Below are 57671 nucleotides of genomic sequence, written 5' to 3'. Positions count from 1 at the left end.
TTTGTCGGTGGTTTATCTCTTAGCGCATTCAGTGACTCTATTTATGGTATGGCGCTTATTATCGGTGGACTTGCGATTACAATTCTAGGTCTCGGACATCTAGGTGACGGTAATTTTATCCATGGTTTCGATAAAATGGTTCAAAAAACGCCAGAGAAATTGAATGGCTTCGGTAAAATCGATTCTGATATTGTGCCATGGCCTACGTTATTCTTCGGTATGTTCTTCAACAATTTATTCTTCTGGTGCGCAAACCAAATGATTGTTCAAAAAGCGCTTGCTGCTAAGAACTTAAAGGAATCACAAAAAGGTGCTATATACTTAAGTTTATTCAAGGTGTTCGGGCCTTTATTTACAGTGCTTCCAGGAGTAGTTGCATACAACTACTTTAATGGCAGTATTAAAACTCCAGACAATGCGTATCCAGCGCTTGTAAGTTCAGTACTACCTGATTGGGCTTTCGGTTTATTTGGTGCCGTGATTTTCGGAGCAATCTTAAGCTCATTTGTAGGTTCATTAAACAGTACAACGACATTACTTACGCTTGATTTTTATAAACCCATCTTTGGAAAGAATAAATCTGATAAACATATTGCACGTGTAGGTCACATTGCGACAATCGTTATTGGCGCAATTGTAGTAGGGCTTGCGCCAGTCATTTCATTATTCCCAAGTGGTTTATACGCTGTTGTACAACAATTCAATGGTGTTTATAGTATGCCAGTACTCGTACTTGTGTTTGTCGCATTCTATTCTAAGAAGACATCTAAGTTAGGTGCTAAAGTTGCACTTGCTACACACATTATAATATATGCGATTGTGAGTCTCGTATTTACAGAAATTAACTATCTATATACATTCAGCGTATTATTCTTTGTAGATTTAATTATTGTATTAATTTTCAATAAGATTAAACCTTATAGTGAATATGACTTAAAATCACGTCAAGCACAGGTCGATATGACACCATGGAAATATCGCTATGTTGCTGGAATAATTATCTTGGCATTAGTGGTAATAAGTTATATCATCTTTTCACCACTCGTACTTGCGAAATAAATGTTACAATTGGAACTTGATAAATGAATGAATAGAAGTGTACGTTGGCACGCTAGAGGTAGTGTTAACGTACACTTTATCTATATTAAATTTAATTTTCCTGAAAATGAAAAACGAAAGGAGGTTCTAACGCATATGCATACAGTCGGCATCATACCTTCACCAGGTGTTGCACATCATCATGCGAAGAGAATCATACCAAAAGTAAAAAAATTGCTTACTGAACGTATCGAAGGTGATAGCCATTGGAACTTCGATATTAAAGTAGATTTAATGATAGGTTCAGCTGAAGATGTACATGAAAGTGTGGACAAGGCCGCTCAATTAAAGGACGACCATCACTGGGATTATGTCATCTGTTTAACTGATTTACCGAGTATTTCTGATAATAAAGTCGTGATTAGTGACTATAATAATGATAAGCAAGTAGCTATGTTATCTCTACCTTCACTTGGCTTTATGGGTTTGAACAGTAAATTAGTTAAGACTGTGACATCTTTGATTGAACAGTTATACTATGAAGATCCGAAAAGTAAAAATGCGCCACATCCATTTGTACGCATGAAATCAGTTGAACCTAATGAAGATGAATCTGAAAAAAGACGTTACATTAATACATTATTTATCATTAGTTGGATTCAACTTATTGGTGGTTTAACACGAGCCAATCAGCCATGGAAGAATATCTTTAATTTTAAAAAGATTATCTCCGTTGCATTTGCTACAGGTACGTATATTTCAATTTTCTCTATGCCTTGGGAACTCAGTGTCATTTATTCACCTTTCAGACTTATACTGCTTATGATTATTGCGATATTAGGTATGGCAGGTTGGTTACTATACGCACATCAATTATTAGAAAGAAAGACTGCGAAATCCCAACGCGTTTATCGTTATATCTATAACTCAACGACACTAGTTACATTGAGTGTGATTACTTTAATGAATTATTTTATTCTATACATTTTACTCATTATCAGTATTACGCTATTTGTACCAGTTGATTTATTTAATAGTTGGACAAGTGCAAAGGCTCAATTTACCTTTACTAATTATTTAAGATTGATTTGGTTTGTCGCGTCATTAGGTCTATTAGCAGGCGCTATGGGTTCTACAGTTGAAGATGAAGAAAAAATACGACGCATTACGTATTCATATAGACAATATCATCGCTATAAAGAGGCAGAAGAAGAACAAAAAGAACAACAACAATCTCAAGACGTATCACATCAGAAAGTTGAACAACAAGCTTCAAGTAATGATCAGCAAGATGAACAATATGAAGGTAAAAAACAAGGTCACAGAGAGGAGGATGAGTAATGGCAGATTTGGAGAAAAGAACGGTTGGACTAGTTGTAGCGCCAGGGGTTACAGAACGTCTAGCAGAAAGTTTGATGGAAGAGTTGCCAGATATGTTGTCTGAACAATACAACAACGAAAAAGAATGGACATTTGATTTGGTTACAGATCCATTAACTGGCTTCGCAGAATCTGTAGATGAAATATTTAAGAAAGTTGCAGATTATCATGATAAGCGTCAATGGGATTACGTCATTTCAATTACTGACTTGCCGATGTTTGCTGATCATCAAGTGATGGCATTAGATATCAACATGTATAACGGCGCAGCAATCTTCTCATATCCAGCATTTGGCTGGCGCCCAGTAAAAAATAGATTTAAACAAGCAATTCTTAGTATCATTCAAGAACTCCATGAAGCAGAACACGAAAGTCGTAATTACGATGATAATAACAATATAGAGACATCCGTTAAAAAACAATTTCCTCTCTCTAAAATAGATAAAACTCAAGTGTATTTAGAAGAAACTGAGTCATATCATTTAAGATATTTATCAAGTTCTCGTTCTAGAGGTATGTTTAGACTTGTCAGTGGTATGACATTTGCTAATAACCCATTAAATATGATGGCAAGTTTAAGTAATATAGTTGCCATTGCCTTTACGACAGGCGCTTTCGGGCTTGTCTTTACAACGATGTGGAAAATGGCCAATAACTTTTCAATGTGGCGTCTATTTGGTATATCCATTATCGCGATTATTGGCATGTTAATATGGATTATGATGTCTCACGATCTTTGGGAATCTGTTAAATCAAGTAAAAATAAAAGGATAACTTGGTTATATAATGCTACGACAATTATGACGTTAATTATTGCCATTATCATTTACTATATTATTTTATATACTCTGTTCTTGATTGCAGAGTTAGTGTTGCTACCAGCAGACTTTTTAGGACAACAAGTAAGTCTTAAAGGTCCAGCAGGTCCAGATCTTTATTTAAGTATTCCTTGGTTTGCAGCATCTGTTTCTACAGTTGCAGGTGCTATAGGTGCAGGTTTATTAAATGATCAGTTAATTAAAGAAAGTACGTATGGCTATCGACAACGTATTCGTTACGAAGATACCCATGATAAAACTCAATAAGAATATGACATAAATTTATATGTATAATATGAATGATTGTATATAAAGCCACTCCATAATTTTGGGAGTGGCTTTGTTTATAACTAACTCTTTTCATAATTTATATTAAAAATTAGAAGCAAGATGAATAACAGTATTTTCAACTATTAAGAGCATAGATTTTCTATAAAAAATATTTTAAAATATTGTTTAACAACTTAATTTGAGTAAAAATTGAAAGTAGGGTTAGTTATGTACTGTTCAAATTGTGGACATCAATTAAAAGAGGGCCAATCATTTTGTAATCAATGTGGAGCACATATTAGGCAATCATATCAAAATCACCCACCTCATTATAACCAAAACCATTCTAACTACAACTTACAACGTGCATCTCGTAGTAAGAAGCCAACAGGTTTAATTATTTTATTATCACTCATCTTTATAGGATTCATTGCTGCTATGCTTTACGGAGCATATTATGCTTATGAACATTATGTCAAAGATGATGATAAGACATCAGAATCTGTTCAATCAAGTCCATCTAATACAAATGATTCAAAAAGTGAGAAAGATTCAACTTCTAAAGGTCCGCATATTGATGTCTTTAGTACAGCATTTGATAAAGGGTATATGAAATCTGCGTCAACGAGTGGTTATCAAGGTATATATACAGGTATGACACGTAAAGAAGTTGAAGAAAAATTTGGTAAATCCGATGGAAATGTTGATAGTTCAAATTATACTTACGAAAAGTATGGGAACTTAGCAGTTGCGTATGAGAATGATGAAGTTGTTCATGTAGGGGTGGCCCCTAATGATATTTCAGAAGATCAATTTATCCAAAAATATAACGAACCTGATGACAGAAAGCCAAATCAATTAATCTATGATAGCAATAAAGATAATGATTTCTCTGTATTAGTTAATGTTAAAAATGGGAAAATATCTGTTATCGAAAATGTTGATCAATTATAGAGAGTTGCGAAAGCAACTCTATTTGTTTATATAAAATTATGCAAATATTTTGAATTGTGAAATACAATGTAATAGAATTCAACCAATCGTACTCGATTGAAAAGAGGTGAATGTGTGAATAAGTAACACATGTTACTAGAAAACTAGTTATATTTTAAACTTATCATGTGAGTCGATGATTGACGCAATTATGAAAGAGAGAATTTAAATGGTTTGGTTTAACCAATTCGTAATATTTCGTGTGACTTGTTTTATGAGTTAAGGACACTTAAACTCACAATGGCATGAATAAATAATTAGACCTATTTAATGAAAAGAAACTAAGAATTAAATGTTAAACAGTCCGAAATACTGTTCGCTAAGACGAGGTAACGAAGTCATAAAAGTATAACTTTTATTGTAGCGGGTATCATATGTATAGAATTCGTATCTGTCATGTTTAAAAAGGAGTCGAAGTCGATATCATTTGCCGTATCACGCGGTAAACAAATGATTTCTGAGTATAATAATAAAACTGAAGCGGAAATATCTATTATCTTAGATAATCACAAGCAATGATTGTAGAAATTCACAGTAATAATGCAAGTGGTTTAGTAAATTTATTATTAATAACAAAATGACAGCTCAAAAATTAATTCAAAATATTTTTGCTTTCCCTGGAGCATCTAGTGGCGTTATTGATTTATTAAAATTCGCAATGATGTAGAGGTGTATCTCAATGAGTAAGCGTGTTTATGATATAAAAGTAGAAAGGTGTGGCGGTTCTACTTACTTTTTAGAAGAATATAAAGGAAAGGTTCTTATTATCGTAAATACAGCAACTAATTGCGCATTAAACGATCAATTTGAAGGATTGGAAACGTTATATCAAAAATATAAAAATGATGGATTAGTTGTTTTAAGTTTTCCTTGTAATAACTTTGACAATCAAGAACCTGGGTCGATGGATGAAATCTACAATACTTACCGTCGACGGTTTGGTATTACATTTCCTATCCACTCGAAAACAATTGTAAATGGTGACAATGAACATCCTTTATATACGCTTTTAAAACGCGAGAAACCTGGATTATTTGGTTCGCAAATTAAGTGGAACTTTACAAAGTTTGTTATTGATAGAGAGGGTAAAGTAGTAGGCAAGTATCTTCCTTATGACTCTCCAGAAGAGATGGAGGAATTCATTAAAGAATTATTAAATGAATAAATGATGATGTGTTAGCTCTCTTTTAAGTCGAAGTGACTTTTAAGAGAGTTTTTAGTATTTAATTTTAAAATTAATGATGAATATTTACACTGGTATCTTGACTTTCAAATTAAAAGTAGTTAAAGTAGTAAACATAATTATTCTGACAATTCAGATAGGAATTTAAGTGTTTGAATGAATTTATGAAATGAGGGGGGATCATAAATTGATGTCAGTAGATAAGATTACGTATGATAGTTTTACGGGTGATCCTTTTATCGACACTATCGATGCTGACGACCAAACCAAAGGTGCCTACCAAATATTAGAATGGGCTTACCAAATCTATGGTGACGATATCGTCTATTCATGTAGTTTTGGGACTGAAAGCATGGTGCTTATCAATTTAATTTATCAAATTAAACCAGATGCACAGATCGTCTTTTTAGATACAGACTTACATTTCCAAGAAACTTACGATTTAATTGATAGAGTGAAAGAGAAATATCCACGACTTCGAATTAAAATGAAAAAACCAGAACTTACATTAGAAGAACAGGCTGATAAATATAATCCCGCTCTATGGAAGAATAATCCTAATCAATGTTGTTATATTCGCAAGATTAAACCACTTGAGGAAGTTTTATCTGGCGCGGTAGCATGGGTTTCAGGATTAAGACGTGCCCAATCACCAACACGTGCAAACACGGACTTTATTAATAAAGATGAACGATTTAAATCAGTTAAAGTATGTCCGCTTATTTATTGGACTGAAGACGAGGTTTGGGACTATATCAAGAGTAATGATTTACCTTACAATGAATTGCATGATCAACATTATCCTAGTATCGGTTGTATCCCTTGCACTGCACCAGTATTTGACTCAAATGATTCCCGTGCTGGCAGATGGTCTAATTTCGAAAAAACTGAATGTGGCTTACATGTTGCAGACAAACCATAATAAGGTAATCAAAATTTTTTGACTTTAAAACATAGTATTCCGATAAGATATAACCAAAAACTTACTTTGTTATAGTAAAACTCATTTAAAAATTGTTGAAACATAAAATGATTCTCGGCGGTTAATGAATAGGGATAGATGTATTGTGCATCACTCTCTTTCATTTACTGTCGTGAATATTTAGTACATACTAGAATAAACGATATTGGAAACATTTTCAGAAATAAATATAATCAAATATCGGGATAATTAAGATAAGAGGTGTATATGATTGAACTTAAGTGTCACTAATAGCCCCTTTACTGAAGGGCAAGCAGCACAGATTAATGAATTACTCCAAACTTTAACACCAGAACAACAAACTTGGTTAAGTGGCTACCTCATGGCAAACCAATCATCGAATGCTACGAGTGAGGGAGCTTCTGACAATATAGCATCATCTTCAACGTCTTCAGTAAGTCAAGAAACTGAAGCCATGTTACATCGAAAAGAGCCTGAAGTAACGCCAGAACAACGCTCGATTACTATTCTTTATGGTTCTGAAACAGGTAATGCACAAGGGTTAGCAGAAATCTTTGAAGAACGTTTATCTAACATTGGAAATGATGTCACACTTAAATCTATGGACGACTTCAAGCCTAAAAATCTTAAGAAAGTTGAAGATTTATTTATTGTGACTGCAACGCATGGGGAAGGTGACCCTCCAGATAATGCTGTAGAATTGCATGAATATATCCATGGTCGTAAAGCGCCTAAATTAGATGGTGTAAGATTCTCAGTTTTAGCATTAGGAGACCAAACTTATGAATTCTTCTGTCAAACTGGTAAAGACTTTGATAACCGCCTTGCAGAATTAGGTGCTGAGAGAATTTATGACCGTGTCGATTGCGATGTTGATTATGATGAAGATGCTGAAAAGTGGATGGCGAATGTCATCAATGCGATAGATTCAACACCAGCAGGCACTGACAGTGAACAAGTGGTAAGTGAGTCTATTAAATCCGCAAAGGAGAAGAAATATTCAAAGTCTAATCCTTATGAAGCCGAAGTCTTAACGAATATTAATTTAAATGGTAGAGGTTCAAATAAAGAAACAAGACACATTGAATTATTACTTGATAATTTCGGTGAAGAATATGAACCTGGCGATTGTATTGTTGTCTTACCTCAAAATGATCCAGCCCTCGTCGACTTGCTCGTCAGTACATTAGGATGGAGTCCGGACACGCAAGTGTTAATTAATGAAGATGGCGATACACTTAATCTTGAAGATGCATTAACTTCTCATTTTGAAATAACGAAGTTAACAAAACCTTTAGTTGAGAATGCGGCAACGTTCTTTAACAATGATGAACTTAGCGAGAAAGTTCAAGACAAGGAATGGATTCAAAATTATATTGAAGGTCGCGACCTCATTGATTTATTAAATGATTTTGCAACAACTGAACTTCAGCCAGAAAATATGTATCAATTACTCAGAAAGTTACCACCGAGAGAGTACTCAATTTCAAGTAGTTATAAAGCAACGCCTGATGAGGTGCATATTACGGTGGGCGCTGTAAGATATAACGCGCATGGTCGTGATCGTACAGGTGTATGCTCAGTACAGTTTGCGGAGAGAATTCAAGAAGGTGATACGGTTCCAATTTACTTGAAACGTAATCCAAATTTTAAATTCCCTCAAAACGAAGAGACCCCAGTGATTATGATAGGTCCAGGAACTGGTGTTGCGCCATTCAGATCGTATATGCAAGAACGTGAAGAGCTAGGATTTGAAGGTCACACATGGCTATTCTTTGGTGAACAACACTTCACTACTGATTTCTTATACCAAACTGAATGGCAAGAATGGCTCGATGATGGCACCCTCTCTAAGTTAGACGTGGCCTTTTCAAGAGATACGGATCAAAAAGTGTATGTACAGCATAAAATTGCTGAAAATAGTGAGCAATTTAACCAATGGATTGAAAATGGTGCAGCGATTTATGTGTGCGGTGATGAGAGTAAGATGGCTAAGGATGTTCATCAAGCTATTCGTAATGTATTAGTGAAAGAACAAAATCTTTCTGAAGAAGATGCAGAAGAATACTTGAAGCAATTGAAACGAGATAAGAGATATCAACGAGACGTGTATTAATAGAAAGGATGGGGGATACATGGCTAGAACAAATAAACAAATTTCAGAAGAACTTGATAAGAATCTTGATGAAATGGAATTTTTAAAAGCCGACAGTGACTTTCTACGTGGAACAATCGAACAAGGGCTTGCCGATCCAATTACGGGCTCGATTTCACAAGATGACGCTAAGCTATTAAAGTTCCACGGAAGTTACATGCAAGACGATAGAGATTTAAGAGATGAACGTCGTAAACAAAAATTAGAACCAGCATATAGTTTTATGATACGTGTTCGTGTACCAGGGGGGAAAGCGACACCAGATCAATGGGTTGCTATGGATGACATCTCTAATAATCATGCTAATCAAACGATTAAATTGACCACAAGACAGGCATTTCAATTTCACGGAATTTTAAAGCGTAACTTAAAACAGTCTATGAAGGAGATCAACGACTCTGTCTTAGATTCAATAGCTGCTTGTGGCGATGTAAATCGTAATACGATGTGTAACCCAAATCCCTATCAATCAAAAGTTCACAAAGAAGTGAACACATATGCTACTGACATTAGTAATCATTTACTTCCAAGAACTGGCGCATATCATGAAATTTGGCTAGATGGCGAGAAAGTATTAGATTCCAGTGAGGAAAAGGAGCCGATATACGGTAATACGTATCTACCACGTAAATTTAAAATCGGTATTGCTGTACCACCCTCTAACGATATCGATGTCTATTCACAAGATATCGGACTTATTGCTATTGTAGATAACGATGAATTACTAGGATTTAATGTCACGATTGGTGGAGGTATGGGTATGACTCACGGTAATACTCAAACGTATCCACAACTAGGGCGTTTAATAGGATTCATACCAAAAGAAAAAGCTGTAGATGTTTGTGAAAAGCTTTTAACAATTCAAAGAGATTACGGTAATCGTGAAAATCGTAAAAATGCACGCTTTAAATATACAGTCGATCGTCTTGGTGAAGCTTGGGTCAAAGAAGAATTGAACCGTCGATTAGGATGGGATATTGAAGATGCACGTGACTTTGAATTTGAACATAATGGTGATCGTTTAGGTTGGATTGAGGGTAATGGCAATTGGAATTTTACGTTGTTTATTCAAAATGGACGAGTCAAAGATACTGAAGATTATAAATTGAAAACAGCACTTAGAGAAATTGCTGAAATGCATACAGGTGACTTCAGATTATCACCGAATCAAAATTTAGTAATCGCTAACGTTACACCTGAGAAAAAAGATGAAATCCAAGCTATCATTGATAAGTATGGTCTTACAGATGGTAAGAACTATACTGGATTACGTAGAAACTCTATGGCATGTGTAGCCTTTCCAACTTGTGGATTAGCGATGGCAGAATCGGAAAGATACTTACCATCTTTAATCTCTAAAATTGAAGATTTATTAGATGAAGCTGGAGTTCAGGAAGAAGAAATTACAATTCGTATGACAGGATGTCCAAATGGTTGTGCAAGACCTGCACTTGCTGAAGTCGCATTTATCGGAAAAGCACCTGGCAAATATAACATGTATTTAGGTGGTGGCTTCAAAGGTGAGCGTCTCAATAAATTGTATAAAGAAAATATCGGTGAAAATGAAATATTAGAAAGTTTACGTCCATTGTTGATGAGTTACGGTAAAGAACGACTTGAAGGCGAGCACTTTGGTGATTTCGTCATACGTTCAGGTGTGGTAGCAAAAGTCCATGATGGTCGCGACTTCCATAGCTAATCTAAAGGGGGAGTGATTAATATGGGCAAGGTATTTCTAGTTGGTGCAGGTCCTGGTGATCCTGATTTATTAACAATTAAAGGTTTAAAAGCAATTAAAAAAGCAGATGTGATTCTTTACGATCGTTTGATTAATAAAGAAATTTTAGAATTCGCCTCTCCTTCCACTAAATTCTTTTATTGTGGTAAAGATCCTAATAAGCATTCATTACCACAAGAAGAAACGAATAAAATGATGGTCACTTTAGCTAAGAAAGGGCATACTGTTACACGATTAAAAGGTGGCGATCCTTTCGTCTTTGGTAGAGGTGGCGAAGAAGCGGAAGTACTAGCAAATCACAATATTCCGTTTGAAATTGTACCTGGTATTACATCGGGTATTGCTGCACCAGCATACGCAGGTATTCCTGTCACTCACAGAGATTTTAGTTCATCTGTCGCATTCGTAACCGCAGTCAATAAACCAGGTATGGATAAAGAACAATATTGGGAACATTTAGCGAATGGACCAGAAACGTTATGCGTTTATATGGGAGTTAAACGACTTCCAGAAATTTGTGATTTATTAACGAAACATGGTCGTTCATCAGAAACGCCAGTCGCACTCGTTCACATGGGTACATCAATACGACAAAAAACGATTACTGGTACACTTGGTAATATTGTAGATAAGGCACATCAAATAACGAACCCAGCTATGATCATCATTGGTGATGTAGTCCATATGCGAGAGAAGATCAATTGGTTTGTGGAGCAAGCTGATGTAAACAAATTGTCAATTCCTAAAGTGACATCTAAATAGGACTGTTTTAGTTTTATCATTTATTTTCTGAAAATGAAGAAAAATAGTAAGATGAATATGACAAATACGAGGAGGGATTTACCGTGAATATGCCATTAATGTTAGATTTAACAAACAAAAAAGTTGTTGTTGTCGGTGGTGGGAAAATTGCTACACGACGTATTAAAACATTGTTAAATTACACAGAACATATTCACGTTGTAAGCCCGGTTATCACTAATCAAATAGCACAATGGGTTGAAACTCAGCGCATCACTTATTTGGAAAAACGTTTCGAACCTACTGATATTGAAGAGGCAGATATGGTAATTGCTGCTACCAATCATTCAGAGGTCAATGAAGAGGTAAGGTTATCAGTACCTGAACATGTGTTATTTAATCATGCAGAACAAGCTGAATTAGGTAATGTTACGTTTCCTAATGTTTTTCGAAGGGATCGCTTAACGATTAGTGTATCCACTGAAGGTGCGAGTCCAAAGTTAGGACAACGTATTATTAATCATTTAGAGGATACATATAATGAGGAGTATGTAACTTATGTTCAATTTCTATATGAAAGTAGACAATACATTAAAGCACTCAGCATAGAGCCATCTGATAAACATGCGTTACTTGAACAAATTTTATCAGACACATATTTAGATGAGAATAAGCAACATGAATTCATCCGATGGCTTCAATCACAGGTTTAATGAAGAATGGGGGCATTTGATATATGCGCAAAGTATTAATATTCGCAATAGCGGGATTTTTAGCACAACTTGTAGATGGGTCACTCGGCATGGGATTTGGTGCATCATCATCATCCATTTTACTCACTTATGGTATTGCGCCAGCAGTAGTTTCTGCAACAGTTCATTTCTCAGAAATTGCTACCACTGCAGCTTCTGGTACATCTCATTGGAAATTTGAAAATGTTCATAAGCCAACGATGTTAAAGCTTGCGATACCTGGTTCTATTTCAGCCTTCATAGGTGCAGGCGTTTTAACGTTTATTCACGGTAATTACATTAAACCATTCATTGCACTCTTTTTATTAAGCATGGGATTCTATATTTTATATCAATTCTTATTTAAAAGAACACATGAACACCATACGCATGTTGGTGATTTGAGTAGTTTCAAAGTGATTCCACAAGGTGCGATTGCAGGTTTCTTAGATGCTATCGGTGGTGGAGGCTGGGGTCCAGTGAATACACCGCTCTTACTTTCAAGCAAGAAAATTCAACCACGTTATGCGATTGGTACGGTTTCAGCTAGTGAATTCTTTGTTACATCTTCTGCAGCAATTAGTTTTATTATATTTTTAGGATTAACTCAGATTAACTGGTTTGCTGTCATTGCACTAAGTGTTGGTGGCATGCTTGCTGCTCCAATTTCAGCATATTTAGTTAAAATTTTACCTATAAATATTTTAGCAATATGTGTGGGTGGGTTAATTATTTTCACAAATAGTAATGCATTATTAAGTTATTTCATTAAAGATACAACAATCTCAAATACAGTTAGATGTATTATTTTAGCAGCAATTTTTGTTTTACTCATCGTTCAGGTGATTCGAAACAAGAAATTGTCTTTTTCTTACAAGAAAAGCCGAGTAAACAAATATAATTAATTGGATAAAGGGGTTATAAAACGATGTCTAAAAATGAAGAAGTAATTAACTATACAATTCAACCACATGGTGGTGAATTAATTAACCGAGTTGTTGAAGGTGAGGAAAGAGAACGTTTAATTAAGGAAGCATCATCATATAAATCAATTACTTTAAATCCTTGGGGTATTTCAGATTTAGAATTAATTGGTATTGGTGGTTTTAGTCCGTTAACAGGATTTATGAATAAAGCAGACTATACCAAAGTTGTTGAAGACACTCATTTAGAAAATGGATTAGTATGGAGTATTCCCATTACTTTACCAGTATCTGAAGAAGAAGCGAATCAATTAGAAATTGGTGATGACATTGCTTTATACGGTGAAGATGGTGAATTATATGGAACATTAAAATTAGAAGAGAAGTACACGTACGATAAAGAAAAAGAAGCAAAATTAGTCTATGGAACTACTGAAGAACAACATCCAGGTGTCAAGAAAGTGTATGAAAAAGGTAATGTGTACTTAGCTGGACCTATTCAATTAATCAATCGCCCTAAACATGATGAATTTTCTGATTATCATCTAGATCCATCTGAAACAAGACAATTATTCCATGATTTAGGTTGGAAAACGGTTGTCGGATTCCAAACTAGAAATCCAGTTCATCGTGCACATGAATATATCCAGAAATCAGCTTTAGAAATTGTAGATGGATTACTTCTCAATCCTTTAGTTGGAGAAACTAAATCAGATGATATACCTGCTGATGTTCGTATGGAAAGTTATCAAGCTATCCTCAAGAATTATTTCCCTGAAAATAGAGCACGACTAGTGATTTATCCTGCAGCAATGCGCTATGCCGGCCCTCGTGAAGCAATATTGCACGCAACAGTGCGTAAGAATTATGGTTGTACACACTTTATAGTGGGACGTGATCATGCGGGTGTGGGTGATTACTATGGCACATATGAAGCGCAAGAGCTTATCACTCAATTTGAAGATGAACTAGATATTCAAATCTTAAAATTTGAACATGCTTTTTATTGTGAAGCATGCGGTAATATGGCGACGGCTAAGACATGCCCTCATGATGCCTCTCAACATTTACATTTAAGTGGTACAAAAGTTAGAGAAAAATTACGTAACGGAGAATCCTTGCCGACTCAATTTTCAAGACCAGAAGTCGCTGAAGTACTAATTAGAGGTTTACGAGAAAAATAATAAAGTAAAAGGAGAGATAGCATGAGTGAATCTAACAATATTACTTGGCATGATTCAGAAGTGACGAAAGAAGAAAGACAAAATCGTAATGGTCATAAAAGTGCAGTTATTTGGTTTACGGGGTTATCTGGTTCAGGTAAATCGACCGTTTCTGTCGCTTTAGAAAAAGCGCTATTCAATGAAGGAAAGCAAACATATCGTTTAGATGGGGATAATGTGCGTCATGGTCTTAATAAAAATTTAGGATTTAGTCCTGAAGATCGTACTGAAAACATACGCCGTATAGGTGAAGTTGCCAAACTCATGGTTGATGCAGGTTCAATCACTGTGACAGCTTTCATTTCACCGTATAAACAAGATCGCGATAATGTACGCGCGATTCTCAAAGATGATGAATTTATAGAAGTATATACGAAATGTAGTGTTGAAGAATGTGAGAACCGCGATCCTAAAGGATTGTATAAGAGAGCACGCTCTGGAGAAATTCCTGAGTTTACAGGTATTAGCGCCCCTTATGAAGCTCCAGATCATCCAGAAATCATTTTAGATACTGAACATGAATCAATTGATCAATCAGTTGATCGTGTGATTCAATACCTTAAGCAACATCAATATATTTAACTCACAAGCATGTATGTCAATGAACATACATGCTTTATGTTTGAATTGTTATATGTCTATACATATTTTTTATTTTGAAAATCTTTGTTACAATTATAGAAAGCGCTTACAAAATACAAGGGGATTTAGCGAGTATGATGAGGAATGATTTATTGGGGGATGATTAAAATTTTATACATCTGTGTATAGTAATACTTATTAAACCTACGTATGACATAGCGGAGTTAATAAAAGGGGATGTTAAATATGCATGGAGATAATATATGGTTAACGATGATTGGGTTAGCGATCATTGTTTCAATTGTAGGTTTACTCATAGCGAAGAAAATTAGCCCGGTTGTTGGCATGACATTGATACCATGTATCGGTGCAATGATATTGGGGTACAGTGTGGGAGATTTAGTAAAATTCTTTGATAAGGGCTTATAACAAGTTATGAACGTTGTCATAATGTTTATATTTGCCATCATCTTTTTTGGCATTATGACTGATAGTGGATTATTTAAGCCTTTAGTGAAGCGATTGATATTAATGACGAGAGGTAATGTGATTATTGTTTGTGTTATGACTGCGTTAATTGGTTCATTTGCACAATTAGATGGCGCTGGGGCAGTGACTTTCCTACTTTCAATACCAGCATTGCTTCCATTATATAAAGCGCTAAATATGAATAAATACCTACTAATATTATTACTTGCATTAAGTGCAGCAATTATGAACATGGTTCCGTGGGGTGGACCTATGGCACGTGTGGCAACAGTATTGAAAGTGAAAAGTGTGAATGAATTATGGTATGGTCTGATTCCAATTCAAATTATTGGATTCGTCCTCGTAATCATCTTCGCAGTATACTTAGGATTTCGTGAAAAGAAACTTATTAAGAAGGCGATAGAAAAAGGCGAAGTAGAAGAAACGCAAGATGTAGATATACATAGATTAGTTAATATTTATGAACGTGAACAAGATATTAAGTTTCCAGTTAAAGGCCGTGCTAGGAATAATCCTTATATTATATGGATAAATGTAGTATTAACGATTTTAGTTATCGTCATCATGTTAGCAAATCTAGCGCCACCAGAGTTTGCTTTCATGATAGGCACTTCACTCGCACTAATTATCAACTATAAAAGTGTTGATGAACAAATGGATCGATTAAAGGCTCATGCTCCTAATGCCTTAATGATGGCGGCAGTCATTATTGCAGCTGGAATGTTCTTAGGTGTTCTTAATGAAACGGGTATGCTTAAAGCGATTGCTACTGATTTTATTAAGATTATTCCAGATGCAGTAGGTCCATATTTGCATATCATTGTTGGAATATTCGGTGTGCCGTTAGATTTATTAACAAGTACGGATGCATATTACTTTGCTGTTTTACCTATTGTTGAACAAACTGCTAGTCAATTTCATGTTTCAGCTGTTTCTACAGCATATGCAATGGTGATAGGTAATATTATTGGTACATTCGTAAGTCCGTTTTCACCAGCATTATGGTTAGCCATTGGACTTGCTGAAGCGAATATGGGTACTTACATTAAGTATGCATTCTTTTGGATTTGGGGATTTGCTATTGTGCTACTACTCATCGCAGTACTTATGGGCGTCGTTACTGTTTAGATTTTAATTAAATCATATACTTAGTGTGAAGGCGCTATCACAGAAGGGATGAAACGAAGTTTTCATCCCTTTTTCAATGAAATAATTTACTCTAAAAATTATCAGATAAATTACAACAACTGTAACAACGATGTTGATTAAATCGCTATAACTACTGTCATGAAAGTGGTTTAAATTGTGTAAAATTGACACACGTTTTTTACAAGAGGGCGTTACATTATTATGATTCATTTACAAAGTATTAACATTGTACACAAACGGTTGTGTGTCTGTTACAGTGTTTCTTGTCGTTAATTAACGAAGAAAAAATTAAACTTAAATGTTAAAGATAATTGAAGGTAGCCACGAGATAGTTAAAAGATTTACCCAAATTATAGGAGGATATTAAAATGAAAAAAATCGCTACAGCTACAATCGCTACAGCAGGTATTGCAACATTTGGAATCATGCAACACGATGCAGATGCAGCGGAAAATAACAATAATGGATATAACCCTAACGATCCTTATTCTTACAGCTACACTTATACAATCGATCAACAAGGTAACTATCATTACGATTGGAAAGGTAACTGGAGTCCACAACAAGCTCAACAAGGAAACAACTCTAACTACTCAAATGCTAACCAAAGTACACAAAGCTACAATTCATACAATAACTACAATAATTATAGAACAAATAACCAAACTCAAAGCTACAACTCAAATAATGGTGGAGGTTTAGGTGCAAATTATTCAACTTCTGATAGAAACGTTAAAGTAACAACTCAATCAGCACCAACTCAAAAATCTTCAAGCAATGCATCAGCTGCATTCGCAGGTCAAACATCTTCAGGTTCAAACCTATACACTTCAGGTCAATGTACTTACTATGTTTATGACAAAGTTGGCGGCAAAATCAGCTCAACTTGGGGCAACGCTAACAACTGGGCTAACGCAGCAGCATCATCAGGTTACACTGTAAACAATACACCTAAACAAGGTGCAATCATGCAAACTTCACAAGGTGCATTCGGTCACGTTGCATACGTTGAGAACGTAAATAATGACGGTTCAGTAAAAGTATCTGAAATGAACTATAACGGTGGACCTGGAGTTGTATCTACTCGTACAATCTCAGCAAGCCAAGCTGGCGCTTATAACTACATTTCATAATCGAGTGACTAGAAATATTTTTAGTACTGAAGCCATGAACTTAAACGGTTCATGGCTTTTTTATATAGATAAGAAACTTTATACATATAAAGAGTTAAGTCAATGATTATGTGATTGAAGTTATTTTAAAAGGGAAATTTAAAAATAAAGAGATTAGAGTTGAGCTATTTTTAGCTTTAAGGAAGGTGAAGTAACATGGAATTTAACATTTGGATGTGGATTATTTTAGCAGTTATTATCATTGTCACTATAGCTGTTATTCTTATATTAACAGTTGGTTCAGTTTATGAAGAACGTGCTTACGATAAACGTTCAAAAGAAGAAAAACGTAAAAACACAGAAAAGAACCTTCAAATGGCAAAAGGTCACACAGATGAAGAAAGTGAAAAGAGTGAAGCACCACACCATCAAACTGAAGATAAAGCACATCATTCAGTAGATAATGAAAAAGTTGAAGAACGGTTTAAAGACAAAGATAGATAAGTAGAATATTTTTTATTCATAAGGCTCTGACATGTAGATGATAATCACACATGTTAGAGTTTTCTAATTGTTCGCAATAAAGTGCCCTTTCTACATATAGTTCATGAAACGTTAAAATCTTTTTGACACTTTCGTTAACGTCTAAGTTATCGATTGTAATACTATATATAGTGTTATATTTTGTAAATAGATACCATATATAGAAAAAGGTGATAATATGACTGCTTTAGAACAATCATTAACACGATTGATAACAAAAGACCCGACAATATTAAATGAAAATGCAAATAAAGATAGTAATACTTTCTCTACAATGAGAGATTTAACAGCTGGAACTGTATCTAAATCATATGCACTAGAAAATCTACTTCCAAAACACGTAGCTAAAGCACATTTATCTGGAGATATACATTTCCATGATTTAGACTACCATCCTTTTCAACCATTAACGAATTGTTGTCTAATTGATGCTAAAGATATGTTAGAAAATGGCTTTGAAATAGGTAATGCACATGTGACCTCCCCTAAATCAATACAAACCGCATCTGCACAACTTGTTCAAATTATCGCAAACGTATCAAGCAGCCAATATGGTGGTTGTACAGTTGACCGCGTAGATGAATTATTAAGTACATATGCTAAATTAAATGCAGAACATCATCGTGAAATGGCACAACAATATGTCCAACCGGATAAAATAGAATCTTACGTAGAGCAACAAGTGACTAAAGATATCGGCGATGCCATCGAAAGTTTGGAATACGAAATTAATACACTTTATACCTCCAACGGTCAAACGCCATTTGTAACATTAGGATTTGGTTTAGGTACAGATGAACTTAGTCGCAAAATACAACAAGCTATTTTACGTACGCGTATTAAAGGACTGGGTAAAGACCGTATGACAGCTATTTTCCCGAAACTTGTCTTCTCAATTAAAAAGGGTACTAACTTTAGCCCAGATGATCCCAATTACGATATTAAACAACTCGCGCTTGAGTGTTCAACGAAACGTATGTATCCTGACATCTTAAATTATGACAAAATCGTTGAGCTTTTGGGTGATTTTAAAGCGCCAATGGGTTGCCGTTCATTCTTACCTAGTTGGAAAGATGCAACAGGAAACTTTGAAAATAATGGCCGCTGTAACTTAGGCGTTGTCACATTGAATATCCCAAGAATTGCAATAGAATCTAATGGTGATATGGCCAAGTTTTGGGAGTTATTTGATCAAAAAATGCAATTGATGCATGATGCATTAGTTTATAGAATTAAACGCTTAAAAGATGCAATACCTAATAACGCGCCAATTCTTTATAAAAGTGGTGCTTTTAAATACAAATTAAACGCTTCTGAAAATGTAGAAGAACTGTTTAAACACCAACGTGCGACGATTTCAATGGGTTACATTGGCTTATATGAAGCCGCAACAATGTTTTACGGTCCTGATTGGGAGGATAATATTGAAGCTAAAACATTTACATTAGATATTCTAAGAGAAATGAAATATTATCAGAATGCATGGACTAACCAATATGATATTTGGTTTAGTATTTATAGTACGCCAAGCGAATCTTTGACCGACCGATTTTGTCGCTTAGATAAAGAGCGCTTTGGTGAAATACCTGATATTACCGATAAAGGATACTACCAGAATTCCTTCCATTATGATGTGCGTAAAGATGTAACACCTTTCGAGAAGTTAGATTTTGAAAAGGATTACCCTTACTATGCAAGTGGTGGTTTCATTCATTATTGTGAATATCCTAAACTTAATCACAACATTAAAGCGTTAGAGGCAGTGTGGGATTATTCTTATGATAAAGTTGGCTATTTAGGAACGAATATTCCTATTGATCATTGTTACAAGTGTGATTATGATGGTGATTTTGAAACTACTGAAAATGGTTATAAATGTCCGAACTGTGGAAATAGCGATCCTAAGACCGTCGATGTCGTGAAAAGAACATGTGGTTATTTAGGAAATCCAGTACAACGACCAGTAATAGAAGGACGTCAAAAAGAAATTTGTGCAAGAGTTAAACATATGAAGGAACCACGTTCATGAGCATGTTAGACATTAAAACAGGACAAAATCACATTGCTAAAATTGAAAGTCATAGCTTTGTGGATGGCGAGGGTGTACGTTGTAGTGTATATGTATCAGGATGTCCTTTTCAATGTAAAAAGTGCTATAACGAAAAAGCACAGATTTTTAAATATGGTGAAACATTTTCTGAAGATATCTTGCAAGAAATACTTGAAAATTGTGCCCCCTCATATATTTCTGGAATCAGTATTTTGGGTGGAGAGCCTTTTTGCAATTTGAATATATCTTTAAAGATTGCACGAGCGTTTAGAGAGAGATTTGGTTACAGTAAAACGATTTGGATATGGACTGGCTTTCTATTCGAATATTTGAAACATCAAACGGATGAACGACGAGAATTACTTGAACTTACTGATATTTTGGTTGATGGACTATTTATGTATCAGCTATATAAACCCAATTTACCTTATAAAGGCTCTCTTAACCAACGCGTGATAGACGTTCAAGATTCTTTGCGTAGCCATGGGATTATTGAATATGTGTAATAATGAAGCGGGTGATAACACTCGCTTCAGTTTATTTCATAATCTAAAATGTTAAAAGAGATATTAATCACTAAAGTAGGAAAAATGATAATACCTAATCAAATTTAAAGTGATAATAAATAATATTCTACCTATATATATACTATTTACATCTTTAAGTGATAAAATATTAATGTATACAAAATTTGTTCACCAAGTTTAAGGAGATCTTCTCATGGTTTTATTTATCATAGAAATCATAATAATGATTCTTGCGATATTATTAGGTCTTAGAACAGCTGGCGCACTTGGATGTGGTATCTTTGCGATTGTGGCTCAGTTAATAATGATATTTATCTTTCGATTACCTCCAGGTTCAGCTCCTGTTACAGCAGTTTTAATTATCTTATCTATTGGTATCGCAGGCGGAACTCTTCAAGCAACAGGTGGTATTGATTATCTCGTTTATATTGCTTCGCGTGTGATTGAACGCTTTCCAAAATCGATTATATTTATTGCTCCGATGATTGTTTTCCTTTTCGTCTTTGGTATAGGTACGGCTAATATAGCTTTATCCTTAGAACCTATTATTGCAAAAACGGCGCAGAAGGCACATATACAACCTAAGAGAGCCTTAACTGCATCAGTTTTAACTGCAAATTTAGCACTGCTTTGTAGCCCTGCAGCTTCAGCTACCGCATATATCATTTCAGTTTTAGCAGGATATCATATATCGATGGGTAAGTATTTAAGTATCGTTTTACCAACTGCTCTTATTAGTATGTTGCTACTTAGTATTTTTTGTACTTTTGTAGGGCGTAAAGAGAAAGTACATGATTCATCTGAGCGTTTAGTTCAAATGCCGGAGGACGAGCTTGAAAATCAATTTTCAGGAAAAGTAAAAATAGGCGTGCTAAGCTTTCTATTATGTGTGTTAGGCATCTTAACATTTGGTATATTCCCACATCTTATGCCTACATTCGATGTTAATGGAAAGACAGTCAAAGTAGAAATGACTGAGATAGTACAATTCTTTATGTATTTAAGTTCAGCAATTAATTTACTATTAGTCAAAATTAACACATCAGATATTTTAACTTCTCATATTACGCAATCAGCAACGGGAGCTTTATTTGCTGTGCTTGGACCGGGTTGGTTAGGTGCAACAATCTTTAATGCGCCACAAAATTTAAAAATATTAAAAAATGATATCGGACAAACGATTAGCCAAGTTCCATGGTTAGTCATTATATTGGTTTCCATTGTAGCGATGATTGTAATATCTCAAACTGCCACTGCATCGATTATGGTGCCGATCGTTATGAGTTTAGGCATTCCACCTATTTATTTCGTAGCCATGGTACAAACATTGAACGTTAACTTCGTGATACCAGCTCAACCTACATTACTATTTGCTGTGGAGTTAGATGAAACAGGCAGAACGAGACCAACCAGCTTCGCCGTCCCAGGATTCTTTGTGATTACTGTATCTATCATCATTGGGTTCACTATTAAAGCACTATTAGGTTATTAAAAATTAAATCATTCTCTACGGTTTACATAAACTACTTTTCAATGAAATTGGAAAGTAGTTTTTCTTTTGTATAAGGAATTATTTCTTTAAGAGTCGAAGTTTTGAAAATAAATAAATATTCTTTGAATGCGTATTTTTATGCATAATCAACATTCTGTAAAATTCGTTTATTTTGTTAAATTTTAATTTAACACTGTTGTCATAGTCATTTTAAATGAGCATTAAAATGCCTCAAACTATATAAATATTCACTATAACGGTTAAAAATCTTTGTATGTAATTTGCATTATTATTAAAACTTCGTTATTGTCTTTTTTGTGAATCAATAAATATTGAGCGTAATTGAACACACGATTCATAAAAATAATATTAGGGGGATCACAATTGAAAAAGGAAAAAGTTATGGACTGGACGACCTTCATAGGCGTAGTCATAGTATTACTTTTTGCCGTTATACCTATGATGGTTTTTCCGAAAGCAAGTGAAACAATCATCACAGACATCAATAGTGCCATTTCTAATTCAATTGGTTCTGTGTATTTATTTATGGGACTGGCAATCTTTTGTTTCGTTCTTTACATAGCGTTTGGTAAATACGGCAATGTCACATTAGGGAAAGCAAGTGACAAGCCAGAATTTAATAATTTCACATGGGCTGCGATGCTATTTTGTGCGGGTATCGGCTCAGATATCTTGTATTGGGGTGTGATTGAGTGGGCGTTTTACTACCAAGTCCCACCTAATGGCGCAAAACCAATGTCAGATGAAGCACTTCAATATGCGACACAGTATGGTATGTTCCACTGGGGCCCTATTGCATGGGCTATCTATGTATTACCAGCACTACCAATCGGTTATCTTGTGTTCGTTAAGAAACAACCGATTTATAAAATTAGTCAAGCTTGTCGACCTATTTTAAAAGGTCAAACTGATAAATTTATCGGTAAAGTTGTAGATATATTATTTATATTTGGTTTACTTGGAGGTGCCGCTACGTCATTAGCACTTGGTGTGCCAATGATTTCAGCTGGTGTTGAGAAGTTAACTGGTTTAGATGGAACTAATATGGTGTTACGTTCAATCATCTTATTAACCATTACAGTTATATTCGCAATTAGTTCTTATACTGGATTGAAAAAAGGTATCCAAAAATTAAGTGACGTCAACGTGTGGTTATCATTCATATTACTAGCGTTCGTGTTTATCGTTGGTCCAACAGTGTTTATTATGGAAACAACGGTAACTGGGTTCGGTAACATGTTAAGAGATTTCTTCCACATGGCGACTTGGATGGAACCATTTGGCGGTATTCATGGTCGTAAGGAAACTCATTTCCCTCAAGATTGGACAATTTTCTATTGGTCTTGGTGGTTAGTATATGCACCGTTCATCGGTTTATTTATCGCCCGCATTTCTAAAGGTCGTACACTTAAAGAAGTAGTATTAGGTACAATGTGTTACGGTACATTAGGATGTGTATTATTCTTCGGTATTTTTGGTAACTATGCAGTTTACCTACAAATTACTGGACAATTTAATGTTATTAATTATTTAAATAGTCATGGTACTGAAGCAACAATTATTGAAGTAATGCATCAGTTACCATTCCCAACAATTACAATTATTTTATTCTTAATCTCAGCATTCTTATTCTTAGCAACAACATTTGACTCTGGTTCTTATATCCTAGCAGCTGCATCACAGAAAAAAGTTATCGGGGAACCTTTAAGAGCCAATCGTTTATTCTGGGCATTCGCATTATGTTTACTTCCATTCTCACTCATGTTAGTGGGTGGCGAGAGAGCACTTCAAGTATTGAAAACAGCATCAATATTGGCCAGTGTACCTTTACTCGTCATTTTCACCTTTATGATGATTTCCTTCCTCATCATACTGGGTCGAGATCGAATAAAACTTGAAACACGTGCAGATAAATTGAAAGAAGTTGAACGACGATCACTTCGAATCGTTCAAGTCAAAGAAGAACCAGAAGACGATAATTTATAAATACTAATTCAAAAAAGCCAAGGGATATTCACGTTTAAATACGTTTGAATATCCCTTGGCTTTTTTACGTTATAATTTAAATTTAATTTTATTCATTTTCATGTTCAGGAATAGGGAAGTATTTGAATATTTCTCCAGATTCCAATGACTCGCTTAATTGTTCTAACCATTCATAATATATTTTTGAATGATCTAATTGAGCTTTAACATTTAACGCATTTTCTTTTGCTTCTTCATCTAAATTTTCTTTTGCTTCTTCATCTAAATTTTCTTTGTTTAATAGTGGGTTGATGATCTTTTCGGCATCTTTAATTGCTTCCATGTTAGTATCGATTTCTCGTTCCCATTTTCTTGTAAAGAAGTTTCTAAAGAAATTAAAGAAGTCTTTCTCTGCGATAAAATGTTGCTTACGACTTCCGCGTGTAAATTGTTGTTTAACAATGTCGTATTCTTGAAGTTTCTTTACACCTGAACTCATACTTGGTTTACTCATTTGTAGTTGTTGACGCATCTCATCTAGTGTCATGCTGCCTTCAAAAACCATGATGCCATATAAATTGCCGACGCTACGATTAATACCATACAAATCCATCGTTTCTCCAATAGAGTTTATCACTAAATCTTTCGCTTGTTCGACTTGGTGCGCGTCATTATTCGTACGTGTCATCACTGCACCTCCAATTCTAATATTCAATTTTTTTACCACGTCAATTAAGTTAAATAACTTAAAATTGAAAATTTTACATGCCAAACTATTATAAAACCTTTTTACAAAAATTAAAATTAATTTATCAAATTAAAGTTGTAAGTAAGGAGAATAATGTTAAGTTTGGATATTTACTTGTGTATTACAAATGTATTTTAAGAAATTGACACGTTTTCAATACCTATGCTAACATAAATTTGTAAAATTCGTTAAATAAAAATTTAACAAACTTAACGGAGGTTGTTTTGATGGAACTTGTAGATAAATTATCAAACCGTCAGTATATCGATGGTGAATGGGTTGAAAGTTCAAATAAAAATACAAGAGATATTATAAATCCTTATAATCAAGAAGTTATCTTTACAGTAGCTGAGGGGACTAAAGAAGATACGGAAAGAGCAATTTTAGCTGCAAGAAGATCATTTGAAGAGGGCGAATGGTCACTTGAAACAAGTGAAGTTAGAGGTAAAAAAGTAAGAGCCATCGCAGATAAAATTAAAGAAAATAGAGAAGAATTAGCTAAACTTGAAACATTAGATACTGGTAAGACATTAGAAGAATCTTATGCAGATATGGATGATATTCATAATGTATTCATGTATTTCGCAGGATTAGCTGATAAAGATGGTGGCGAAATCATTAATACGCCAATCCCAAATTCTGAAAGTAAAGTTATCAAAGAACCTATCGGTGTAGTTACACAAATCACACCTTGGAATTATCCTTTACTTCAAGCATCATGGAAGATTGCACCTGCATTAGCTACAGGTTGTTCTTTAGTTATGAAACCTAGTGAAATTACACCATTAACAACAATTCGTGTATTTGAATTAATGGAAGAGGTTGGTTTCCCTAAAGGTACAATCAACTTAATTCTAGGTGCAGGTTCAGAAGTTGGCGACGTTATGTCTGGCCATGAAGAAGTTGACTTAGTATCATTCACAGGCGGTATTGAAACAGGTAAACACATCATGAAACAAGCTGCTGACAATGTAACTGAAGTTGCTTTAGAACTTGGTGGTAAGAATCCAAACATCATTTTTGACGATGCAGACTTTGAATTAGCAGTGGATCAAGCGCTAAATGGTGGTTATTTCCACGCAGGTCAAGTTTGCTCTGCAGGTTCTAGAATTTTAGTTCATAACGATATTAAAGATAAGTTTGAAAAGGCACTGATCGACCGTGTAAGTAAAATTAAAATTGGTAATGGTTTCGATCAAGACACTGAAATGGGACCAGTTATTTCAACTGCACATCGTGAGAAAATTGAAAATTACATGGAAGTTGCTAAACAAGATGGCGCTACAATTGCTATCGGTGGTAAACGTCCTGAACGTGAAGATTTACAAGCAGGTTTATTCTTTGAACCTACTGTTATCACAGATTGTGATACATCAATGCGTATTGTTCAGGAAGAGGTCTTTGGACCAGTCGTAACTGTTGAAGGTTTCTCAGATGAAGAAGAAGCAATTCGTTTAGCTAACGATTCAATCTATGGATTAGCTGGTGCGGTATTCACTAAAGATATTGGTAAAGCACAACGTGTAGCTAACAAATTAAAATTAGGTACCGTTTGGATTAATGATTTCCATCCTTATTTCGCTCAAGCGCCATGGGGAGGTTATAAACAATCAGGTATCGGTAGAGAACTTGGTAAAGAAGGACTTGAAGAATACTTGATTACTAAACACATCTTAACAAACACGAATCCAGAACCAGTGAATTGGTTTAGTAAATAATTCTTCCATTTGAAAAAGTATGCTGATTTAATTTTCGAAATTAAAAAATATTCATTGCGAGTGAGCGCTTAGAAAAACATAATGGCGCTCACTTCAATATGTAAAACCTTTTAAGAAAGAGATGTTGAAAAACAAAGAAAACTATCAATTTTGGAGGTCGAATTTGATGAGTAGAAAACATGATTCATATGATTACATCATTATTGGTGGCGGAAGCGCAGGTTCAGTACTAGGTGCCCGTCTATCTGAAGATAAAGATAAAAATGTATTAGTATTGGAAGCTGGACGTAGTGACTATTTCTGGGATTTATTTATTCAAATGCCCGCAGCATTAATGTTCCCATCTGGTAACCCATTCTATGACTGGAGATATCAAACTGAAGAAGAACCTCATATGGGACGTAAAGTTGACCATGCTAGAGGTAAAGTGCTTGGTGGATCAAGCTCAATTAACGGTATGATTTATCAAAGAGGTAACCCAATGGACTATGAAGGCTGGGCAGAGCCAGAAGGTATGGATACATGGGACTTCGCTCACTGCTTACCATATTTTAAAAAGTTAGAAACAACTTATGGTGCGTCACCTTATGATAAAGTACGTGGACATAACGGACCGGTTAAATTAAAACGTGGACCTGCTACAAATCCATTATTTAAATCATTCTTTAATGCAGGTGTTGAAGCGGGATATCATAAAACACCAGATGTAAATGGCTTTAGACAAGAAGGATTTGGTCCATTCGATAGTCAAGTTCATCATGGTCGCCGTATGTCAGCATCTAGAGCGTATTTACGCCCAGCAATGAGACGTAGAAATCTAGACGTAGAGACACGTGCATTCGTTACGAAACTTAATTTCGATGATAACAATAGTAAAAAGGTAACAGGCGTCACTTATAAGAAAAATGGTAAAGAACAAACGGTTAAAGCTAACGAAGTCATCTTATCAGGCGGTGCGTTCAACACACCTCAATTATTACAATTATCTGGTATAGGTGATTCAGAGTTCTTAAAATCTAAAGGCATAGAGCCACGTATGCACTTACCAGGTGTGGGTGAAAACTTTGAGGATCACTTAGAAGTATACATTCAACATAAATGTAAACAACCTGTATCATTACAACCAAGTCTTGATGTAAAACGTATGCCGTTTATCGGTTTACAATGGATCTTTGCACGTAAAGGTGCCGCAGCATCTAACCACTTCGAAGGTGGCGCATTTGTAAGATCAAATGATGAAGTGGATTATCCTAACTTAATGTTCCACTTCTTACCTATAGCTGTACGTTATGATGGCCAAAAAGCACCTGTTGCGCATGGTTATCAAGTTCACGTAGGTCCAATGTATTCAAATTCAAGAGGTAGCTTGAAAATTAAATCTAAAGATCCATTTGAAAAACCAAGTATCGTGTTTAACTACTTATCAACTAAAGAAGATGAACGCGAGTGGGTAGAAGCAATTCGTGTTGCACGTAATATTCTTAAACAAAAAGCTATGGATCCATTTAATGGTGGAGAAATATCACCAGGACCAGAAGTACAAACTGATGAAGAAATTCTAGATTGGGTACGTAAGGATGGCGAAACAGCATTACACCCATCTTGTAGTGCTAAAATGGGCCCTTCTTCAGACCCTATGGCTGTTGTAGATCCATTAACTATGAAAGTTCATGGCATGGAAAACTTACGTGTCGTAGATGCATCAGCAATGCCACGTACAACAAATGGTAATATTCATGCTCCAGTTTTAATGTTAGCTGAAAAAGCAGCAGACATTATTCGTGGTAGACAACCATTAGAACCTCAATATGTAGATTACTATAAACATGGTGTTCATGATGAGAAAGCTGGCGCAATGGAAGACGATCCATTTTATCAATATTAATCGAACTAAGTTCGTCAATTAAATGAACAAAAGCTATTCTATAATTAGCGAAGCCTTTAAGTGAATTGAATTCAAATTCATTTAAAGGCTTTTTATTTATGTTTTGGTAATTCATTTTCTATTAATTTTCAAAAAGTATAATATTGTAGTTGTTAATATCATAAATAAAAAATATAGTAAAAAGACACTGTGCAACATTCCTTGACGATTAAGTTCTATAATTGAATTGAGGAGAGGATATAAATGAATCAAGAATTAATTAAACGTTTACGTGAGAAAGAAAGTAAAATGATTGAAATCAGACGATATCTTCAAGAACATCCTGAACTTTCTTTTCATGAAACTGAAACGCCTCAATACATTGCCGATTTTTATAAAGAGAAAGATTGTGACGTTGAAACGAATGTAGGACCCAATGGTGTTAAAGTAACAATTGATAGTGGGAAATCAGGTAAGACGATTGCGATTCGTGCAGATTTTGACGCATTACCTATTGAAGAACAAACTGGACTGTCATTTGCTTCAAAAAATAAAGGCGTTATGCATGCGTGTGGCCATGATGCGCATACAGCATATATGCTTATTCTCGGAGAAACATTGATAGAAATGAAAGAACAATTCAAAGGTAAAGTCGTTATCATTCATCAACCTGCAGAAGAAATGCCGCCAGGTGGGGCCCAAGGTATGATTAAAGATGGTGTGCTTGATGGTGTGGATCATGTATTAGGTGCGCATGTTATGAGTACGATGGAAGCAGGTAAAGTCTTTTACAAAGAAGGCTATGTTCAAACAGGTCGTGCTTATTTTAAACTAGTTGTACAAGGTAAAGGTGGTCATGGTTCATCACCTCACATGGCTAATGATGCAATTGTGGCTGGTTCCAACTTTGTCACTACTGCTCAAACAGTAGTATCAAGACGTCTGAACCCATTTGAAACGGGTGTAGTCACTATAGGTTCGTTTGATGGTAAAGGTCAATTCAATGTGATTAAAGATCAAATTGAAATAGAAGGAGACGTTCGTGCTCTAACTGACCAGACTAGAGATACAATTCAACAAGAATTAACTAGAATTGTTAAAGGTATAGAGGAAACATTTGGAGTAACATGTGAATTCGAGTTCAAAAAGGATTATCCTGCGTTATATAATGATCCAGAATTCACTTCATATGTCGCAGAAACAATCAAAAATGCACAAATTGATGATATTAAAGGTGTTGAGATATGTGAACCTCAGCCACCATCAGAAGATTTTGCATTTTATGCTACTGAATTACCAAGTACATTTATTTATTCAGGTGCTGCACCTGAAGATGGTGATATTTACCCTCACCACCATCCTAAATTTAATATTAATGAATCATCAATGCTTGTTGCTGCTGAAGCAGTGGGCACTGTTGTTTTAGATTATTTAACTTAAAAGGAGATTTAATCATCAATGAATCAGCAACATGAATACATAGGGACTCGTAAACTTTTAATAGGAATCGTATTAGCAGTCATCACATTTTGGTTATTTGCTAATTCTTTAATCAATGTAATTCCAAATTTACAAACGTCATTTGGCAGTTATTTAAGTACAATAAGCATTGCGGTAAGTCTAACAGCTCTATTTTGTGGCATGTTTGTAGTTGGAGTGGGCAGTTTGGCAGATTATTTTGGACGTGTACGTTTAACGATAATTGGACTATGGTTAAATATTTTTGGCTCATTACTTATTATCGTTTCTGACTACATTCCGTTATTATTGATGGGACGTGCAATTCAAGGTCTTTCTGCTGCATTGATTATGCCTGCGACACTATCATTAATTAAAGCATACTATCATGGTGACAAACGTCAGCGTGCGCTCAGCTTCTGGTCTATAGGCTCCTGGGGAGGTTCTGGTTTCGCATCTTTATTTGGAGGGATGATAGCTACATTCTTAAGTTGGAGATGGATATTTGTCTTTTCAATTATCGTCTCCCTCATTGCAGTACTTTTAATTAAAGGTACGCCAGAATCTAAGAATCAACATGCATCATCAAGACAGTTTGATATTGTGGGTCTTATTTTACTAGTTGTAATGATGCTCAGTCTAAATATTATGATTACACAAGCTGCACATTTAGGTTTATTTTCCGTAGCGATTTTGTCATTATTTGTTGCATTTGTGTTATCTACAATATTATTTATCATCCTTGAAAATAGAAAACGCTATCCACTCATCGATTTTGCTTTATTTCGTAATCGATTCTATACGAGTGCGACATTTGCTAATTTTTTAATTAATACAGTTGCTGGTACGCTTCTCATAACGAATACGTTTGTCCAACAAGGTATAGGTTTAAGTTCATTTGAAACAGGTTTGTTGTCACTCACGTATTTGATTGCAGTATTAACAATGATTCGAGTAGGAGAGAAAATCTTACAAGAGTTTGGTCCTAGAAAACCTATGCTAATTGGTACGATGTCGACAACAGTGGGAATATTCTTAATGTCGATTACGTTTTTACCTATTCCAGTGTATATCACTTTATGCGTGATAGGATTTTTATTATTTGGATTAGGTTTAGGTTTATTTGCAACGCCTTCGACTGATACAGCCATTTCTCATTCTCCAGAGGAAAAGGTAGGCGTCGCCTCAGGTATTTATAAAATGGCTTCTTCAATAGGTGGCGCTTTTGGTGTGGCCATTTCAGGTTCAATTTATAGCATATTTTCAACATTATTTGATCCAAAATTAGGAGCAATGATGGGGCTATGGTTTAATACAATGATTGCTTTCACTGCATACTTTATTGTATGGCTCACACTTCCTAATACTAAAAAGACCTCATAAGAATCGTCTATTTTCTTTAAATTAAACAAACGTTTTAAAGAGTTTTCTTTTTGAAAATGCAAATAAATTTCACTGAATATTCTTTGATATGATGTTTTATGAGTCATTTCGTGATAGTATAAATTTATATTACGAAAAAAGGGGTGTTAGCGTGAGTTTCTATGAATTTATTCAGAACTTTGTGGGAGATCAAACGCCATTGGGAGAGTTAGCGGCGTGGATTAACCAAGATGCTCATTTTCCAATTGAAGAGACTGTAGCTGATAATATACTCAATTATTTCAATGAACTTAAAGATTTCGATCATGAACTCATAGAAATTGTTAAACGCTCATTATCCCTTTATGAACAAAGTAGGATGTAATACTTATAAATTGAAGTGAAATGAAGGAATTATATATGTTAATCAATGATGCATACAAGGCATATATTATAGAAGAAACTGATCATTCTTTTATGATAGAGAAAAATAATGATAAACAATATTACGAAGTGCTAGAATCTATAAATACACTATCGAACGACGCATTTTGCGTGTTAAATCATCTTTTTGTTAATGAAGGAAACGAAGAAGCTTTTGAACAAAAGTTTTTACAAAGAAACAAACACTTAGAAAATGTACCAGGATTTAGAGCGTTGAGATTTTTAAGACCTAAAACTGTAGGTCGACATTATATAATCGTAACTTTATGGGAAGATCGACAAGCATTTTATGATTGGCAGAATTCTGCTGAGTACGCAGAAACACATAAGAAACGTGGAACATCAAAAGGTGTGGATCATCGCATTGTTAATCGCGATTTATCATATAATGTTAGAATTGAACTTGAAAAACTTCATCATCATATAGATTTTGAAAGCGTCATATAGGTAAATAGGTGGAGAGAAGGGCAGAAATATAATTCTATTGTCCCGCATCCAACTTACATAGCTTGTTGAAATCTTTAAAATAATTTTTGATTTGGGAGTCCACCAATAAAAATGTTTAGAATTGTAGAAAATTGATGTAAGCGCAGTTTTAAAATAGTCATCCATTGCTAATATGTTAATTAAGGCTAAGACAATCATTTGTGTCTTAGCCTTCTTATTTATAGGCATTTAATTCTAAACTGCTTTTACAAGTTTAAATTGGTAAACGTGCCCCTCACTCATAATTAGAATAGAAGGTTTTGAGGTCACTGTATCATTTTGACAATATGACATTTCTCAACTTTAATAGTTATAAAGTCGATTAACGATTTCCAAATACGATTAAATATTGAAAAATAGACAAATTTAAATAGTTAGGAGAGCACGAATCTAAAATGAATTTTTTCAAACTCATTACGATAATTTGTTCCTTAATTCCAATAGAGTTTATCGGCCTAAATATTGATTATCATACGGGGTCACTAATAGGTTATATTCCATTTGTGATTGTCGCGCTCTTAGTGAGTTTATCTATTTTTAAAACTGGTATAAAAAATAACATAGGCATTGTAATATGTAGGGTCATTGGGATATTTCTCTCTTGGATATGTGTTCATTTATTTATGAATGTTTATAATTCATCAGGTTATTTCACCCCATTTTCGACAGATGGTTTTGCAATATTTCTAGGAGCCATTCATGTCATAGTCATTATAATTATCTATTTAGTTATCTATAGTTTCTCTTCTCTAAATAAGTGATTGTATCAATATAGACACAAAAGGCTAGTTTAATGCCTAACCGCGTAAGGATTATTTTTAAAAGTGACTTATAAGTAACTGTTTCTGATTCTGTTCATCATATTCCTTACGCATATACAGTGCTCTAATAAGTAATACAAGAACAATTATCAATACAACCCCAATAATACTAAAAATTCAGAAAATTACTATAATATAAGTTTAATCCATTTGAATGGACTTTAAGTTCTGATAGTATGAGTATGAATGTGAATTGAAAGGAAGTACAGTTATGAACAAATCAGATTTACTTGCTCCAGAGAAATATAATATTATTTCTGAAATTGAAAAATACGCTTCAGATTCATCTAAAAAAGCGATTATTTATAAAGATAACGAACATGATAATATTTCAGTAAGTTATGAAGAGCTATTGCAAAATGCAAATAAAGTAGGGAATGTCTTTTTAAAACATGGTCTTAAAAAAGGTGACAAAGTATTAATCATGATGCCACGCGCTATCGCCACATACGAATTATACATCGCTGCGTTAAAATTGGGTATCGCAATTATACCAAGCTCAGAAATGTTACGTACAAAAGATTTACAATATCGAATTACACATGGTGAAATTGATGCAGTGATTGCATTTCACACATTAACTAAAGAATTTGAAGGCGTTAAAGAATACGAGGAACTTACTAAATTCATTATTGCTGGTCATCAAGATGGTTGGATTTCTATTGAAGATGAAAAAGCTAACGAAAGTAATGAACTTGAAAGTGCTGAAACGACACGTGATGATTTAGCAATTCTTTCATATACTTCGGGAACTACTGGTAATCCTAAAGCTGTTACACATTCTCACGGCTGGGGATATGCGCACTTACAAATGGCACCGAAACATTGGCTATGTATCAAAGAAGATGATCTTGTGTGGGCAACGGCTGCTCCAGGTTGGCAAAAGTGGGTATGGAGTCCGTTCTTATCAATACTAGGAACTGGCGCAACAGCCTTTGTATATAATGGACGTTTCCAACCAGAAACGTATCTTGAATTATTACAAGATTATCAAATTAATGTATTATGTTGTACGCCGACTGAATATCGTATGATGGCAAAATTAAGTAATCTAAATGACTATCATTTAGAACATCTACACAGTGCGGTTTCAGCAGGCGAGCCACTTAATCGTGAAGTTGTAGAGCAATTTAAGAACAACTTTAATCTTACAGTAAGAGATGGTTATGGTCAGACTGAAAGTACATTGCTTATCGGTTTTCTTAAAGATACAGAACCACGTACGGGGTCTATGGGTAAAGGCATTCCAGGTAGTTTTGTCACAATTATTGATGATGATGGTAATGAAGTTCCACCTCAAACTAAAGGTAATATCGCTGTGCCATTAGATTTGCCTGCATTATTTAAAGGATATTATAAAGATGAGGAACGTACGAAAGCGGCTTCAGCAGGTGATTATTATGTCACAGGAGATTTAGCGCATAAAGATGAAGATGGCTATTTCTGGTTTGAAGGACGTCGTGATGATATTATTATCAGCTCTGGCTATACAATCGGTCCATTTGAAGTAGAGGACGCATTGACGAATCATCCTGCTGTTAAGGAATGTGCAGTGGTTGCTAGTCCTCACGAGATTCGTGGTAATATTGTTAAAGCCTTTATCATTTTACAAAATAACTATGAAGGCAATGATGAACTAGTTAAAGAACTTCAGACATTCTGTAAAAATGAAGTGGCCCCTTACAAATATCCTAGAGCAATAGAATTTGTCGATGATTTACCAAAAACAAATTCTGGTAAAATTCGCCGTGTCGAACTGCGTGATGCGGAAATTGCAAAATACAATAACCAAGATTAATTTAATTCGTACTATAAAGTTATAATTATGTATTAAACTGTCGATTCAGTATTAAACTGAGTCGACAGTTTTTTGTGTATAACATATTTATATTTTCACTAATGTTGTTTTAAAGGCTTTTATTCACGTAATCGTAATTTTTATGAAATCCTTTTCATAAAAATAGTTGTAATTATTCTTTTAATATGACATACTCAAAAATGATTAGTATGACATATTAAAAGAAGAGGTGGTCTATGATGACACAATATATTTATGCATTTGACGAAGGACGCATTTCAATGAAAGATTTATTAGGTGGGAAAGGTGCTAACCTGTCTGAGATGAAACGTTTAGGTTTACCGGTACCTGATGGATTTACAATTACAACCGAGGCATGTATTGATTACTTAAAACAAAATGAACAATTGCCAACAGAAGTTAAAACACAATTGATACATCACTTAACGTCCTTTTCAGAAAGAACAGGAAAATCATTCTCCTCTGACGAAGATTTATTATTAGTTTCAGTGCGTAGTGGCGCAAAAATTTCTATGCCTGGAATGATGGATACTATCCTTAATTTAGGTTTGAACGATGACAACGTGAAGAAACTTGCTGATAAAACAAATGATGCACGCTTCGCCTATGACTGTTATCGACGTTTATTACAAATGTTTGGTGAAGTCGTTTATGGTATCCCTATGATGGCATTTGATACATATTTTGATGATTTCAAAAATAAACATAATTACAAGAACGATGCGGATATACCTGCTGACGGCTTGCAAACGATATGTGAAAGGTTTAAAGAGATTTACCGAGAAGAGGTATATAAGCCATTTCCTCAAGAACCATTAAAGCAATTAGAGGAAGCGATTGAAGCGGTATTCAAATCTTGGGATAACGATCGAGCGCGTGTATATAGAGAATTAAATGATATTCCGCATGATATTGGAACTGCAGTCAATGTGCAAGAAATGGTATTTGGTAATAGTGGAGAACAGAGTGGTACAGGTGTTGCGTTTACCAGAAACCCAGTTACTGGTGATAACCAATTATTTGGAGAGTACTTACTTAATGCGCAAGGTGAAGACGTTGTAGCAGGAATTAGAACACCACAAGATATTGATACATTAAAGGCGCAAATGCCAGAGGTTCATCAAGAATTTGTTGAAGTGACAAAGCAACTTGAAACACACTATAAAGACATGCAAGATATCGAATTTACGATTGAAAACGGCAAGCTTTATTTACTTCAAACACGTAATGGGAAACGTACGGCAAGAGCTGCCATTGAAATTGCTGTGGATATGGTTAATGAAGGTTTAATCACTCGCAAAGAGGCAGTAGCGAATGTGGATGTAAAATCAATCGATCAATTATTGCATCCTAATTTTAAGGAAGAAGCCTTAGAGCAAGCAACTGTTATTTCGAAATTAGGGTTACCTGCAAGTCCAGGTGCAGCAACAGGCCAAGTCGTCTTCTCAGCTGAAGATGCGAAAGAACAAGCTGAAAAAGGTCATCGTGTAGTTCTGATGCGTCCGGAAACGTCCCCAGAAGATATTGAAGGTATGATTGCTAGTGAAGCTATCGTTACAACTCATGGAGGTATGACATCTCATGCAGCAGTTGTGGCAAGAGGGATGGGTAAATGTTGTGTTACAGGTTGTTCAGATGTTGAAATCGATACTCTAAATAAAACGGTTTATTATTCAGATGGCGAATTGAATGAAGGTGATGTGGTTTCGGTAGATGGTTCCACAGGAGATTTATATGTAGGTGAGATTGAAACGGTCAATGCAGAACACAGTGAAGCATTTGAACAATTTATGGAATGGTCTGAAGAAACTGCGCGCTTACAAGTCAGAATGAATGCCGAAACACCTCAAGATATTAAAGCAGGATATAATTTTGGTGCTAAAGGGATTGGACTTGTAAGAACAGAGCATATGTTCTTTGGAGCTGAGCGTTTAATAGAGATGCGCCGATTTATTTTAGCTTCAGACCATGAAGCACGTATTGGTGCATTAGAGAAGATTAGAACGTATCAAGTAGAGGATTTTGAAGCTATATTTAGACTTTCTCAAGACCGACCTACAATTGTGCGCTTATTAGATCCACCATTACATGAATTTTTGCCAAGCTCAGATGAAGACATCGCAAGCGTTGCCGAACAACTTGATATTCCTAAAGATGTATTACGTAAGCGTATCGCTGAACTCAACGAAGTTAATCCTATGTTAGGTCACCGTGGTTGTCGCTTAGCTATAACTTATCCTGAGTTATACGAAATGCAAGTAGAGGCGATTATTGAAAGTGTATTGAAACTTAAGAAAGAGGGCATAGAGTGTCATCCTGAAATTATGATTCCACTTGTTTCAACTGTTGAAGAGTTTATTACTCTAAAAGGCCGTTTAGCAGAAACAATTACTCAATTGGAAAATGACGCAAAAACAAATGTGAATTATCTTATTGGTACAATGATCGAAACACCGAGAGCATGTTTAATTGCGCAACAACTCGCACAACATTGTGATTTCTTTAGTTTCGGTACAAATGATTTAACACAATTAACTTATGGTTTTTCAAGAGATGATGCAGGGAAATTTATAAACGTGTATACTGAAAGTAACATTTTACAGATTGATCCATTCCAAACATTAGATAAAGATGGTGTGGGACAATTGATTCAATACGCGGTTGAACAAGCTAAGCAAATAAAACCAGAGATCAAGATAGGCGTATGTGGTGAACTTGGTGGTGATGCTAAATCAATTCATCAATTTAATCAATGGTCTATTGACTATGTATCATGTTCGCCATTCAGAGTACCTGGTGCGATATTAGCTACTGCTCAAAGTCAGGCGGAGGAAAGCGAGCGATAAGGTGGAAGAGAAGAACGATCAAGTTTTAAAGTTATTTATTGTTTCGGATTCAATTGGGGAAACGGCACAACGTATGATTCATGCTACATTAACCCAATTCCCAGATTTGACCCAAGTTGAGATTAAGAAATTTCCGTACATTAAAGATGAACAAGAATTTCTTAATGTGCTTCAACTTGCTCGAGAACAAAATGCAATTGTAGCGACAACATTAGTGAGCGAATCATTTAATGCTTTAGGTCATCAGTTTGCGAAAGAACATGATATTCCATACGTCGATTATATGTCAGAGTTAATTCGAATAATTGAAACGCATACAGATGCTAAACCTTTAATGGAAAGTGGCGCATTACGTAAACTTAATGATGAATATTTCAAACGTATTGAAGCTATTGAATACTCAGTCAAATATGATGATGGTAAACATTTTACAGATATTGGTGAAGCGGATGCGTTAATTGTAGGAGTTTCACGTACGTCTAAAACACCATTAAGCATGTATTTAGCCAACAAAGGTTATAAAATAGCAAACATCCCTTTAGTACCGGAAGTTGCCATTCCAGACAATGTATTTCAACAAAAGGGACTAAAAGTGTTTGGCTTAACTGCAAGTCCGAACTATATTGCAAACATTCGTCGCAATCGTGCTGAAACGTTAGGGTTATCTGCTGAGTCTACATATAATAGTTTGGAACGAATTAAGAAAGAACTCTCTTATGCAGAAGAAGTTTTCAAAAAATTGAATGCTACAGTCATCAATACTGAGTATAAATCTATTGAAGAATCTGCATTTTATATAGAAAAGTTTTTAATGCAACGTTAAATTGCTTATTTTAACAGTACGAGGTTGAAGTAGAAAACTTTAACTTTGTGCTGTTATTTCATGTTGATGTGGGTGTGCATTAAGAGCAATATTGTAGTCGGATTAAAAGAGAAAAAATATTTTGTAATTAATATATTTTAGTATAAAAAAATTATTATTAAACAATTGAATAATCTTAGTTAGAATAATTTACATTTCCTTATTGTTGCTTTAACATAGAAGTGTAGTAACTAGTAAAGAGTTTAAGATGCTCTTTAATTTTTGGAGTTGTGAATTGGGATTTAATAAAAGAACAACTCTAATGTACTGGTGTAATATATTTTAAATTATTTGAGAGGTGAACAACATGGCAAAGTCTGAGAAAAAAGACGTTGTATTAATTGGTGCCGGTGTACTTAGTACAACATTCGGTTCAATGTTAAAAAGCATCGAACCTGAATGGGATATCCATTTATATGAACGTCTAGATCGTCCCGGTATTGAAAGTTCAAATGAACGAAACAATGCGGGTACAGGACACGCTGCGTTATGTGAATTGAACTATACAGTTCAACAACCAGATGGTTCAATTGATATCGAAAAAGCAAAAGAAATCAACGAACAATTTGAGATTTCTAAACAATTCTGGGGTCACTTAGTAAAAAGTGGACAAATTGAAAATCCTAGAGAGTTTATTCATCCATTACCACACATTAGTTTCGTACGTGGTAAAAATAACGTGAAATTCTTAAAAGATCGTTATGAAGCAATGAAAAACTTCCCAATGTTCGATAATATCGAATATACAGAAGACTTTGAAGAAATGAAAAAATGGATTCCGTTAATGATGGAAGGTCGTGAAAATAACGGTGGCGTTATGGCGGCTAGTAAAATTGATGAAGGTACAGACGTTAACTACGGTGCTCTTACTCGTAAAATGGCTAAAAACCTTCATGACTCTTCAAACGTTGAAGTACAATACAATCATGAAGTTGTAGACTTTGAACGTTTATCTAATGGTAAATGGTTAGTTAAAATTAAAAACCGTAATACTGGTGATGTATTTGAACATCAAACAGATTATGTATTTATTGGTGCCGGCGGTGGAGCGATTCCACTTCTACAAAAAACTGGCATTCCAGAAAGTAAACACTTAGGTGGATTCCCAATTAGTGGTCAGTTTATTGCTTGTACTAACCCTCAAGTTATTGAACAACACGATGCCAAAGTATACGGTAAAGAACCACCTGGCACACCACCTATGACAGTTCCTCACTTAGATACGCGTTATATCGATGGTGAAAGAACATTATTATTTGGACCATTCGCGAATATTGGACCAAAATTCCTTAAATTTGGTTCTAACCTTGATTTATTCAGATCTGTTAAGCCATATAACATCTCAACATTATTAGCTGCAGCAATTAAGAATGTGCCATTAATTAAATATTCAATTGATCAAGTGATTATGACTAAAGAAGGTTGCATGAATCACTTACGTACATTCTATCCTGAAGCACGTGATGAAGATTGGCAATTATACACAGCAGGTAAGCGTGTACAAGTTATTAAAGATACTGAAGAGAATGGTAAAGGCTTCATTCAATTCGGTACTGAAGTTGTGAACTCTGAAGATCATTCAGTTATCGCTTTATTAGGTGAATCACCAGGAGCTTCTACTTCAGTTTCAGTTGCATTAGAAGTATTAGAACGTAATTTCCCTGAATATACTTCTGATTGGAAACCGAAAATTAAAGAAATGATTCCTTCTTATGGAGAATCATTAATTAATGATGAACAATTAATGAGAAAAATCCGTAAACAAACTTCAAAAGACCTAGAACTAGGTTATTATGATAAAGCTAAAAAATAGAATAGATATTTTTAACGTGTGAGATGTAAAGATGTCTCACACGTCTTTTTTATATACAAATATTTCACCTCATGCCTAGAATATTAATTAATTTTAATAAATAAAGGTAAGAGATACAATGGAGTCAAAGTTAGAGTCGAAGGAGTTTGATGATATGACAAATGAAAATATCTTTGATCAACAGTTTTGGAAAGAGGCTTGGGACAATGATCCTAATACACAAGATAAAAGAATGAAACGTGCAGGTTTAGGTCAACCTGATGCTCCAGGCTTTGAAAAATGGGCTGAAAATTTTAATAAAAATTCTTTTACTGAAGAGAGTCAAAAAAGAGTAAAACGAATTATGTCATGGATTCAGAATCAAACAGGAGGATTTGAAAACCTAAGTATACTGGATGTTGGTGCTGCTTCAGGAGTGTTTAGTATACCGTTCTCAAAAGAAAGCGCTAAAGTTACTAGTCTTGAACCCTCATCCATATTGCACGGTATGTTAAAAGATAATGCGCAACATTATGGTGTAGAGATTGAAACAATTAATGAATCATTTGAAAATATTGAAACGACAGAGATTAAAAAATTCGATTTAGTCTTTGCATCAATGTGTCCTGCAGTAACAACATGGGAAGCCGTGGAAAAAGCTATAGATATAGCTCATCAATATGTTTATGTCAGCTTAATAGCAGGACCTAAAGAAAACTCAATCGTGGATGAGGTCGTTGCTTTTCTTGAATTAGAACCTTCGCCGATGACTGCTGATTTATATTATTTATTGCAGCTACTTTATTGCAATAACTATACGTATGAAACCTTAATTGAGCGTCATACACAACATGCTGAAAAAAGTGTAGATGAAGTCATGCGTCAATTACGTTCTTGGTTAAAAGAAGTGGAAATTGAAATGAATGCGCAACAAAAAGAGAGTATTGAACAATATTTACGAGATAAATATGGCGATCATGTACCCGTAGTTACAGGTGGTAAGTTTGGGAAAGTACTTATCACATTACAAGACTAAATGTATTGAAGGTACGACTTCTAAATGCCGTTTTAACAGTATTTGTTAAAATGGTATTTATTTTTCGAAAAATTATTACGATATATCGTTGACATATTTCGATATATCGCTTAGGATATTGATATATCGAAATAACAAATAAAGAAAGGTGATTTAAATGTTCAGAAGAAGACCTGAAATGATAAGACAAAGAATGGAGCGATTTGAAGGATTTGATTTTGGCAGAGGATTTGGTGGTCCGAGAGGCGGCGGTCGTGACCGCTTTTTCAAGAAAGGCAATTTACAATTTGTCATTCTTAAAATGTTGAAGGAAGAATCACGTCATGGATATCAAATTATTAAAGATTTAGAAGAACGTTTTAAAGGCTTCTATTCACCTAGTCCTGGATCTGTTTATCCTATCTTACAAATGTTAGAAGATAGAGAATTTGTATCAATCTCTAAAGATGGTAAAAAGAAAGTGTACTCAATCACTGAAGAAGGTGAGAAGTTCTTAGAGGAGAATATTAATAATGATGAATTTACACAACGAATGGAACAGTTTCAAAATATAGACTTTGAGCAATTAAAAGCATCAAGAGAACAATTACATGAGGTGTTCCAAGGATTTATGAAAGCGAGTCAGCAAGCACTACAAGATGAAGAATTGAAAAAAGAGTTTGACCAATTTGTAGAAGAAACAAAAGCACGTTTGGAACAATTTTCTAAATAAAAATAGATAGTGGGGGAGTTCAAATGAATATAAAAGATGTTAAAAGCGTAGGTATTATTGGAGGAGGACCTGGTGGATTAATGCTAGGACTTCTTTTGCAACAACAAGGATTTGAAGTGTCAATTTTTGAGAAAGCTGGGTTAGATGTAAATCGAGACCGTGGAGGTTCCTTAGATATTCATGAGGAGAGTGGCCAGTTACCATTAAAAGAAACAGGTATTATTGATCGATTTAGAGAGCTTGCTCGTTTTGAGGGTGAAGATACTCGCGTTTTAGATAAAAATGGTAAGGTTTATTATGAAGAAACAGCCGATCCTGAAGTTGAGGGAGGACGTCCAGAAATTGATCGTGGTGAACTATGTGATATCATCAGTGAACAATTAAGTGAAGGCACAGTAATATATGGTAAAGCGTTCGAATCACTTCGTCGCTTAGACAATGGACAAGTTGAAGTCTCATTTGTTGAGGGAGATACAGCTGAGTTTGACTTTGTAGTTGGGGCTGATGGAGCATTTTCAAAAGTGAGACCTTATTTAGCAAATGTGGACGTAGAATATAATGGTATTTCAATGGTTGAACTAAATGTAGAAGATGCATACAATCAATATCCTGATTTAGCAGCGTTTAATAAAAATGGGAAAATGATGGCATTTGGTGACCATAAAGCAATTCTTGGTCAAGTGAATGGCAATGGAAGAATTAAAGTATATATGTCTTATCAAATGGATTATGAGGAATTTGAAAAATTTAAAGGAATGAGTAAGTCAGAAATTAAAGAACAGTTGTTATAAGATTTCTCGGACTGGGACGAAGATTTAAAAAAATATATTGAATATGCTGGTGATGATGTACTCTTACGTCGAATTTACAAATTGCCTATAGGGTTTAAGTGGGAGAATCAATCTAATCTCACTTTAATCGGAGATGCAGCGCATTTAATGAGTCCATTTGCAGGCGAGGGTGTTAATATGGCATTCTACGATGCATATTTATTAGCGAAAGCACTTAAAGAGAATAATAATTTACAAGATGCGTTGAAAGAATATGAAGCATCTATGTATGAAGCTTCAGAACAGAGTGCAAGTGAGTCTCAAGCTAATTTAGAAGAAATGTTTGGTGATGACGCTGCTCAAAAATTTGGCGATTTCTTTAATCACATTGGTGAATTGTTTGAAGAGCATCAAGCACAAAAATTAGATAATAAATAATAAAAAGTATAAAGAAATGCCGTGTGGTCAAATAGATTACCACACGGCATTTTATATTAGGTTAAGCAAGATAATGTTGCATAACCGGAATGATAGACGGGCTTCAGTGAGCAGGTTTTTCGGCAGAAACTCTCAAAGTCTCGTCAAAACTACAAAACAGTTTTGCTCGCTTTTCGGTTCTGCTCAAAACCTAAGCGCTCACTTCCGCACCTTAATTTTTATTTACTGATGCGTCATAGATTGAATCTACTGCGTCGCCTAACGCTTTATCGAATTCTTCTTGAGCTTGGCTAGCGCGTAAGTCGCTTGCTAATGCACGTGAGAAGCTTGCGATTAATTCATCGTTGTCTTTTAATAATTTGTTAGCTTCGTCTCTGCTATAACCGCCAGATAATACAACGACACGTACAACGTTAGGATGGTCAGCTAATTCTTTGTATAAGTTAGCTTCAGTAGGAATAGTTAATTTTAACATTACTAATTGATCATCATTTAATGCGTCTAAGCCTTTTTTGATTTCAGCTTTTAATACTTTTTCAATTTCAGCTTTGTCTTTTGCATTAATGTTTACTTCTGGTTCGATGATTGGTACTAACCCTTTAGCAATGATTTTTTTAGCAAATTCGAATTGTTGTTCAACAACGTCTTTGATACCTTGTTCATTTAATTCTAAGATATTAGAACGCATTTTAGTACCAAAGATATGACGTTCATTTGCACGGTCTAATGTTTCGTCTAAGTCATTGATAGGTTTCATTAATTGAACACCATTTTGTTGTTCAGCTAAACCTTTATCGACTTTTAAGAAAGGTACAATACCTTTGTCAGCTAAGTAATCACCAGTATATTTACCTTCTACTTCACGATCCATTGTTTGTTCGAATAGAATTGCACCTAAGATTTTATCAGGTGAAAATGATGGTGAAGTTACTACGCGAGTACGCATATCATGTACAAGTTGGAACATCTCATCTTCATTGCTATATTGGTCTTCATTAATGCCATATTCTTTAAGCGCTTTAGGAGTACTACCGCCACTTTGGTCTAATGCTGCGATAAATCCTTTGCCATTAGTCATTTTTTCTAATTGTTCTTTATTCATACTTTCCACTCCTTAACTTAACTTTCATTTATAGTATGATAAAAAATATTTTTTATCTCAAGCTTTTCAACTCGAAAAATGTGTAAAAGTATTCTGAATATTGTATTAAGTCATAAATTTGACGTAAATTAGAATTATATTGCTGACAATGTAAAAGTATAAGGCTTATTTCTTATCAAGTTGAAGTGAAAATTTCATAGGGTACATAAGGTCTTCATATAGCTCAAATGTTTTTAAGAATATTCCTTACATCGCTCTGAAACTTTAAGAAACCTATACCATGAATATAAAAAACTCAGTGCAAAAGTTTTGTGTACTTTTCACACTGAGTATTGATATATGCAACCTAAATCAGTTTAGAATAGCATTTTGTCACTACCGAACGTATCACCAAGCGCTTGTTGAGCAAGCACGTTGAGGTAATTCCATGGACGATCGTAGTCAGGTTGGAAGAAGAAATCTTGTACGGCTAATTGTTCTAGTGTATATCCTGCTGATATCGCCATAGAAATTGTATTGATAGAAGCTGTAACATCTTCTGTAGACATGACTTGTCCACCTAAAATTTGATGACTATCTTCATCGTAAATGATTTTCATGTGAATTGTAGTTTCGTCTTGCATGAATTTTGGATGGATCAGTTCTTCAACATATTTTTGACCTAAATTGCCATCATAACTATCAGCTTCTGTACCGTGTACACCAGTTTGTCCAAATTTATAATCAAATAATTGCAATCCAGATGTTCCGGATACTCTTGGCATAGTCATATTTTTACCAGTCATATTTTTTGCTGCTACGACACCTTGACGACGAGAGTTTGTCGCTAAAGCAATGTAACGATCTTCTTCAACTGGAGCGAATGGTACAAGTGTTGCGTCGCCACCGGCATATACATCTTTAGCAGAAGTTTGTTGTTGATGGTCAATATTGATAATACCTTTTTCGCCTAATTCAATTTTGCCATCTAACCATTCAGTTGCAGGTGTAACACCGACTGCGAATAAAACAGTATCTGCTTCATATTCATTTTTATCGGTTACAACTTTTGTTACGTTTCCATTGTCATCACCAGTTAATGATTGAACGGTTTCACCGCCTTTGAAGTAAAGACCATGTTTTTCTGAATTTTGTTGTAAAATGTCAGTGAATTCTTGATCTAAATACGTATTTAAAATTCTATCTGCAATGTCAACTATCGTTGTTTCAATACCTGCTTTAGCGAAGGCTTCGGCAGCTTCGATACCAATATAGCCACCACCTACGACAACCGCTTTTTTAGCTTGAGGCATGCGTTGCTTAATTTGATCTGCCCATTCACGACCACGCATAAATAGTACGTTATTATACTGATCAATGCCGTCAATTGGAGGAGTAACTGGTTTACCGCCAGGACTTAAGAACAATTTGTCATACGTTACTTCATTAGATTGTCCATTTTGTTCTACAGTTATCATTTTTTTATCTGTATTTAAGTCAGTAACAGTACTGTTTACATGGATGTTAACTCCTTGTTCTTTATAAGAAGCTTTAGAAGCATAGTGTAATGAATCTAATGACGGTGAAACATCTTCTAAATAGCTTTGAATACCACAAGATAAGAATGAAGGTTTATCTCCACTTTCAAATACATGAATTTCAGCATTTGAATCTTCTTTTAAAAGTGTTTCAATCACTTCATAACCAGCATGTGATGTACCAACGACTACATATTTCATGATTAAATTCCTCCTTAAGACTTTGTTAATCTATAGTAAAATGCGTAAGCATTATTAGAATTAATGTTTACATTATTATTATTTCCGTTTTAATTATCGATTATTCAATTTATCATTGCTATAATGTTGGATTTCAAAAAATCGTCAAAAAAGGGCCATACCATAGTGATGAAACACTATCATATGACCCTCTATCAATAAAATTTAAATTTATTAGATTATGAAGTTTTTTCTCTACGTTTGCGTCCGCCAATTAATAATCCGCCTGCTAGAAGTGACGTACCAGCGATTAAATCCATCCCTACATGTGTGTCATTATGACCTGTTTCAGGAAGTGAAGATTTAGAATGCTTTGGTAAATCAGAAGATTTTACGTCTCCTACATAGAATGAATTAAGTTCTCTAGTAGAATCAACGGCTACTTCTTTTTTGGCCACGTGTTTAGGTTCTTTATAAGGTTTTGTTGTGATATCTTGGCCAGTATAACAATCTTCGCTATTCAAAGTGCTATAATTACCAAAGTTTCCACTTTTATATTGAACCTCACCATCTTTATAAACTTTATAAGTACCCACACCTGCACCAGATTTATTATTAATACCGATTTCGTAGTAGTCCCCTTTATCTTTTACGGCATTGAAATTCTGTAAGTTGGGATTGCCACCGCTGTTTTTCATAGCTTGTTGTGCTACGTCTTTTGCATTATTTGCAGTTACTTCATCCGCTTTTGCTTCAGAAACATTTGCAGTCGTAAATAATACTGCCCCAGTTATTACAGTTGTTGCAATAAGAGAAACCTTGTTCACAATGATAACCCCATTTCGAATTTGAGAATTTAGAATTTGAAATAATGTTTTCTACGCTTTTAGTGTACCACCTGAATAAAATAATCATACCGGTTTAAAAGAAACATTATTGAAACTTTAAGATAAGTTAAAGAAGTTAATATATCCTCACGATTTGTTCATATTTACTTATCAATTTATTCATAAAATGTCTTCGATAGAGTGCAATCAACATGTGATATGTAATTTTAAAATAACTATACACTTTAGTTTACATACACTATATAATTAATTTATATAGTAGTTTATATGTATTAAGCATCAAGCTATTCATTTTCAGAAAAAAGGGGATTAATAGGTATGAAAAAAATGGTGAGTGCATGTCTAGTGACATCTTTATTATTAGCAAGTTGTAGTACGGGGCAAAGTAATGACAATAAAGGAAGTTCAAATCTTTCAGACGATAAATCTCAGTCATCTAAAAGTAATAAAAATTCTAAAAATAATAATTCAAATCATGCATCAAGTCAAAGTTCTAATGACAAGAGTCAAGAGGACGCTAATCAGGAGAATACGCATTCAAATACTTATTATGCGAAAGTATGGTTAACGGCATTAGAAAGCTATAGGGGAAACAGTGATATAAAATTTGACGATTTAGATATTAAACATGGGGATGTTTCAGGTAAATTAATTGATCCTTATTTACCTGATGTTTCTGTAAAATTTCCAGAATGAACTGAAATTTTGACTGCAAGCGTTCATGCTGCTGGGTCAGTCTATTATAAAAATAATGGAGACGGTACGATAACGATTTATCCCGTGCCATCACAATTTAACGGTCCGATTTACGGTGATGAATATGGCAAGAAAGAATCACAACGTGTACTAGACAAAGCTTCAACTGTAAAATTATATGACGCAAGTGATAGTGAAATTAATAAAATAAGTGCATTAATGTCATCAGAACCTGCAAGTTATGGAGATCCAATCGATACTCAATCAAGTTCAGATTCAGATGATGATAATAGTTCAGATAGTACTACAGTGACACGAAGTAATGTAATCGATTTGGTGGAAGATTATGAAGGACACAAATTAGATACTGACACATATACTTACAAAGAGCCTGAAGAAGACAGTGATGGCAATTGGGGATTCTCATTTACAGATAAAGATGGGGAACTCGCAGGCTCTTACATTTTAGATCAAGATGGCATTGTTACTAAGTATGATAAACATGGTGATGAGGAATAATAAATAGTAAGAAAGGTCCAGAACAAATAGCTTCTGGGCCTTTTAATTATAAGTGTTTCTTAGCAATCGTAGGTATACTGATAGCCATGAGAATCATGAATAAGATATGAGCTTCCATCCACAATGCATATGCATTCCAACTGAATTTAAACAATGAACGTTGGGCAATCGCAATTAAAAATGGGTACATGACTATAAAAATAATCGTTAAAGGAACAAATGCTAAGTAATATAGGGGCTTGGAGTAATGATAAATAATTAAAAAAACGATATAGATTACGATACCTATACTTAAATGAATCAACCCTTCAACAATTGTAGGCACTTTCTTCGGGTCAATTAAGAAATCAATATTAAGTAATAGCTGGGTTAAATGCGTCTTTTGAAATAGAACGTCCATCACAATAGTAGTGATTAATAATATAGCGCTGATGACAATTGCACTTAATAAATGATAACCATATCTAAGCCACATAAATTTATCCTCCATAATAATTTTACTTTTTATTATTCCCATAATTAAACAATTTAGACATTTCTATTTGAGTGGTTGAATTCATTTTTAAATTAATAAACCCAAACAATTTTAATAATTCAGAAAATATTTACAAATCAGAAAATTATTAGTATATTGAGTACTATCATATTACTGGGAATTCATTTTAAGACTGATAAAAAGTGACTCAAAAGCGTTATGAGAAGGAATAATACAGTATAAGAAATGGATGATAAAGCCTAGGGAAGGTGAATTTATCATGAGTAAAGCAAAAAATTTAATTAATGAAGATGAAAAGTATTTCGCTAAGTCAGGACGTATTAAATATTATCCTTTAGCTATTGATTATGGCTATGGTGCGACGCTAGTAGATGTAGATGGAAAGGAATATATAGATTTATTATCAAGTGCAAGTTCGCAAAATGTGGGGCATGCACCTAAGAAAGTCACAGATGCTATTAAAAAACAAGCAGAAAAATTTGTTCATTATACGCCAGCATATATGTATCATGAACCACTTGTACGTTTATCAAAGAAGATTTGTGAAATAGCTCCTGGAGATTTTGAAAAAAGAGTAACGTTTGGTTTAACTGGATCTGATGCTAATGACGGTATTATTAAGTTTGCTCGTGCATATACCGGACGTCCCTATATGATTAGTTTCACAAACGCATACCACGGTTCAACGTTTGGCGCTTTATCGATGTCAGCTATTAGCTTAAATATGCGAAAACACTATGGACCATTACTTAATGGTTTTTATCATATTCCATTTCCAGACAAATATAGAGGGATGTTTGAACAATCAACATCTAATACAGTGGAAGAATATCTTGCGCCTCTTAAAGAAATGTTTGCGAAATACGTTCCAGCAGAAGAGGTCGCATGCATTGTAGTAGAGACAATACAAGGTGATGGAGGCTTACTTGAACCTGTATCAGGTTATTTTGAAGCCCTACAAGATTTATGTCACCAGCATGGTATTTTAATTGCAGTTGACGATATTCAACAAGGATTAGGACGTACAGGTAGATGGAGTTCTGTGGATCATTTTAACTTTACTCCTGATTTAATTACTTTTGGAAAGTCTCTAGCTGGAGGTTTACCAATGTCAGCTTTGGTAGGTCGTAAAGAAATTATGGAAAGCCTTGAAGCGCCAGCACATTTATTTACTACAGGTGCCAACCCTGTTAGTTGTGAAGCGGCATTAGCTACATTAGAAATGATAGAAGAGGAAGATTTATTAACCGCTGCCACTGAAAAGGGGAACTACGTACGCCAGCGAATGAATCAATGGATGACACAGTTTGAGAGTGTAGGAGATGTACGAGGTGTTGGATTATCAATAGGTATAGATATTGTGTCTGATAAGGAAATTAAGACACGAGATTCAGAAGCAGCATTGAAAATTTGTAATTATTGCTTTGAGCATGGAGTTGTAATCATTGCAGTCGCAGGAAATGTATTGAGATTTCAACCACCACTAGTAATTACTTATGAACAACTTGATACAGCACTCGATACCATTGAGAATGCACTTAAAGCATTGGAAAAAGGTAACTTAGATCAGTATGAAATTACCGGTCAAGGATGGTAATGAATCAAAAAGATTCTCATTTTATTAAAACTAAATGAGGATCTTTTTTATAAAAAAGGCACAAGTGCTGTAAAAACAACACTTGTGCCACTTAGTATTTATTATTTCGGTGCGTGATATTCTTCTTCATCATTTTTCTTAGAGTGTTTCAGTCCATAAAGTAAGTAAATAACAATACCTACAACGAACCATATTAAAGTATATAATTTAGCTTCAAAGCTTAGTCCCCAGAATACAAGTAATACGAGTACAAATGTAATAGCTGGTAATACTGGATATAATGGTAATTTGAAATCTGGTTTTGGTAAATCCTTACCTTCACGTTTTCTTAAGCGATACATTGCCAGTGATACAAACATAAATGCTACGAGTGTACCTGCAGAAATTAATTGTGCTAAAAAGTTGAATGGGAACATTGAACCTATTACCACACCAATAATTGTTAAAATAAGTAAAGCTCTGTTTGGTAAGTGCTTATGATTTAATTGACTTAACCATGAAGGTAGTAATCCGTCGCGACCAAATGAATACAATAATCGTGATCCGGCTAACATCATACCGATTAAAGCAGTGAACATACCGATAACTGAAATCGCTTGAACCACTGCCGCTATAATTCCATGGCCACTTTTACGTAGAGCCCAACCTACTGGTTCAGCATTGTCTGCATATTGTGAGTAATGGAACATACCAACTAAGACTAATGCCACGGCTACAAATAGTACAATGGCTACTGCAAGAGAACCTAAAATCCCTCTAGGCATTGTTTTTTGAGGGTTAATAGCTTCTGCAGAGTTTGCAGCAATTGAATCAAATCCAATATATGCTAAGAAAATCATTGATACACCAGCATATATACCTTGCCATCCACCAAAATCACCTGATTTTGTAACTTTGTGCTCAGGCACAAATGGTACGAAGTTACTAAAGTTGATTGCTGTTAAACCAACAATGACAAATAAGATAATTGCCAAAACTTTAAGTATAACTAGGATATTTTCCATGCGAGCAGCTTCAGTCACACCGCGAGAAAGTAATAACGCAGTTAATATAATTACGACAGCAGCGATGATGTCTATTACACCGCCTTTATTGCCGAAAGTATTCGACAACGCGTTAGGTAATGTGATACCAATCGGGGCGATAAGACCTCTTAAGTTAGCTGAAAATCCGGAAGCAACAAAGGCTACCGCAATAAAGTACTCAGCAAGTAATGCCCATCCAGCAACCCATCCGAAGAATTCTCCAAATAATACATTAATCCATGAATATGCTGATCCTGCGAAAGGCATAGTCGATGCCATTTCAGCATATGTAAAAGCTACAAGACCAGCCACTATAGCTGCTAATAGGAACGATAAAGCTACTGCTGGACCGGCGTGCTCTGCAGCAACAACTCCTGGTAGAGTGAAAATGGATGTAGAAACAATTGTACCGACACCTAACGCAAGAAAGTCACGAACACGTAATGTGCGTTTAAGGTGTCCATCTTTATTTTGATAAATTGTTGGATTCTCTTTACGAGTAATCCGGTTAAAAAAACTAGACATAATAAACCTCCACTTACTAATAAGACATCTATTTCGAGCAGTCATGGTGTTTATAGAGATTGTTATAGTCCTTATATAAACAACACGAGTGACCAGCTATTTCTAATAATTTATATCATAGCATAGAATTTTCTTATTTTGTCTAAAAATTCTGAAAAATTAAAGCTTTTCTATCTCTCTTTTGATGAATAAATCAAATGTAAGCATTTCACGAAATGATAAACTTGATTATATCAGATATACAAAAAATAAAAATAGAATTTTTAACGAAATTTTTACCAATATTTTACAATTTACATTTAAGGGTTATAAAACGGATAAATTAACATTCTATAGTGGCAAGGTGTAAAATATGATTGAAAAAATAGAAAAGAGGTGGTAGCTATTTCATTAGACAAATATCTCACACAAAATATTTATCAATTTAAAGAGATGGCTATTGCATTGACATTTGTTGGTGGATATATAGATGCTTATACCTTTTTAGAACGTGGAGGCACTTTAGCAGCGGGTCAAACTGGTAACCTCATCTTTCTAGCTTCTGAAGTCTCTCATCATAACCTTGATGGTGGATTGTTAAAGATTATTTCAGTTATCTCATTTATGATAGGTGTCATGTTTGTTTCATTAATACATGCGAAAATAGCTACAAGATATTGGCGTCTTATCGCTTTACTACCAATCACAATGAGTAGCATCACAGTGGGTTTTATACCTGCATCAATACCGAACATCTATATTATTCCACCTTTAGCATTTAGTATGGCCATGCTTACTACTGCGTTTGGTAAAATAGAAGGTGAAGGATATGCTAACACATTTTCAACAGGTAATTTAAAAAAAGCTGTGATTGCGCTAAGTGAATTTATTATAAATAAAGACAAAGTACAATTGAGTAAATCATTGCTTTACATTAGAATAGTAATAAGTTTTGTTGTGGGGGCTATTATATCTGCGTTACTTCAAAAATATATGGGAATCTATACAATTTTAATAGCTGCATTCATTTTAATTAGCGTTTTAATATTTTATAGCTTTCTGATTTATCGCAGAGAACGTAATATTCAGTAATATTAATTTGCATAAGGATGAGTAAAGAAATGGAAATTAAACAGATAAAATATTTCGTAGAAGTCGTTCGCCAAGGGGGAATGACACAAGCGTCAGAACATTTATATATTGCTCAATCAACGATTAGTAAAGCTATAAAGAATATCGAGAATGAATATGATATTACTTTATTCGATCGTTCTCAGAAACAAATTAAATTGACAGATATTGGCCAAACATTTTATGACAATAGTCTAGAATTTTTGGCTCTATTTGAGAAACTATCATTAGAAATGAACGATGTAGTCAATGTTCAAAAGGGCCATATTAAGATAGGACTTTCACCCATGATGAATGTTCAAATGTTTACAAATGCGCTTAATCAATTTCACAAGTTATACCCTAATGTGACATACGAAGTCATTGAAGGTGGAGGGAAAATAGTAGAGAACTTAACTGCTAATGACGATGTAGATATAGGTATAACAACGTTGCCTGTGGACCATTCATTATTCCATTCTGTTTCCTTATACAATGAAGAGTTATTACTAGTAGTCAGTAACGATCATCATCTCTCAGATATGGAAAAGGTAGACCTAGCAGAATTAAAAAATGAAGAATTTGTATTGTTCCACGATGATTATTATCTTAAAGATCAAATTATAGAAAATTGTAAACGTATAGGTTTCTATCCTAAGACAGTCGCTAATATCTCACAAATTAGCTTTATTGCTAACATGATTCAACAAGGTATAGGTATTAGTATTGTACCTGAAAGTTTAGTACGTTTAATGGGAGATAATGTAACTTCCATTCAATTAGAAAATGTAGAACTCTCATGGCATTTAGGTGCCATATGGAGAAAAGATGCTTATTTAAATTATGTAACACGCCAGTGGATAGACTTTATTTCAACACTCCAACCAGTTAAATAAATTTTAAACGCGACTTCTAATTAATTTGTTAGAGGTCGTTTTAGTTTATAAGAGAATATAAAATTAAAGAAAAATGTTTCCATAACGCGTATATTATTTACCACGATTTATGATTAAAAGATCTCATAGCTATTGATATATTATATTTTTCTATATATAAACCATTCCTTTTAAGAATACTTATAATCGTTATTATGTATTTTATTAATACATGTTTTCGTACTATAATTAATTATGTAATAAAGTTAGTCACTAAATAAAACATTTTGAACAAATTGTAACAATTTCGTCACTGAAATAATGATTTTATAACTAAGGACAATTAAAATTCTAGTTATTTTAATGAAAATATTATAAAAATAAAACTAAGCACATTAATTGTGTCACTTTATTGCGAAGGAGTCGTTAAAATGAAAAAATTTAGTAAAAAAGTTGTATTAATTGGTGATGGATCAGTAGGTTCTAGCTATGCATTTGCTATGGTTACTCAAGGGATTGCAGATGAATTTGTCATCATTGACATTGCGAAAGATAAAGTAGAAGCAGACGTGAAAGATTTAAATCACGGCGCACTCTACAGTGCATCACCAGTCGTAGTAAAAGCTGGGGAATACAGCGATTGTAAAGATGCAGACTTAGTTGTCATTACAGCAGGTGCACCACAAAAACCAGGAGAAACACGCTTACAACTTGTAGAGAAAAACACTAAAATTATGAAAAGTATTGTATCAAGTGTAATGGATAGTGGTTTCGATGGTTTCTTCCTAATCGCAGCTAACCCTGTTGATATTTTAACTCGCTATGTTAAAGAAGTCACAGGCTTACCAGCTGAACGCGTTATTGGTTCAGGTACTGTTCTTGATAGTGCGAGATTTAGATATTTAATTAGCCAAGAGCTAAATGTTGTGCCATCAAGTGTACATGCAAGCATTATCGGTGAACATGGTGACTCTGAACTTGCAGTTTGGTCTCAAGCAAATGTTGCAGGTATCTCAGTATTTGATACTTTAAAAGAACAAACAGGCAGTGAAGCTAAAGCTGAAGAAATATATGTGAACACTAGAGATGCTGCTTACGATATCATCCAAGCTAAAGGTTCTACTTATTATGGTATAGCTTTAGCGCTTTTACGAATTTCTAAAGCATTATTAAATAACGAAAATAGTGTTTTAACTGTATCAAGTCAACTTAATGGGGAATATGGACATAAAGAAGTTTACTTAGGTGTCCCAACATTAATTAACCAAAATGGTGCAGTTAAAATATATGAAACACCTTTAAGCGATAAAGAGAAACAATTATTTAAGCAATCAGTTCAAACACTTGAAGAAACTTACGACTCAATTAAACATTTAGTATAACGCATGCTTAAAATTCAAAAGAAATAAAGAAATTAAATTTTTGAAAGGATATGAAATGAATGGCTGACAAACAATATTCAGCAGCAGATATGGTAATTGACACTTTAAAAAATAATGGAATTGAATATGTATTTGGTATTCCGGGAGCAAAAATTGACTACTTATTCAATGCATTAGAAGATGATGGTCCAGAATTAATTGTTACACGTCATGAGCAAAATGCTGCAATGATGGCACAAGGAATCGGACGCTTAACTGGTAAACCAGGCGTTGCACTTGTAACGAGTGGTCCAGGAGTGAGTAATTTAACAACTGGATTACTTACTGCTACATCTGAAGGTGATCCAGTATTAGCAATCGGTGGTCAAGTTAAACGCAATGACTTATTACGTTTAACACATCAAAGTATTGATAACGCAGCACTATTAAAATCATCTACAAAATATAGTGCTGAAGTACAAGACCCAGAATCTTTATCAGAAGTGATGACTAATGCCATGCGTACTGCAACGTCAGGTAAAAATGGTGCAAGTTTTATTAGTATTCCACAAGACGTTATCTCTTCACCAGTTGAAGCTAAAGCAATTTCACTTTGTCAACAACCTCAACTTGGTGTACCAGCTGAAAAAGATGTTCAAGCAGTCATTGATGCTATCAAAAATGCAAAATTCCCAGTTTTATTAGCTGGTATGAGAAGTTCAAGCCAAGCTGAAACAGAAGCTATTCGTCAGTTAGTTGAAAAAACAAATCTCCCTGTCGTTGAAACATTCCAAGGTGCAGGTGTGATTAGTCGTGAATTAGAAAATCACTTCTTCGGTCGTGTAGGTCTCTTTAGAAACCAAGTTGGTGATGAATTATTAAGAAAAAGTGATTTAGTAGTCACAATTGGTTATGATCCAATCGAATATGAAGCAAGTAACTGGAATAAAGAATTAGACACTAAAATTATTAATATCGATGAAGTTCAAGCAGAAATCACAAACTACATGCAACCAGTCAAAGAATTAATTGGTAATATCGCTGGTACAATTGAACTTATTTCAGAACATGTTGATGAACCATTTATTAATCAAGATCATTTAGATGAACTTGAAAAATTAAGAGCAGAGATTATTGAGGCTACTGGTATTAAAGCGACGCATAAAGATGATGTGATGCACCCAATTGAAATCATTGAATCTATGCAAAAAGTTTTAACTGATGATACTACAGTAACTGTAGATGTTGGAAGTCACTACATTTGGATGGCACGTAAATTTAGAAGTTATAATCCAAGACATTTATTATTTAGTAACGGTATGCAAACACTTGGAGTGGCACTTCCTTGGGCAATTTCAGCTGCACTTGTCCGTCCTAACACACAAGTTGTCTCTGTAGCTGGTGATGGTGGTTTCCTATTCTCAGCTCAAGATTTAGAAACAGCTGTACGTAAAAACTTAAACATTATTCAATTGATTTGGAATGATGGGCGCTATAATATGGTTGAATTCCAAGAAGAAATGAAATATCAACGTTCTTCAGGTGTAGACTTTGGTGCCGTTGATTTTGTTAAATATGCAGAATCTTTTGGAGCAAAAGGTTTACGTGTATCTAACCAAGAAGAGTTAGAAGCAGCTATAAAAGAAGGTTATGAAACAGATGGTCCTGTATTAATCGATATCCCAGTTAACTACGAAGATAATGTTAAATTATCTACAAACATGTTACCGAATGCTTTAAATTAATTTGAAAGCGTATGTGTTTGTTAAATCATTTTCCAGGATATAAAAAAGAACGCATTCTAGAGAGATAGGTCATCTTTAGTTTGCGTTTCTTAAAGTAATAAGAAATGAATATTAATAGGAGTGAAAAGTAATATGACTAATGTATTGTACCAACACGGAACGCTAGGAACTTTGATGGCAGGTTTATTAGAAGGAACTGCTTCAGTTAATGAGTTACTAGAACATGGGGATTTAGGTATTGGGACACTTACAGGTTCAAATGGTGAGGTCATTTTTATAGATGGTAAAGCTTACCATGCAAATGAACATAAAGAATTTATTGAATTAACTGGCGATGAAATGACACCATATGCTACAGTCACTCAGTTTAAGGCAGACAAAAATTTCAGTATTTCAGATAAAAATCAAGACGATGTTTTTGATGAAGTTAAAAAAGAGATGACAAGCGAAAATATGTTTTCTGCTGTGAAAATTTCAGGTACATTTAAAAAGATGCATGTACGTATGATGCCTGGTCAAGAACCACCTTATACACGTCTTATTGATTCAGCACGTAGACAACCTGAAGAAACACGTGAAAATATCAAAGGTTCTATTGTTGGATTCTTCACACCAGAATTGTTCCATGGGGTGGGTTCAGCAGGATTCCACATTCACTTTGCTAATGATGACCGCGACTTTGGTGGTCACATATTAGAGTTTGAAGTAGATAATGTTAATGTAGAGATTCAAAACTTTGAAACGTTTGAACAACACTTCCCAGTAGATGCGAAATCATTTACTGACGCTGAAATTGACTATCAAGATATTGAAGATGAAATTAGAGAAGCTGAATAACAAAAGTGAATCCCAAA

The 57671-nt window shown here is 34.5% G+C and carries 44 protein-coding genes and 4 pseudogenes (1 of these 48 cut by a window edge); 42 read left to right on the top strand and 6 right to left on the bottom strand.

Features of this window, described 5'->3' with window-relative positions; genetic code table 11:
* The 21 genes and pseudogenes from CM54_RS08595 to CM54_RS08500 all read left to right on the top strand — a co-directional run.
* Nucleotides 1-1059: the 3' portion of a solute:sodium symporter family transporter gene (locus CM54_RS08595; protein WP_037550645.1), read on the top strand. 534 nt of this gene lie to the left of the window's left edge; the window shows 1059 of its 1593 coding nt (coding positions 535-1593); its start codon lies beyond the left edge, outside the window; it ends in the stop codon at nucleotides 1057-1059.
* A 135-nt stretch (nucleotides 1060-1194) separates the two neighbouring features.
* Nucleotides 1195-2379, top strand: a complete 1185-nt coding sequence (locus CM54_RS08590) for a hypothetical protein (protein ID WP_030059198.1) — start codon at nucleotides 1195-1197, stop codon at nucleotides 2377-2379.
* Complete coding sequence (locus tag CM54_RS08585; protein ID WP_037550643.1) at nucleotides 2379-3503, top strand: hypothetical protein; 1125 nt, start codon at nucleotides 2379-2381, stop codon at nucleotides 3501-3503. The genes CM54_RS08590 and CM54_RS08585 overlap by 1 nt, the downstream gene beginning before the upstream one ends.
* A 231-nt stretch (nucleotides 3504-3734) precedes the next feature.
* The gene (locus tag CM54_RS08580; RefSeq protein WP_030059196.1) at nucleotides 3735-4460 is read left to right on the top strand and encodes a zinc ribbon domain-containing protein; all 726 of its coding nucleotides are present in this window, start codon (nucleotides 3735-3737) and stop codon (nucleotides 4458-4460) included.
* Nucleotides 4461-4901: 441 nt separating this feature from the next.
* A pseudogene (locus CM54_RS12930) lies at nucleotides 4902-5166 on the top strand (NAD(P)/FAD-dependent oxidoreductase); the annotation flags it as partial.
* 12 nt (nucleotides 5167-5178) lie between these two features.
* Nucleotides 5179-5664, top strand: a complete 486-nt coding sequence (locus CM54_RS08575; RefSeq protein WP_037550641.1) for a glutathione peroxidase — start codon at nucleotides 5179-5181, stop codon at nucleotides 5662-5664.
* A 208-nt stretch (nucleotides 5665-5872) separates the two neighbouring features.
* On the top strand, nucleotides 5873-6604 hold the full coding sequence (locus CM54_RS08570) for a phosphoadenylyl-sulfate reductase (RefSeq protein ID WP_037550639.1): 732 nt from the start codon (nucleotides 5873-5875) through the stop codon (nucleotides 6602-6604).
* Between the two features lie 271 nt (nucleotides 6605-6875).
* Nucleotides 6876-8741 (top strand): assimilatory sulfite reductase (NADPH) flavoprotein subunit, encoded by a 1866-nt coding sequence (locus tag CM54_RS08565; RefSeq protein WP_037550636.1) that lies wholly within the window; start codon nucleotides 6876-6878, stop codon nucleotides 8739-8741.
* 19 nt (nucleotides 8742-8760) lie between these two features.
* Nucleotides 8761-10479 (top strand): assimilatory sulfite reductase (NADPH) hemoprotein subunit, encoded by a 1719-nt coding sequence (cysI, locus tag CM54_RS08560; protein ID WP_037550634.1) that lies wholly within the window; start codon nucleotides 8761-8763, stop codon nucleotides 10477-10479.
* Nucleotides 10480-10500: 21 nt separating this feature from the next.
* Nucleotides 10501-11280 carry a uroporphyrinogen-III C-methyltransferase gene (gene cobA, locus CM54_RS08555; RefSeq protein ID WP_023351043.1) on the top strand — a complete coding sequence of 260 codons (780 nt, stop codon included), beginning with the start codon at nucleotides 10501-10503 and terminating at the stop codon, nucleotides 11278-11280.
* 83 nt (nucleotides 11281-11363) lie between these two features.
* Complete coding sequence (locus CM54_RS08550; protein ID WP_030059188.1) at nucleotides 11364-11972, top strand: NAD(P)-binding protein; 609 nt, start codon at nucleotides 11364-11366, stop codon at nucleotides 11970-11972.
* Between the two features lie 23 nt (nucleotides 11973-11995).
* On the top strand, nucleotides 11996-12895 hold the full coding sequence (locus CM54_RS08545) for a sulfite exporter TauE/SafE family protein (RefSeq protein WP_037550633.1): 900 nt from the start codon (nucleotides 11996-11998) through the stop codon (nucleotides 12893-12895).
* 23 nt (nucleotides 12896-12918) lie between these two features.
* Nucleotides 12919-14097: a sulfate adenylyltransferase gene (gene sat, locus CM54_RS08540; protein ID WP_037550631.1), complete on the top strand. Its 1179-nt coding sequence runs from the start codon at nucleotides 12919-12921 to the stop codon at nucleotides 14095-14097.
* 21 nt (nucleotides 14098-14118) lie between these two features.
* Nucleotides 14119-14718 carry an adenylyl-sulfate kinase gene (gene cysC, locus CM54_RS08535; protein ID WP_037550629.1) on the top strand — a complete coding sequence of 200 codons (600 nt, stop codon included), beginning with the start codon at nucleotides 14119-14121 and terminating at the stop codon, nucleotides 14716-14718.
* A 246-nt stretch (nucleotides 14719-14964) separates the two neighbouring features.
* A pseudogene (locus CM54_RS08530) lies at nucleotides 14965-16335 on the top strand (CitMHS family transporter).
* A gap of 389 nt (nucleotides 16336-16724) precedes the next feature.
* Complete coding sequence (locus tag CM54_RS08525; protein ID WP_002436224.1) at nucleotides 16725-17489, top strand: CHAP domain-containing protein; 765 nt, start codon at nucleotides 16725-16727, stop codon at nucleotides 17487-17489.
* 195 nt (nucleotides 17490-17684) lie between these two features.
* A complete protein-coding gene (locus tag CM54_RS08520) occupies nucleotides 17685-17972 on the top strand; it encodes a hypothetical protein (RefSeq protein WP_030059182.1) in 288 nt (95 codons plus the stop codon).
* 217 nt (nucleotides 17973-18189) lie between these two features.
* Nucleotides 18190-20040, top strand: coding sequence for an anaerobic ribonucleoside-triphosphate reductase (nrdD, locus tag CM54_RS08515; protein WP_023351049.1), 1851 nt, complete (start codon nucleotides 18190-18192; stop codon nucleotides 20038-20040).
* The gene (nrdG, locus tag CM54_RS08510) at nucleotides 20037-20567 is read left to right on the top strand and encodes an anaerobic ribonucleoside-triphosphate reductase activating protein (RefSeq protein WP_030059181.1); all 531 of its coding nucleotides are present in this window, start codon (nucleotides 20037-20039) and stop codon (nucleotides 20565-20567) included. Before nrdD ends, nrdG begins: the two co-directional genes overlap by 4 nt.
* Nucleotides 20568-20781: 214 nt before the next feature.
* On the top strand, nucleotides 20782-22080 hold the full coding sequence (locus CM54_RS08505; protein ID WP_002436174.1) for an anaerobic C4-dicarboxylate transporter family protein: 1299 nt from the start codon (nucleotides 20782-20784) through the stop codon (nucleotides 22078-22080).
* A 384-nt stretch (nucleotides 22081-22464) separates the two neighbouring features.
* A complete protein-coding gene (locus CM54_RS08500; protein ID WP_002469734.1) occupies nucleotides 22465-24087 on the top strand; it encodes a BCCT family transporter in 1623 nt (540 codons plus the stop codon).
* Nucleotides 24088-24175: 88 nt separating this feature from the next.
* Here CM54_RS08500 and cudC read toward each other — a convergent pair whose 3' ends face one another.
* On the bottom strand, nucleotides 24176-24754 hold the full coding sequence (gene cudC / locus CM54_RS08495) for a choline uptake/conversion transcriptional regulator CudC (RefSeq protein WP_037550624.1): 579 nt from the start codon (nucleotides 24752-24754) through the stop codon (nucleotides 24176-24178).
* A 287-nt stretch (nucleotides 24755-25041) separates the two neighbouring features.
* Between cudC and betB the strand changes: the two genes are divergently transcribed.
* The 14 genes and pseudogenes from betB to CM54_RS08425 all read left to right on the top strand — a co-directional run bounded on the left by betB (nucleotide 25042) and on the right by CM54_RS08425 (nucleotide 43242).
* Nucleotides 25042-26532, top strand: coding sequence for a betaine-aldehyde dehydrogenase (gene betB, locus CM54_RS08490; protein WP_023351054.1), 1491 nt, complete (start codon nucleotides 25042-25044; stop codon nucleotides 26530-26532).
* 166 nt (nucleotides 26533-26698) lie between these two features.
* Complete coding sequence (betA, locus tag CM54_RS08485; RefSeq protein WP_002432573.1) at nucleotides 26699-28417, top strand: choline dehydrogenase; 1719 nt, start codon at nucleotides 26699-26701, stop codon at nucleotides 28415-28417.
* A gap of 243 nt (nucleotides 28418-28660) precedes the next feature.
* Nucleotides 28661-29836, top strand: coding sequence for a M20 family metallopeptidase (locus CM54_RS08480; protein WP_037550620.1), 1176 nt, complete (start codon nucleotides 28661-28663; stop codon nucleotides 29834-29836).
* A gap of 18 nt (nucleotides 29837-29854) precedes the next feature.
* On the top strand, nucleotides 29855-31237 hold the full coding sequence (locus tag CM54_RS08475; RefSeq protein ID WP_037550617.1) for an MFS transporter: 1383 nt from the start codon (nucleotides 29855-29857) through the stop codon (nucleotides 31235-31237).
* Nucleotides 31238-31388: 151 nt separating this feature from the next.
* Entirely contained in the window at nucleotides 31389-31601 is a 213-nt protein-coding gene (locus tag CM54_RS08470) for a sterile alpha motif-like domain-containing protein (RefSeq protein ID WP_023351057.1), read from the top strand.
* A 35-nt stretch (nucleotides 31602-31636) separates the two neighbouring features.
* Entirely contained in the window at nucleotides 31637-32107 is a 471-nt protein-coding gene (locus CM54_RS08465) for an antibiotic biosynthesis monooxygenase family protein (RefSeq protein WP_030059173.1), read from the top strand.
* A gap of 434 nt (nucleotides 32108-32541) precedes the next feature.
* A complete protein-coding gene (locus CM54_RS12925) occupies nucleotides 32542-32907 on the top strand; it encodes a hypothetical protein (RefSeq protein ID WP_030059172.1) in 366 nt (121 codons plus the stop codon).
* Between the two features lie 271 nt (nucleotides 32908-33178).
* The gene (gene mbcS, locus CM54_RS08455) at nucleotides 33179-34765 is read left to right on the top strand and encodes an acyl-CoA synthetase MbcS (protein WP_030059171.1); all 1587 of its coding nucleotides are present in this window, start codon (nucleotides 33179-33181) and stop codon (nucleotides 34763-34765) included.
* A 239-nt stretch (nucleotides 34766-35004) separates the two neighbouring features.
* Entirely contained in the window at nucleotides 35005-37632 is a 2628-nt protein-coding gene (ppdK, locus tag CM54_RS08450; RefSeq protein ID WP_037550613.1) for a pyruvate, phosphate dikinase, read from the top strand.
* Nucleotide 37633: 1 nt separating this feature from the next.
* The gene (locus CM54_RS08445; protein ID WP_002432738.1) at nucleotides 37634-38455 is read left to right on the top strand and encodes a pyruvate, water dikinase regulatory protein; all 822 of its coding nucleotides are present in this window, start codon (nucleotides 37634-37636) and stop codon (nucleotides 38453-38455) included.
* A 346-nt stretch (nucleotides 38456-38801) separates the two neighbouring features.
* On the top strand, nucleotides 38802-40307 hold the full coding sequence (gene lqo / locus CM54_RS08440; RefSeq protein WP_002432748.1) for an L-lactate dehydrogenase (quinone): 1506 nt from the start codon (nucleotides 38802-38804) through the stop codon (nucleotides 40305-40307).
* Nucleotides 40308-40461: 154 nt separating this feature from the next.
* Nucleotides 40462-41322, top strand: a complete 861-nt coding sequence (locus tag CM54_RS08435; RefSeq protein ID WP_030059064.1) for a class I SAM-dependent methyltransferase — start codon at nucleotides 40462-40464, stop codon at nucleotides 41320-41322.
* A 157-nt stretch (nucleotides 41323-41479) separates the two neighbouring features.
* The gene (locus CM54_RS08430; protein WP_002432898.1) at nucleotides 41480-42034 is read left to right on the top strand and encodes a PadR family transcriptional regulator; all 555 of its coding nucleotides are present in this window, start codon (nucleotides 41480-41482) and stop codon (nucleotides 42032-42034) included.
* Nucleotides 42035-42057: 23 nt separating this feature from the next.
* A pseudogene (locus tag CM54_RS08425) lies at nucleotides 42058-43242 on the top strand (FAD-dependent oxidoreductase).
* 211 nt (nucleotides 43243-43453) lie between these two features.
* On the opposite strand, the gene CM54_RS08420 reads toward CM54_RS08425, so the two are convergent.
* The 3 genes from CM54_RS08420 to CM54_RS08410 all read right to left on the bottom strand — a co-directional run bounded on the left by CM54_RS08420 (nucleotide 43454) and on the right by CM54_RS08410 (nucleotide 46868).
* Nucleotides 43454-44344, bottom strand: coding sequence for a fructose bisphosphate aldolase (locus CM54_RS08420; protein ID WP_037550609.1), 891 nt, complete (start codon nucleotides 44342-44344; stop codon nucleotides 43454-43456).
* 356 nt (nucleotides 44345-44700) lie between these two features.
* Entirely contained in the window at nucleotides 44701-46062 is a 1362-nt protein-coding gene (locus tag CM54_RS08415; protein ID WP_030059068.1) for an FAD-dependent oxidoreductase, read from the bottom strand.
* 218 nt (nucleotides 46063-46280) lie between these two features.
* Nucleotides 46281-46868: a hypothetical protein gene (locus CM54_RS08410; RefSeq protein WP_023351068.1), complete on the bottom strand. Its 588-nt coding sequence runs from the start codon at nucleotides 46866-46868 to the stop codon at nucleotides 46281-46283.
* 339 nt (nucleotides 46869-47207) lie between these two features.
* Between CM54_RS08410 and CM54_RS08405 the strand changes: the two are divergent.
* A pseudogene (locus CM54_RS08405) lies at nucleotides 47208-48104 on the top strand (hypothetical protein).
* 46 nt (nucleotides 48105-48150) lie between these two features.
* Here the strand turns inward: CM54_RS08405 and CM54_RS08400 are convergent.
* Complete coding sequence (locus tag CM54_RS08400; protein WP_002432723.1) at nucleotides 48151-48579, bottom strand: hypothetical protein; 429 nt, start codon at nucleotides 48577-48579, stop codon at nucleotides 48151-48153.
* Nucleotides 48580-48859: 280 nt separating this feature from the next.
* On the opposite strand from CM54_RS08400, the gene CM54_RS08395 reads away from it, so the two are divergent.
* Nucleotides 48860-50197 carry an aspartate aminotransferase family protein gene (locus CM54_RS08395; protein WP_030059072.1) on the top strand — a complete coding sequence of 446 codons (1338 nt, stop codon included), beginning with the start codon at nucleotides 48860-48862 and terminating at the stop codon, nucleotides 50195-50197.
* Nucleotides 50198-50298: 101 nt separating this feature from the next.
* Here CM54_RS08395 and CM54_RS08390 read toward each other — a convergent pair whose 3' ends face one another.
* The gene (locus CM54_RS08390; RefSeq protein WP_030059074.1) at nucleotides 50299-51747 is read right to left on the bottom strand and encodes an APC family permease; all 1449 of its coding nucleotides are present in this window, start codon (nucleotides 51745-51747) and stop codon (nucleotides 50299-50301) included.
* A 375-nt stretch (nucleotides 51748-52122) separates the two neighbouring features.
* On the opposite strand from CM54_RS08390, the gene CM54_RS08385 reads away from it, so the two are divergent.
* The 5 genes from CM54_RS08385 (at nucleotide 52123) to budA (ending at nucleotide 57654) form a co-directional block, all read left to right on the top strand.
* The gene (locus CM54_RS08385) at nucleotides 52123-52818 is read left to right on the top strand and encodes a YoaK family protein (RefSeq protein WP_002432493.1); all 696 of its coding nucleotides are present in this window, start codon (nucleotides 52123-52125) and stop codon (nucleotides 52816-52818) included.
* Nucleotides 52819-52847: 29 nt separating this feature from the next.
* Nucleotides 52848-53732: a cidABC operon transcriptional activator CidR gene (gene cidR, locus CM54_RS08380; RefSeq protein WP_002432944.1), complete on the top strand. Its 885-nt coding sequence runs from the start codon at nucleotides 52848-52850 to the stop codon at nucleotides 53730-53732.
* Between the two features lie 410 nt (nucleotides 53733-54142).
* Nucleotides 54143-55093: an L-lactate dehydrogenase gene (locus CM54_RS08375; RefSeq protein WP_002454082.1), complete on the top strand. Its 951-nt coding sequence runs from the start codon at nucleotides 54143-54145 to the stop codon at nucleotides 55091-55093.
* Between the two features lie 59 nt (nucleotides 55094-55152).
* On the top strand, nucleotides 55153-56817 hold the full coding sequence (gene alsS / locus CM54_RS08370; protein WP_037550605.1) for an acetolactate synthase AlsS: 1665 nt from the start codon (nucleotides 55153-55155) through the stop codon (nucleotides 56815-56817).
* A gap of 132 nt (nucleotides 56818-56949) precedes the next feature.
* Nucleotides 56950-57654, top strand: coding sequence for an acetolactate decarboxylase (gene budA / locus CM54_RS08365; protein ID WP_037550602.1), 705 nt, complete (start codon nucleotides 56950-56952; stop codon nucleotides 57652-57654).
* The last annotated feature ends 17 nt before the right edge of the window (nucleotides 57655-57671 follow it).

Origin of the sequence: Staphylococcus sp. TE8 (assembly GCF_000692055.1) — a bacterium.
GTDB classification, from domain to species: Bacteria; Bacillota; Bacilli; order Staphylococcales; family Staphylococcaceae; genus Staphylococcus; species Staphylococcus capitis.
The sequence above is the reverse complement of the archived record's forward strand: the minus strand, read 5'-3'. Positions and strand labels throughout refer to the sequence as shown.

Bases quoted from the DNA above. Each gene is read 5' to 3' on its own strand.
- CM54_RS08585 (WP_037550643.1), top strand. From the start codon at position 2,379: ATGGCAGATTTGGAGAAAAGAACGGTTGGACTAGTTGTAGCGCCAGGG.
- CM54_RS08480 (WP_037550620.1), top strand. From the start codon at position 28,661: ATGAATCAAGAATTAATTAAACGTTTACGTGAGAAAGAAAGTAAAATG.
- CM54_RS08465 (WP_030059173.1), top strand. From the start codon at position 31,637: ATGTTAATCAATGATGCATACAAGGCATATATTATAGAAGAAACTGAT.
- CM54_RS08395 (WP_030059072.1), top strand. From the start codon at position 48,860: ATGAGTAAAGCAAAAAATTTAATTAATGAAGATGAAAAGTATTTCGCT.
- sat (WP_037550631.1), top strand. From the start codon at position 12,919: ATGTCTAAAAATGAAGAAGTAATTAACTATACAATTCAACCACATGGT.
- betB (WP_023351054.1), top strand. From the start codon at position 25,042: ATGGAACTTGTAGATAAATTATCAAACCGTCAGTATATCGATGGTGAA.
- CM54_RS12925 (WP_030059172.1), top strand. From the start codon at position 32,542: ATGAATTTTTTCAAACTCATTACGATAATTTGTTCCTTAATTCCAATA.
- CM54_RS08430 (WP_002432898.1), top strand. From the start codon at position 41,480: ATGTTCAGAAGAAGACCTGAAATGATAAGACAAAGAATGGAGCGATTT.
- CM54_RS08590 (WP_030059198.1), top strand. From the start codon at position 1,195: ATGCATACAGTCGGCATCATACCTTCACCAGGTGTTGCACATCATCAT.
- CM54_RS08520 (WP_030059182.1), top strand. From the start codon at position 17,685: ATGGAATTTAACATTTGGATGTGGATTATTTTAGCAGTTATTATCATT.
- CM54_RS08435 (WP_030059064.1), top strand. From the start codon at position 40,462: ATGACAAATGAAAATATCTTTGATCAACAGTTTTGGAAAGAGGCTTGG.
- betA (WP_002432573.1), top strand. From the start codon at position 26,699: ATGAGTAGAAAACATGATTCATATGATTACATCATTATTGGTGGCGGA.
- CM54_RS08505 (WP_002436174.1), top strand. From the start codon at position 20,782: ATGGTTTTATTTATCATAGAAATCATAATAATGATTCTTGCGATATTA.
- cysI (WP_037550634.1), top strand. From the start codon at position 8,761: ATGGCTAGAACAAATAAACAAATTTCAGAAGAACTTGATAAGAATCTT.
- CM54_RS08415 (WP_030059068.1), bottom strand. From the start codon at position 46,062: ATGAAATATGTAGTCGTTGGTACATCACATGCTGGTTATGAAGTGATT.
- budA (WP_037550602.1), top strand. From the start codon at position 56,950: ATGACTAATGTATTGTACCAACACGGAACGCTAGGAACTTTGATGGCA.
- nrdD (WP_023351049.1), top strand. From the start codon at position 18,190: ATGACTGCTTTAGAACAATCATTAACACGATTGATAACAAAAGACCCG.
- CM54_RS08525 (WP_002436224.1), top strand. From the start codon at position 16,725: ATGAAAAAAATCGCTACAGCTACAATCGCTACAGCAGGTATTGCAACA.
- CM54_RS08400 (WP_002432723.1), bottom strand. From the start codon at position 48,579: ATGTGGCTTAGATATGGTTATCATTTATTAAGTGCAATTGTCATCAGC.
- CM54_RS08390 (WP_030059074.1), bottom strand. From the start codon at position 51,747: ATGTCTAGTTTTTTTAACCGGATTACTCGTAAAGAGAATCCAACAATT.
- CM54_RS08580 (WP_030059196.1), top strand. From the start codon at position 3,735: ATGTACTGTTCAAATTGTGGACATCAATTAAAAGAGGGCCAATCATTT.
- alsS (WP_037550605.1), top strand. From the start codon at position 55,153: ATGGCTGACAAACAATATTCAGCAGCAGATATGGTAATTGACACTTTA.
- ppdK (WP_037550613.1), top strand. From the start codon at position 35,005: ATGACACAATATATTTATGCATTTGACGAAGGACGCATTTCAATGAAA.
- CM54_RS08570 (WP_037550639.1), top strand. From the start codon at position 5,873: ATGTCAGTAGATAAGATTACGTATGATAGTTTTACGGGTGATCCTTTT.
- CM54_RS08545 (WP_037550633.1), top strand. From the start codon at position 11,996: ATGCGCAAAGTATTAATATTCGCAATAGCGGGATTTTTAGCACAACTT.
- cobA (WP_023351043.1), top strand. From the start codon at position 10,501: ATGGGCAAGGTATTTCTAGTTGGTGCAGGTCCTGGTGATCCTGATTTA.
- nrdG (WP_030059181.1), top strand. From the start codon at position 20,037: ATGAGCATGTTAGACATTAAAACAGGACAAAATCACATTGCTAAAATT.
- CM54_RS08375 (WP_002454082.1), top strand. From the start codon at position 54,143: ATGAAAAAATTTAGTAAAAAAGTTGTATTAATTGGTGATGGATCAGTA.
- CM54_RS08420 (WP_037550609.1), bottom strand. From the start codon at position 44,344: ATGAATAAAGAACAATTAGAAAAAATGACTAATGGCAAAGGATTTATC.
- CM54_RS08475 (WP_037550617.1), top strand. From the start codon at position 29,855: ATGAATCAGCAACATGAATACATAGGGACTCGTAAACTTTTAATAGGA.
- CM54_RS08575 (WP_037550641.1), top strand. From the start codon at position 5,179: ATGAGTAAGCGTGTTTATGATATAAAAGTAGAAAGGTGTGGCGGTTCT.
- cysC (WP_037550629.1), top strand. From the start codon at position 14,119: ATGAGTGAATCTAACAATATTACTTGGCATGATTCAGAAGTGACGAAA.
- cidR (WP_002432944.1), top strand. From the start codon at position 52,848: ATGGAAATTAAACAGATAAAATATTTCGTAGAAGTCGTTCGCCAAGGG.
- mbcS (WP_030059171.1), top strand. From the start codon at position 33,179: ATGAACAAATCAGATTTACTTGCTCCAGAGAAATATAATATTATTTCT.
- cudC (WP_037550624.1), bottom strand. From the start codon at position 24,754: ATGACACGTACGAATAATGACGCGCACCAAGTCGAACAAGCGAAAGAT.
- lqo (WP_002432748.1), top strand. From the start codon at position 38,802: ATGGCAAAGTCTGAGAAAAAAGACGTTGTATTAATTGGTGCCGGTGTA.